This window comes from Gordonia shandongensis DSM 45094 (genome assembly GCF_000423025.1).
Taxonomy (GTDB): Bacteria; Actinomycetota; Actinomycetes; order Mycobacteriales; family Mycobacteriaceae; genus Gordonia; species Gordonia shandongensis.
On record NZ_AUHE01000002.1, the window covers coordinates 460,363 to 509,764 of the forward strand.

General features: G+C 68.9%; 47 protein-coding genes, 1 tRNA gene, 1 rRNA gene and 2 riboswitches (1 of these 51 cut by a window edge). Of the genes, 10 read left to right on the plus strand and 39 right to left on the minus strand.

Annotation, left to right across the window (positions count from 1 at the left end; translation table 11 throughout):
* The 8 genes from gcvP to secA2 form a co-directional block, all read right to left on the minus strand.
* Positions 1-2,761: the 5' portion of an aminomethyl-transferring glycine dehydrogenase gene (gene gcvP, locus G528_RS0104950; RefSeq protein WP_026918012.1), read on the minus strand. 158 nt of this gene lie to the left of the window's left edge; only the first 2,761 of its 2,919 coding nucleotides appear in the window; the start codon lies at positions 2,759-2,761; the stop codon falls past the left edge of the window.
* A 44-nt stretch (positions 2,762-2,805) separates the two neighbouring features.
* A riboswitch (glycine riboswitch) is annotated at positions 2,806-2,927 on the minus strand.
* A riboswitch (glycine riboswitch) is annotated at positions 2,928-3,027 on the minus strand. It lies immediately after the preceding riboswitch.
* Positions 3,028-3,052: 25 nt separating this feature from the next.
* Positions 3,053-3,682 (minus strand): MerR family transcriptional regulator, encoded by a 630-nt coding sequence (locus G528_RS0104955; protein ID WP_026918013.1) that lies wholly within the window; start codon positions 3,680-3,682, stop codon positions 3,053-3,055.
* A 246-nt stretch (positions 3,683-3,928) separates the two neighbouring features.
* Entirely contained in the window at positions 3,929-4,435 is a 507-nt protein-coding gene (locus G528_RS0104960) for a bifunctional nuclease family protein (RefSeq protein WP_026918014.1), read from the minus strand.
* Positions 4,436-4,512: 77 nt separating this feature from the next.
* A complete protein-coding gene (gene ftsR, locus G528_RS0104965; RefSeq protein ID WP_035719023.1) occupies positions 4,513-5,196 on the minus strand; it encodes a transcriptional regulator FtsR in 684 nt (227 codons plus the stop codon).
* 41 nt (positions 5,197-5,237) lie between these two features.
* On the minus strand, positions 5,238-5,699 hold the full coding sequence (gene garA / locus G528_RS0104970; protein ID WP_342663106.1) for a glycogen accumulation regulator GarA: 462 nt from the start codon (positions 5,697-5,699) through the stop codon (positions 5,238-5,240).
* Positions 5,700-5,988: 289 nt separating this feature from the next.
* Positions 5,989-6,393, minus strand: coding sequence for a glycine cleavage system protein GcvH (gene gcvH, locus G528_RS0104975; protein ID WP_026918017.1), 405 nt, complete (start codon positions 6,391-6,393; stop codon positions 5,989-5,991).
* A 157-nt stretch (positions 6,394-6,550) separates the two neighbouring features.
* Positions 6,551-7,174, minus strand: coding sequence for a CDP-alcohol phosphatidyltransferase family protein (locus G528_RS0104980; protein ID WP_026918018.1), 624 nt, complete (start codon positions 7,172-7,174; stop codon positions 6,551-6,553).
* 16 nt (positions 7,175-7,190) lie between these two features.
* A complete protein-coding gene (secA2, locus tag G528_RS0104985; RefSeq protein ID WP_026918019.1) occupies positions 7,191-9,485 on the minus strand; it encodes an accessory Sec system translocase SecA2 in 2,295 nt (764 codons plus the stop codon).
* Positions 9,486-9,629: 144 nt separating this feature from the next.
* Between secA2 and G528_RS0104990 the strand changes: the two genes are divergently transcribed.
* Genes G528_RS0104990 through G528_RS0105000 form a run of 3 tightly spaced genes read left to right on the plus strand, consistent with a single transcriptional unit; the run spans position 9,630 to position 12,596 of the window.
* On the plus strand, positions 9,630-10,436 hold the full coding sequence (locus tag G528_RS0104990) for an META domain-containing protein (protein ID WP_026918020.1): 807 nt from the start codon (positions 9,630-9,632) through the stop codon (positions 10,434-10,436).
* A 51-nt stretch (positions 10,437-10,487) separates the two neighbouring features.
* The gene (gene ppk2 / locus G528_RS0104995; protein WP_026918021.1) at positions 10,488-11,321 is read left to right on the plus strand and encodes a polyphosphate kinase 2; all 834 of its coding nucleotides are present in this window, start codon (positions 10,488-10,490) and stop codon (positions 11,319-11,321) included.
* 21 nt (positions 11,322-11,342) lie between these two features.
* Positions 11,343-12,596 (plus strand): polysaccharide pyruvyl transferase family protein, encoded by a 1,254-nt coding sequence (locus G528_RS0105000; RefSeq protein ID WP_026918022.1) that lies wholly within the window; start codon positions 11,343-11,345, stop codon positions 12,594-12,596.
* A gap of 90 nt (positions 12,597-12,686) precedes the next feature.
* Here G528_RS0105000 and G528_RS0105005 read toward each other — a convergent pair whose 3' ends face one another.
* The gene (locus G528_RS0105005; protein ID WP_035719027.1) at positions 12,687-15,050 is read right to left on the minus strand and encodes a Tex family protein; all 2,364 of its coding nucleotides are present in this window, start codon (positions 15,048-15,050) and stop codon (positions 12,687-12,689) included.
* A gap of 93 nt (positions 15,051-15,143) precedes the next feature.
* On the opposite strand from G528_RS0105005, the gene G528_RS0105010 reads away from it, so the two are divergent.
* Positions 15,144-16,163 carry a zinc-dependent alcohol dehydrogenase family protein gene (locus G528_RS0105010; RefSeq protein WP_026918024.1) on the plus strand — a complete coding sequence of 340 codons (1,020 nt, stop codon included), beginning with the start codon at positions 15,144-15,146 and terminating at the stop codon, positions 16,161-16,163.
* Here the strand turns inward: G528_RS0105010 and G528_RS16420 are convergent.
* From G528_RS16420 to G528_RS0105025, 3 genes are all read right to left on the minus strand, one after another.
* Positions 16,153-17,004: an ABC transporter ATP-binding protein gene (locus tag G528_RS16420; protein WP_051198290.1), complete on the minus strand. Its 852-nt coding sequence runs from the start codon at positions 17,002-17,004 to the stop codon at positions 16,153-16,155. The genes G528_RS0105010 and G528_RS16420 overlap by 11 nt on opposite strands.
* Complete coding sequence (locus G528_RS0105020) at positions 17,001-17,726, minus strand: FadR/GntR family transcriptional regulator (RefSeq protein ID WP_026918025.1); 726 nt, start codon at positions 17,724-17,726, stop codon at positions 17,001-17,003. Before G528_RS0105020 ends, G528_RS16420 begins: the two co-directional genes overlap by 4 nt.
* A gap of 72 nt (positions 17,727-17,798) precedes the next feature.
* Positions 17,799-18,239 (minus strand): MarR family winged helix-turn-helix transcriptional regulator, encoded by a 441-nt coding sequence (locus G528_RS0105025; RefSeq protein WP_035719035.1) that lies wholly within the window; start codon positions 18,237-18,239, stop codon positions 17,799-17,801.
* A gap of 156 nt (positions 18,240-18,395) precedes the next feature.
* On the opposite strand from G528_RS0105025, the gene G528_RS0105030 reads away from it, so the two are divergent.
* Complete coding sequence (locus tag G528_RS0105030; RefSeq protein WP_026918027.1) at positions 18,396-19,859, plus strand: MFS transporter; 1,464 nt, start codon at positions 18,396-18,398, stop codon at positions 19,857-19,859.
* A 7-nt stretch (positions 19,860-19,866) separates the two neighbouring features.
* On the opposite strand, the gene G528_RS0105035 is transcribed toward G528_RS0105030, so the two are convergent.
* The 3 genes from G528_RS0105035 to G528_RS0105045 form a co-directional block, all read right to left on the minus strand.
* Positions 19,867-20,868, minus strand: a complete 1,002-nt coding sequence (locus G528_RS0105035) for a glutathione S-transferase family protein (RefSeq protein ID WP_026918028.1) — start codon at positions 20,866-20,868, stop codon at positions 19,867-19,869.
* A 50-nt stretch (positions 20,869-20,918) separates the two neighbouring features.
* Positions 20,919-21,428 (minus strand): hypothetical protein, encoded by a 510-nt coding sequence (locus tag G528_RS16425; RefSeq protein ID WP_051198329.1) that lies wholly within the window; start codon positions 21,426-21,428, stop codon positions 20,919-20,921.
* Positions 21,429-21,890: 462 nt separating this feature from the next.
* Positions 21,891-23,024, minus strand: coding sequence for an alkaline phosphatase family protein (locus tag G528_RS0105045; protein WP_026918029.1), 1,134 nt, complete (start codon positions 23,022-23,024; stop codon positions 21,891-21,893).
* 94 nt (positions 23,025-23,118) lie between these two features.
* Between G528_RS0105045 and G528_RS0105050 the strand changes: the two genes are divergently transcribed.
* Positions 23,119-23,901, plus strand: coding sequence for a uracil-DNA glycosylase (locus G528_RS0105050; protein WP_051198292.1), 783 nt, complete (start codon positions 23,119-23,121; stop codon positions 23,899-23,901).
* Positions 23,902-23,914: 13 nt separating this feature from the next.
* On the opposite strand, the gene G528_RS0105055 is transcribed toward G528_RS0105050, so the two are convergent.
* Positions 23,915-24,229, minus strand: coding sequence for a DMT family transporter (locus G528_RS0105055; protein WP_026918031.1), 315 nt, complete (start codon positions 24,227-24,229; stop codon positions 23,915-23,917).
* Positions 24,226-24,618, minus strand: a complete 393-nt coding sequence (locus G528_RS0105060; protein ID WP_051198294.1) for a DMT family transporter — start codon at positions 24,616-24,618, stop codon at positions 24,226-24,228. The genes G528_RS0105055 and G528_RS0105060 overlap by 4 nt, the downstream gene beginning before the upstream one ends.
* 102 nt (positions 24,619-24,720) lie before the next feature.
* Between G528_RS0105060 and G528_RS0105065 the strand changes: the two genes are divergently transcribed.
* Positions 24,721-25,113, plus strand: a complete 393-nt coding sequence (locus G528_RS0105065; RefSeq protein ID WP_026918033.1) for an NUDIX hydrolase — start codon at positions 24,721-24,723, stop codon at positions 25,111-25,113.
* 15 nt (positions 25,114-25,128) lie between these two features.
* Here G528_RS0105065 and G528_RS0105070 read toward each other — a convergent pair whose 3' ends face one another.
* Positions 25,129-25,593, minus strand: a complete 465-nt coding sequence (locus tag G528_RS0105070; protein ID WP_035718887.1) for a hypothetical protein — start codon at positions 25,591-25,593, stop codon at positions 25,129-25,131.
* A gap of 198 nt (positions 25,594-25,791) precedes the next feature.
* Here G528_RS0105070 and G528_RS16430 point away from each other — a divergent pair, with 198 nt between their 5' ends.
* The gene (locus tag G528_RS16430; RefSeq protein WP_035718889.1) at positions 25,792-26,826 is read left to right on the plus strand and encodes an NAD-dependent epimerase/dehydratase family protein; all 1,035 of its coding nucleotides are present in this window, start codon (positions 25,792-25,794) and stop codon (positions 26,824-26,826) included.
* A 61-nt stretch (positions 26,827-26,887) separates the two neighbouring features.
* On the opposite strand, the gene G528_RS0105080 is transcribed toward G528_RS16430, so the two are convergent.
* Complete coding sequence (locus G528_RS0105080) at positions 26,888-27,091, minus strand: cold-shock protein (RefSeq protein WP_026918035.1); 204 nt, start codon at positions 27,089-27,091, stop codon at positions 26,888-26,890.
* Positions 27,092-27,287: 196 nt separating this feature from the next.
* On the opposite strand from G528_RS0105080, the gene G528_RS0105085 reads away from it, so the two are divergent.
* Positions 27,288-28,871 carry an alkaline phosphatase D family protein gene (locus G528_RS0105085; protein WP_026918036.1) on the plus strand — a complete coding sequence of 528 codons (1,584 nt, stop codon included), beginning with the start codon at positions 27,288-27,290 and terminating at the stop codon, positions 28,869-28,871.
* A gap of 82 nt (positions 28,872-28,953) precedes the next feature.
* Here the strand turns inward: G528_RS0105085 and G528_RS0105090 are convergent.
* The 9 genes from G528_RS0105090 to G528_RS0105130 all read right to left on the minus strand — a co-directional run bounded on the left by G528_RS0105090 (position 28,954) and on the right by G528_RS0105130 (position 36,340).
* A tRNA-Pro gene (locus G528_RS0105090) sits at positions 28,954-29,027 on the minus strand.
* Positions 29,028-29,132: 105 nt separating this feature from the next.
* The gene (locus G528_RS0105095) at positions 29,133-30,164 is read right to left on the minus strand and encodes a fused (3R)-hydroxyacyl-ACP dehydratase subunits HadA/HadB (protein ID WP_026918037.1); all 1,032 of its coding nucleotides are present in this window, start codon (positions 30,162-30,164) and stop codon (positions 29,133-29,135) included.
* 82 nt (positions 30,165-30,246) lie between these two features.
* Positions 30,247-30,702 (minus strand): hypothetical protein, encoded by a 456-nt coding sequence (locus G528_RS0105100; protein ID WP_026918038.1) that lies wholly within the window; start codon positions 30,700-30,702, stop codon positions 30,247-30,249.
* 117 nt (positions 30,703-30,819) lie between these two features.
* Complete coding sequence (gene der / locus G528_RS0105105; RefSeq protein WP_026918039.1) at positions 30,820-32,250, minus strand: ribosome biogenesis GTPase Der; 1,431 nt, start codon at positions 32,248-32,250, stop codon at positions 30,820-30,822.
* Positions 32,251-32,264: 14 nt separating this feature from the next.
* Entirely contained in the window at positions 32,265-32,960 is a 696-nt protein-coding gene (gene cmk / locus G528_RS0105110) for a (d)CMP kinase (protein ID WP_026918040.1), read from the minus strand.
* Entirely contained in the window at positions 32,957-33,937 is a 981-nt protein-coding gene (locus G528_RS0105115) for a pseudouridine synthase (protein WP_026918041.1), read from the minus strand. The genes cmk and G528_RS0105115 overlap by 4 nt, the downstream gene beginning before the upstream one ends.
* A gap of 8 nt (positions 33,938-33,945) precedes the next feature.
* A complete protein-coding gene (gene scpB / locus G528_RS0105120; protein ID WP_026918042.1) occupies positions 33,946-34,632 on the minus strand; it encodes an SMC-Scp complex subunit ScpB in 687 nt (228 codons plus the stop codon).
* Positions 34,629-35,465 (minus strand): segregation and condensation protein A, encoded by an 837-nt coding sequence (locus G528_RS0105125; protein ID WP_026918043.1) that lies wholly within the window; start codon positions 35,463-35,465, stop codon positions 34,629-34,631. The genes scpB and G528_RS0105125 overlap by 4 nt, the downstream gene beginning before the upstream one ends.
* Before the next feature lie 8 nt (positions 35,466-35,473).
* Positions 35,474-36,340 (minus strand): ParA family protein, encoded by an 867-nt coding sequence (locus tag G528_RS0105130; protein ID WP_245569676.1) that lies wholly within the window; start codon positions 36,338-36,340, stop codon positions 35,474-35,476.
* A 288-nt stretch (positions 36,341-36,628) separates the two neighbouring features.
* Here G528_RS0105130 and G528_RS0105135 point away from each other — a divergent pair, with 288 nt between their 5' ends.
* Positions 36,629-37,528: an LLM class flavin-dependent oxidoreductase gene (locus tag G528_RS0105135; protein WP_026918045.1), complete on the plus strand. Its 900-nt coding sequence runs from the start codon at positions 36,629-36,631 to the stop codon at positions 37,526-37,528.
* Positions 37,529-37,550: 22 nt separating this feature from the next.
* Here G528_RS0105135 and G528_RS0105140 read toward each other — a convergent pair whose 3' ends face one another.
* The 11 genes from G528_RS0105140 to rrf form a co-directional block, all read right to left on the minus strand.
* Positions 37,551-38,480, minus strand: a complete 930-nt coding sequence (locus G528_RS0105140) for a site-specific tyrosine recombinase XerD (RefSeq protein ID WP_026918046.1) — start codon at positions 38,478-38,480, stop codon at positions 37,551-37,553.
* Between the two features lie 4 nt (positions 38,481-38,484).
* Complete coding sequence (locus G528_RS0105145) at positions 38,485-39,117, minus strand: NUDIX domain-containing protein (RefSeq protein ID WP_026918047.1); 633 nt, start codon at positions 39,115-39,117, stop codon at positions 38,485-38,487.
* Between the two features lie 34 nt (positions 39,118-39,151).
* The gene (locus G528_RS0105150) at positions 39,152-40,882 is read right to left on the minus strand and encodes a CTP synthase (RefSeq protein ID WP_026918048.1); all 1,731 of its coding nucleotides are present in this window, start codon (positions 40,880-40,882) and stop codon (positions 39,152-39,154) included.
* A 168-nt stretch (positions 40,883-41,050) separates the two neighbouring features.
* Complete coding sequence (locus G528_RS0105155; RefSeq protein WP_026918049.1) at positions 41,051-41,980, minus strand: copper transporter; 930 nt, start codon at positions 41,978-41,980, stop codon at positions 41,051-41,053.
* The gene (steA, locus tag G528_RS0105160) at positions 41,977-43,164 is read right to left on the minus strand and encodes a putative cytokinetic ring protein SteA (RefSeq protein WP_026918050.1); all 1,188 of its coding nucleotides are present in this window, start codon (positions 43,162-43,164) and stop codon (positions 41,977-41,979) included. Before steA ends, G528_RS0105155 begins: the two co-directional genes overlap by 4 nt.
* A gap of 94 nt (positions 43,165-43,258) precedes the next feature.
* Positions 43,259-45,001 carry a DNA repair protein RecN gene (gene recN, locus G528_RS0105165; protein ID WP_026918051.1) on the minus strand — a complete coding sequence of 581 codons (1,743 nt, stop codon included), beginning with the start codon at positions 44,999-45,001 and terminating at the stop codon, positions 43,259-43,261.
* 6 nt (positions 45,002-45,007) lie between these two features.
* Positions 45,008-45,973, minus strand: a complete 966-nt coding sequence (locus G528_RS0105170) for an NAD kinase (RefSeq protein ID WP_026918052.1) — start codon at positions 45,971-45,973, stop codon at positions 45,008-45,010.
* 46 nt (positions 45,974-46,019) lie between these two features.
* Positions 46,020-46,913: a TlyA family RNA methyltransferase gene (locus G528_RS0105175; protein ID WP_026918053.1), complete on the minus strand. Its 894-nt coding sequence runs from the start codon at positions 46,911-46,913 to the stop codon at positions 46,020-46,022.
* A 39-nt stretch (positions 46,914-46,952) separates the two neighbouring features.
* The gene (locus G528_RS16435) at positions 46,953-47,159 is read right to left on the minus strand and encodes a hypothetical protein (RefSeq protein ID WP_035718898.1); all 207 of its coding nucleotides are present in this window, start codon (positions 47,157-47,159) and stop codon (positions 46,953-46,955) included.
* Positions 47,160-47,171: 12 nt separating this feature from the next.
* Positions 47,172-48,977 (minus strand): HAD-IIA family hydrolase, encoded by a 1,806-nt coding sequence (locus tag G528_RS0105185; RefSeq protein WP_026918054.1) that lies wholly within the window; start codon positions 48,975-48,977, stop codon positions 47,172-47,174.
* A gap of 139 nt (positions 48,978-49,116) precedes the next feature.
* Positions 49,117-49,233: ribosomal RNA gene (rrf, locus tag G528_RS0105190) — 5S ribosomal RNA — on the minus strand.
* Between the last annotated feature and the right edge of the window lie 169 nt (positions 49,234-49,402).

Sequence of the window (49,402 nt, forward strand, 5' to 3'; positions counted from 1 at the left end):
TCCACTCTCCTACGAGGCACTCAGCCGTGTGCGGTGCGCCCGCGAGCGGATTGTCGTCCACGGTCCAGGTGCCGTCGGCCACGGCGTCGATCTCGGCACGGATCGAGATCATGGCGTCGATGAAGGCGTCCAGCTCCGCGAGGTTCTCGCTCTCGGTGGGCTCGACCATGAGCGTTCCCGCCACCGGAAAGCTCATCGTCGGCGCGTGGAAGCCGTAATCCGCCAGCCGTTTGGCCACGTCGTCCACGCTCACGCCACTGCGCTTGGTGAGTTCGCGGAGGTCGAGGATGCACTCGTGCGCCACCCAGCCGTCGGCACCGGTGTACAGCACGGGGAAGTACGCGTCGAGCCGTCGTGCGATGTAGTTCGCCGAGGCGATCGCGGTGAGTGTCGCGCGACGCAGTCCGTAAGCGCCCATCATGGCGATGTACGCGTAGGTGATCGGCAGAATCGACGCGGATCCGTACGGGGCCGCCGAGATCGTGATCCCCGTCTGCGGCAGTTCCGTCGCCAGGGGTCCGCTCGGCAGGAACTCGGCCAGGTGTTCGCGCACCGCGACCGGACCGACGCCGGGTCCGCCGCCGCCGTGCGGAATGCAGAACGTCTTGTGCAGGTTCAGATGCGACACATCGCCGCCGAACCGTCCGGGCCGTGCGAGCCCGACGAGTGCGTTGAGGTTCGCGCCGTCGACGTACACCTGGCCGCCTGCCTCGTGGACCGCGTCGCAGATGTCGGTGATCTCGTGTTCGAAGACGCCGTGGGTCGACGGATAGGTGATCATGATCGCGGCGAGTTCCCCGCGGTGCTTCTCGATCTTCGACCGCAGATCGTCGAGGTCGACGTCGCCGGTGTCGCGACTGGCGACGACCACCACCCGCAGACCGGCCATGACGGCCGACGCGGCATTGGTGCCGTGCGCACTCGACGGGATCAGGCAGACGTCGCGGGCCTCGTCACCGCGCGCCAGGTGGTAGCGGCGGATCGCGAGCAGTCCCGCGTACTCACCCTGAGATCCGGCATTCGGCTGCAGGCTCACCCGGTCGTATCCGGTCACGGCGACCAGCCACTGCTCCAACTGGCCGATGAGCTCCCGGATTCCGACGCTGTCGGACAGGGGGGCGAACGGGTGCAGGCCGCCGATCTCCGGCCACGTGATCGGCTCCATCTCGGTGGTCGCGTTGAGCTTCATCGTGCACGAGCCGAGCGGGATCATGCTTCGGTCGAGGGCGATGTCCTTGTCCGACAGCATCCGCAGGTAGCGCAGCATCGCCGTCTCGGTCCGGTAGAGATGGAAGGCCGGGTGCGTCAGGTAGTCGCTGGTGCGGTCCGCGATGGGAGCGGAGAACTGCGTCGCGCCCTCCCTCGGCCCGGCAGCGGCTACGTCGAAGGCGTCGAGCACACCTGCGATGTCGGCGTCGACGGTGGTCTCGTCGCATGCGATTCCGACATGATCTGCGTCGACGAGCCGGAGGTTGATGTTGTGACGGGACTTCGCCGCATCGACGATCTGTTCCGCACGCCCTTCGACGCGAACCAGGACGGTGTCGAAGAAGCGCGCATGGACGACGGTGTGACCGGCGCCGGTGAGTGCGTCCGCCAGGCCCGCCGCGTGGTCGTGGACGCGTTCGGCGATGGCCTTGAGGCCAGCGGGACCGTGGTACGACGCGTACATCGCCGCGATCACCGCCAACAGCACCTGGGCGGTGCAGATGTTGCTCGTGGCCTTCTCCCGCCGAATGTGCTGTTCGCGGGTCTGCAATGCGAGACGGTAGGCCGTCGCGCCGTCGGCGTCCTTCGACACCCCGACGAGCCGCCCCGGAAGCTGACGCGTGCGCTTGGTGTGGACGGCCAGGTATCCGGCGTGCGGTCCGCCGAAGCCCATCGGCACACCGAAGCGCTGGGTCGTACCGAAGCACGCGTCTGCGCCCTGATCGCCCGGAGGCGTGATCAGCGTCGCGGCCAGCAGGTCCACGCCGGCGGCGATCAGCGCACCCCGTCCGTGCGCGGCCTCGATCACCGGCGCCAGGTCGGTGATCCGCCCCGACGCGCCGGGCACCTGGACGATGACGCCGAAGAACTCGCCGTCCGGGAGTCCGGCATCCGGTCGGGCGGGGTCGAGCTCGGCCTCGACCACCTCGATGCCCAGTGGGAAGGCGCGGGTGTCGATGACGGCTCTGGTCTGCGGGAACAGATCGACGTCGACGACCAGGACGTTGGACTTCGATTTGCCGGCGCGCCGCATCAGGGTCATCGCCTCGGCGGCGGCGGTGGCCTCATCGAGCATCGACGCGTTGGCGACCTCCATGCCCGTGAGGTCCGCGACCATGGTCTGGAAGTTCAGCAGGGCCTCGAGTCGCCCCTGGCTGATCTCCGGCTGGTACGGCGTGTAGGCCGTGTACCACGCCGGGTTCTCGAGGATGTTGCGCTTGATGACGCCGGGCACGTGCGTGTCGTAGTAGCCCAGGCCGATCATCGATCGCGCCACGACATTCTGGTCGGCGAGTGCACGCATGGCCGCGAGGGCCTCGTTCTCCGTGAGCGGAGCGGGCAGTTCGTCGAGGCCCGGCGCCAGACCGTCCGCGTTCCGACTGTCGGCGATGCTCGCAGGAACGACGGCGGCGGCGAGGTCATCGAGGGACGCGACGCCGAGCGCGTCGAGGATGCGTGTCAGCTCGGCATCGTCCGGGCCGATGTGGCGGCCCGAGAACTCGGAGGACACGGCCGATTCCGAGGAGGCGGGGAGCGAGGATGGGGTCGTCACGAAGGCACCTTGTTCTTCTCGGTCCGGTCCATCACCGGACTGGGCCCTCCCCCTCTGTCATGTCACGCGCTGTCGCGGACGCCTGAGAGATTCGACGGCGGCGTGGCCACCGTCTTTCACCGTGGGCGGACGGGGTGTCGATCCCCGTCTCTTTCCAGAGACGTCGTCAGCAGCCACGGTCCTGGGTGCCTGAGAGTTTGACGGAGAGGTGTTGCTCCTTCGGCGGTCCGCCGATTCCTCGGTGGACGCTCTCCCGCAGCGTAGCGACGCACCGACAGGCTACCAACTCGGTCAGCCGGTGCGGCGCGTGCGGTTCTTGCGGCGAGCCGCCAGCTCGTCTTCGGGAGCCGCCTCGCTGATGCCGCCGTCGGCGCGCTCGCCCGGGAAGTCGGCGATGGTGCCGGTCAGTTCGCGCATCGCCCCCGAGACCGCGATCCCGAAGACGCCCTGTCCACCCTGCAGGAGATCGACGACCTCCTCGGCCGATGTGCACTCGTACACCGTCGTTCCGTCCGAGAACAGGGTGATGCGTGCCAGGTCCTCGACACCCCGCTGCCGCAGGTGATCGACCGCCACACGAATGTTCTGCAGTGAGATCCCGGTGTCCAGGAGTCGTTTGACGATCTTGAGGACCAGGATGTCCTTGAACGAGTAGAGACGCTGGCTGCCCGATCCCGCTGCGCCGCGAATCGATGGGACCACCAGCGAGGTCCGCGCCCAGTAGTCGAGCTGCCGGTAGGTGATCCCCGCGATCTGGCATGCGCTCGGCACCCGGTAGCCGACGAGGTCGTCCGGAACGGTGTCGTTCGGGAACAGCCCCGGCGCGATGTCGTCGAGCCCGCCTTGCACAGGTCCAGCAGTGACCGGCTGCGCTTCGGACGGGGTGACGCCCGGCTGCAGGTCTGACGGTTGATCGCCCACGGTAGCTCCCTTACACGATTTCTGGGCCGGTGGATCCTCTTCGAGGGTACTCCCGACCGCTGACACTGTGTTGGCCATCGCTGAGAGCGACGACCACTGGGAAAGAAACTATGGACTCCGGTGCCGGCAATCAACGCGACGCGCGGTAAACCTCAACCTAAAGTTCAGGTGTAGACGAACGGTGACGCAGTGGAGATGCATTCGTTATGCACGCCCCCGGCCCGTCCCGTTGACGGAACGCCTCGCCTACCCCTCGGGGCCCAGGAAGTCCTCGGGCGACACCTGATCGAGGAACTCGCGGAAGGCCTCGACCTCCTCGTCCCCGCCGACTTCACCGCCGACACCGGTGTCCGGCTCCTCTTCGGGCATCAACAGCCCGGCGTCATCGAGAACGTCGTCCACCGCGATGATCGAGGCCGCACAGCGCATCGCGACCGCGATCGCGTCGGACGGGCGCGCCTCGACGACCACGTCGTCGTCGAAGACCATCTCGGCGTAGAACGTCCCCTCCGTCATGTCGACGATCCGCACCTCGCGCAGGGTACGCCCGAACGCCTCGACGGTGTTCACGAGCAGATCGTGTGTCAACGGTCGAGGCGGTTCGATTCCGCGCTGCTGCAATGCGATCGACGCCGCCTCGCTCTGACCGATCCAGATCGGGAGATAACGCAGGCCGTCGACTTCGCGGAGCAGCAGGACGGGCTGATTCTGCGGCGGTTCCACGCGGATCCCCACCACGCGCATCTCACCCATCGACTCGCCTCCTCGGTCTCACCCCGCCCGGTCGCGCCGACACGTCGGGTCGTCTAGTTCAGGTTACGCTCGGACACTCAGTCCAGGACACCGCGGACAGCGGCCTTGACCAGCTGGGTGTGGAGGGTCACCGACAGCGCGGCCATCTCCCGAACCAGTTCCTCCGCGCGATCACGCGCACCGGTCCCCTTGCCCTTCGCGATCGGGCCCGCGATCTGCGCCACGAGGCCGGCCTCACGATCCGCGCTCACCTTGAACGCACGCAGATGGCGTGTCTCCACCCCGAAGTTCGCCAGTGCGGCCGCCGCCTCGACCAGACGCACCGCGTCCTCGTCGAAGAAGCCGCCCGGGCCCGCCGTCAGCAGACCGTTGCGGACGAGTTCGGTGATGAACGCCGAATCGACCTCGGTGCGTTCGATCAGAGCCTCCCGGGACACCCGTCCCCCACGCTCGCTGAAGTCGGTGGCCGGCGCCACGGCAGTGCGCGCCGACGACAGCAGGCGGGCGCCGGGTCCGCCGGCATCGCTCTCCGCGTCCATCGCATCGAGCTGTTCTCGGATCACCTTGAGCGGCAGATACCGGTCACGTTGAGCGGTGAGCACGAAGCGCAGACGCTCGCAGTCGGCGTCGCTGAATCGCCGATAGCCCGACGGCGCCCGGTCCGGGGTCACCAGTCCCTCGGCCTCGAGAAACCTGATCTTGGAGATGGTGACGTCGGGGAAGTCCTCCCGAAGGACCGCCAGGACAGCACCGATCGACATCGTGCGGTCGCTGCCGGCGGATGCACGCGCAGCTGACGAGGTCACGACGACGCGGCACCCGTTTCCCCGGCCTTCGGGCCGGACAGGAAGACGAGACGGAACTTGCCGATCTGAACCTCGTCGCCGCTGGTCAGCGTCGCGGTATCGATGGGCTCACGGTTCACGTAGGTGCCGTTGAGGCTCCCGACGTCGACGACCTGGAAGTCCTCGCCGTTGCGCCGGAACTCGGCGTGACGCCGACTCACCGTCACGTCGTCGAGGAAGATGTCGCTGTCGGGATGGCGGCCCGCCGAGGTGGTCGGCTGATCCAACAGGAATCGCGACCCGGCGTTGGGGCCTCGCTTCACGACCAGCAGCGCGGTTCCGGGCGAGAGTCGCTCGACGCCGGTGTCGGCCGGCTCACTCGACGTCGCCGGGGCGTCCACTTCCTTGATGAAGTCCTCGCGGAAGACAGAAGTCGTCTCCACAGGCGCCTCAAAGCCGTTGTCGTTACCGCTCACCACATCTCCTTCATCGTCAACGCACCCCGCCGTGACCGAAGCCCATTCGAGGTACCTGGGCGAAGCCGACCGTCCGATCTCTGCCGCACGCCTGACTTCACTCGCTGGTCCACACACACCGCTCGCCTCACCCGGGAAGCGACCTTCTGCGAGGCAGGAACCCCTTCACAAGAACCTACCGTTTTTGTCCTCGCGCCGCCCGGGGTCGGGGACGTTTGGCATACAAGAATCATATCGACCCGGCTCACCGACGAACGCGGGTCCGCCCGGAGCTCACGCCCCGGACCCGGGCTCAACTGCTGATCGCTGCGCGGTAGCCGGCCGCGTCGAGCATCCCGGCGAGCAGTCCGTCGAGATCGGCGTCGTCGGCGACGGTGATCTCCACCAGCCAACCGTCCCCGTACGGGGCGGAGTTCACCAGTTCGGGCGCCCCGTCCAATTCGGCGTTGGCCGCCGTCACGGTCCCGTCGAGCGGCCCGAAGATGTCCGAGACACTCTTCGTCGACTCCACTTCGGCGAACGACTCGCCGGTCTCGACCGCGTCGTCCTCGTCCGGGAGCTGCACGAACACGACGTCACCGAGCGCGTCCTGCGCGAAGTCGGTGATACCCACGCGGACGGTCTTGTCACCGACCTTGCGGATCCACTCGTGGTCGGCGGTGTACCGCAGTTCGTCGGGGATCTGGCTGTCGCTCACGTTTCGGCCTCTCTTCATGGACTTCGCCCCTCCGCGGAGGGACCGGTGGACGCGTCCCGGGCTCGCGCTGCGGTGGCCCGGGGACTCTGACGAGACAGACTCTAACGTGCCCCGAGCCCGGAATCCGCATCCGCCCGGATTCGACCGGGGGACGTGATCATGCCGTGACCCGCGGCATGGCGCGGATCACGGAGATCGTCTGGATCCAGTACAGGACCAGCGACCACAGATAGAGTCCGACACCCCACAGCAGGAACGCCCATCCCACCGGGAAGAACACCGTCCCGATCACACCGTCGATCTGGCCGGCGAGGACCCACGGGAAGGCGCTCATCAGCGCGAACGTGGCGGCCTTGCCGACGTACAGGGTGGGCAGTGCGCGGATCCCCCGTGAGGCCAGCAGCGGTGCCGTCGCGAACAGCAGCACCTCGCGGCCGAGGATCAGGCCGATGAGCCACCACGGGACGAAGTCGCGAAGCCCGAAGCAGATCGGGATCACGATCACGTACAGCCGATCCGCCGCGGGATCGAGGAGCGCACCCAACCGGGACGACTGGTTCAGCCATCGCGCGAGCTTGCCGTCGAGCCAGTCGGTGAGGCCCGAGACGAACAGCACGACGAACGCCCAGCCCGCGGACTCCTCCGCCATCAGCAGCCAGATGAAGACCGGGATCAGCGCCAGCCGCAGCACGCTCAACGCATTCGGGACCGTCCACACGGCGTCCCCGGGTCTCGCGGCGTCCCCGGGTCTCGCGGCGTCGCCGGCCTCCTGCTCGGTCATCGGAGAAGCCCGTCGCTCATCGGAAGATGCCGACGATGCCCTGAATCGCCTGCGCTCCCGCGGAGGCGAAGTGGTTCTCGTGGACGAGGTAGGTCCACGTCATCGTGGAGCGGTGCAGACCCTCCAGTCCGAGATCGACGCCGTCGGCGGTGATCGTGGCGGCCGTGAACGTCTCGCGGGCGGCATCCATCGCCTCGTCGACCAGTTGGGTGAACTCCGCGAAGATCAGCTTGTGGAACTCCTCGAGCGGGCTCTGCGCACCGAGCGCCCGCAGATGGATGCTCGCCTGCACGTCGGCGACGTAGGCGAGGTGGTCGGCCCACGCGCGGTCGAGGTGATACAGGACGATCTGGCGAGCCGCCTCCACGAGCACCTCGCGGTCGACGTCGCCCGACAGCTCCTCGTACCGCTCCGGCGCCGACTCGGCGAGATCGTCGAGCGCCTGCTCGGTGGTCAGCACCGTCATGCGCCGCCGCACGATCGCGTTGCGCTGCTCGTTGATCTGCTTGTTGTACGCCCACGTATCGCTGTGAAGCTGCAGCATCGCGCCCTCGGCGATCCGCTGCGCCGATGCGACGCTCTCCGCGCCCTTCGGACCCATCGACCCGTCCGACGAGACCGGCTGCTGCTCACGCTGGTGCGTGAGATTCTTCACGACCAGCGGGTCCTCGAGGCTCGAGAAGAACACCGAACGCCCCGGGTCCCCCTGCCTGCCGGCACGCCCGCGGAGCTGATTGTCGAGCCGCTCGGTGTCGTATCGTCCCGTGCCGACGACGCACAGTCCGCCCAGTTCGACCACCTCGTCGCGGGCCTCGGCATCTCCGTCGGAGCCGCCGAGACGGATGTCGGTGCCGCGCCCCGCCATCTGTGTCGACACCGTGACCGCACCCTTGCGTCCGGCCTCGGCGATGATCCGCGCCTCCTCGGCGTCGTTCTTCGCGTTGAGGACCACCGCGGGAACATCGGCCCGCTCGAGGAAGTACGCCAACTCCTCGGACTGCGCGACATCGTGAGTGCCGATGAGGATCGGCTGGCCGGTCTCGTGGATCTCGGCGACGAAGTCGACGACCGCCTCCACCTTGTGAGCCTTGTTGTCGTACACGCGGTCGGGCTCGTCTTCGCGGATGTTCGGTGCGTTCGACGGGATCTGGGAGACGCCGAGATCGTAGAACTGTCGGAACTGCTCGCCGGCGGTGATCGCGGTGCCGGTCATGCCCGCGACTCGCGGATACCTGCCGATGAGCGCCTGCACGGTGATCGTGTCGATCACCTCGCCGGCCTGTGTCGGCGTCAGCCCCTCCTTGTACTCGACCGCCGCCTGGACTCCGTCGGGCCACCGCTGGAGCCGGGCCACGCGCCCGCGGGCGGCGTTGATCAGGTGGACCGCGTCGTCGCGCACGATGTAGTCGACGTCCCGCTCCAGCAGGTAGTAGGCGTACAGCGCCACGTTCACGTGGACGAGCGTCGTCGAGACGTGATCCTCGCTGTAGAGGTCGATGCCGCCGAGGGTGGTCTCGACGAATCGAGCCCCCTCCTCGGTCAGCGCGACGTTCTTCCCGTCCTGATCGATCTCGTAGTGCTTGGTCTTGAGGTGGGCGACCACCTCGTGAATGGCGCTGTTGGGCGTCTCGGCGTCGGTCGATCCGGCCAGGATCAGCGGGACGAGCGCCTCGTCGACCAGCACCGAGTCGGCCTCGTCCACGATGACGACGTCGGGTTCGGGCGCCACGAGCTCGTCCTCGCGAAGAGCGAGGTGATCGCGGAGGACGTCGAAACCGACCTCGTTCACCGAGGCATAGGTGACGTCGGCGTCGTATGCCTCCTGCCGTTCGCCACGCGTACTGTGCTCGTCGATCGACGCGACGCTGACGCCGAACAGCTCGTAGAGCGGCTTCATCCAGGCCGCGTCTCGAGCCGCGAGGTAGTCGTTGACCGACACCACGTGGATCTGGTGTCCGTCGAGGGCGTATCCGATCGCCGCGATCGCCCCGGCGAGAGTCTTGCCCTCACCCGTGGCCATCTCCACCACGTCACCCTCGAGCATCCGCAGCGCGCCCTGGAGCTGCACGTCGAACGGCGTCATGTCGAGCGTGCGCGTTCCGCCTTCGCGGACCATCGCCAGGAACTTGGCGCGATCGACCGAGCGACTCATGTCGAGTTCCGATGCCGTGTCGGCGAACGCGGAGCTCTCCAACTCCTTGGCCCACTCGTCGTGTGCGGCGGAGTCCGCGATCATCGACAGCGACTGCGATTGGTTCCGAGAGGTCTGCGCACCCAGCATGCGCCACATCGCGTTGGTGAGTCTTCCCACGTGCTTCCTGTTCCTCGTCCTGGCGTCCGGGTCGTCGTATTCCGCCGTTGTGAGATTCCGGCGGCGGTCGCGCGGTGACGCGACACACTCCGATCGTGCTCTACCGTACGCGGACGACGCCGCACATCGTTTACCGTGGCGTGTATGACACCGGTTCGACGCATCTGGACGGGCTCACTCGGGGTTGCCGCGACACTGCTGGTGGCGGCGACGGCGCTGACCTCCTGTTCGTCCGACGACGGACCGACCGCGTCCGACCCCGCGGCGCTGATCGGTCACACCTACATCTCCACCGACGTCGACGGCACCGCCATCCCCGGCGGCGGTCCCCTCACCGTGGCCTTCCCCGAAGCCGGCCGGATCAGCGCGAACGCCGGCTGCAACGGGCACGGCGGGTCGGTGGCCTTCACCGGTACCACGATGACCACCGGGAACCTCCTGGGAACGCTGATGGCCTGCCCGCCGCCCCGCGACACGGCCGATCAGTGGGTGTCCGATCTCTTCGCCGAGCCGCTGACGTGGGAGTTGGCCGACACCACGCTGACCCTGTCGCGCGGCGACCAGACGGTGACCCTCGCCGAACGCGAGGACCAGCCGCTCATCGGCACACGGTGGCGCGTCCACTCCACGGTGAGCGCCTCGGGGGTCACCAGCTCCCGGGCCATCACGCGGGCCGAGCCGTTCATCCAGATCGACACCGACGGCAGGGTCACGGGGAACGCCGGCTGCAACGCCGTCACCGGCACAGCGACCGTCGACGGTGATCGGATCGACTTCTCCCCGCTCGCGACCACGCGAAAGATGTGCGAACCCGAGATCACCGAGGTCGAACGGGCCGTCCTCGCGGCTGTGAACGGGTCGGTCACCTACCGGCTCGACGGGGAGAAGCTGTCCCTGACCAATGTGGCGGACCCTGCACTGGGACTGCGGCTCGAGGTGGCCGACGACTGATCCCGGCAACCGGCACCGTTCGCCCCGCTCCGCTGGCATAGACTTGCCGAGATGGGGAAGAAAAGGACGGATGGGACACCGAGACTGCCGAAGAAGGTCTACGAGTCCGAACTCTTCCGGCTGCAGACCGAACTCGTCGAACTCCAGGAATGGGTCCGCACGACCGGCGCTCGCGTGGTCGTCGTCTTCGAGGGCCGCGACGCCGCCGGCAAGGGTGGTGCGATCAAGCGGATCAGCGAATACCTGAGTCCCCGCGTCTGCCGCGTCGCGGCGCTTCCGGCCCCGACGGACCGCGAACGGGGCCAGTGGTACTACCAGCGCTATGTCGCCCACCTGCCCGCACCCGGCGAGATCGTCCTCTTCGACCGTTCCTGGTACAACCGGGCCGGCGTCGAGAAGGTGATGGGCTTCTGCACCCCCGAGGAGCACACGCGGTTCCTGCGCCAGACCCCGATCTTCGAGCAGATGCTCATCGACGACGGCATCATCCTGCGAAAGTACTGGTTCTCGGTGTCGAACGACGAGCAGCTCCGTCGGTTCCGTGCGCGTCGTGACGACCCGGTGCGGCAGTGGAAGCTCTCGCCGATGGATCTGGAGTCGGTGTACCGCTGGGAGGAGTATTCGCGAGCCAAGGACGAGATGATGGTGCACACCGACACCTCCGCCAGCCCCTGGTTCATCGTCGAATCGGATCACAAACGGCACGCGCGCCTGAACATGATCGCGCATCTGCTCTCGACCATCGACTACGAACCGACGAAACGTCCCGAGGTGAAGCTTCCGAAGAAGCCCGTCGTCTCGGGGAACTATCACCGCCCGCCGCGATCACTGTCGAAGTTCGTCCCCGATCACGTGGCGGCACTGCTCGGCGACACCGAGCACTGAGTCAAGACAGGCACCGACACCATGTTCTCCCGACCGGGACACCGGCCACTCGTTCCTGCGCTGATCCAGCGCGCTCACCGCGTATCGCGGAACCGCGACATCGTCTACCTCGTCACCACGGCGGGCCACCCGAACTTCGGCGACGAGCTGATCGTCGAAGCCTGGCTGAGCCACCTCGCCGCACATCGACCGTTCGCGCGCGTCATCGTCGACTCGCCGCGACCGGGCCAGGCCGCCCTGCTGCTGCGCCACGCGAACAGGCGCGCCGTGTTCGTCGACACGCTCTGGCGGTTGACCCTCCACGCTGCCGGTGACGAGGCCGGCGCGCACATCGACCGAGACGCCCCGTGGGCGTGGGTCGCCGAGGCGGCGAGCACTCCGGGGACCGCGCCGCGCGAGAGCGAAGGGGTGGAACTGCTTCTCGCCGCCGACACCATCCACCTCGTCGGCGGCGGATTCATCAACAACGTCTGGCCCCACCATGTGTCACTGGTGTCCGCGATCGCCGCGGCGGCCGACGTCTCGGGGGCCCGCGCGGTCGCGACCGGAGCCGGATTCACTCCGGCCGTCGAGGGCCCGGCTCGTGAACGCCTCCTGGCGGACCTCGGTCGTTTCGACTCGGTCGACGTCCGCGATCGACCCACCGCGGAGCTGGTGTCCGGACTGCTCGGGGTCACGACCTCGGGGGACGACGCCTGGCTCTCCCGACGGGTGACGCGCCGACCGCGCGCCGCGGATCCCACGGGCCGCGTGACGCTCTGCATCCAGAGCGACCTCACCGACGACTTCCACTGGGACGGCCACGCGGGCGTCGCCGGTCTGGCCGCCTTCGTCGCCGCGACACTCGACTCGTGGCGGGTCGACGGCCGCGACGTGACCGTCGTCGAAGCCATCCCCGGACACGATGTCCGGGTGGCCGAGATGCTCGGTGAGCGACTCGCGGACGCGCGCCGCGTGCCGTTCATGAACGTCTGGCGCAACGGGCTGCCGGTCGGGATCGGAACCACGTGGATCTCCACACGCTTCCATCCACATCTGTTGGCGGCCGCGGCCGGCGACTCCGGGGTGGCCGTCGTCGGCCGCCCGGACTACTACTCGACGAAACATCAGTCGCTGGTCGACGCGGGATCCGCGTGGACCGTGATCGGCAACGGGCGCGACATCCCGCCGCGACCGACGGCCGGCGGCTTCACCCCGGACGCCGCGGCAGCGCACCGTGCCTCGAAACGGCGCCTGGCCGCACAGCTCTACCCCGCCGGGGTCCGTCTCCGCTGATTCAGCGCATCCCCGAGAAGTCCTGACACCCGAGAAGCCCTGTCACCGGAGAAGTCGCGTACCCCCGGGGCGCGGGTGCGCCCCGGGGCCTCAGCGTCCGAACCCGGCGTCCCGCAGCGCCTGCGCCATGGATCCGGTCTCCTGCCGCTCCTGCCGGCGGCCCGCCCCCTCGCCACGCGCCCGTCCGTCGCCGGTACCGCGCTTCGGGCTCCCCCCCGCCCCGGTCCCCCCGCCCCGGTCCCTCCGGCCCTGGCTGCCGCGGTTCCGGCCGCCGCCGCGCGGCTTGCCGGCCGCGTCGTCGTCGAGACGCAGGCTCAGTCCGATCCGCTGTCGATCGAGGTCGACCTCGAGCACCTTGACCTTGACCACCTGACCCGAGCGGACCACCTCGTGCGGATCGGAGACATAGCGGTCGGCCATGGCCGAGACGTGCACCAGCCCGTCCTGGTGGACACCGACGTCGACGAAGGCTCCGAACGCGGCCACGTTGGTGACGACACCCTCCAACACCATGCCGGGCCGCAGATCGGCGATCTTCTCCACGCCGCGCGCGAAGGTCGCCGTCTCGAACGCCGGTCGCGGATCGCGCCCGGGCTTGTCCAACTCGGCGATGATGTCGGTGACCGTCGGGACACCGAACCGTTCGTCGGCGAAGTCCGCCGGGTTCAGCCCTCGGAGCACCTCGGTGTCACCGATGATCTCGCTGACACCGCGACCGCTGCGATCGAGGATTCGGCGGACCACCGGGTACGCCTCGGGATGAACACCGGACGCGTCGAGGGGATCGGCCCCCTCGCGGATCCGGAGGAAGCCCGCACACTGCTCGAAAGCCTTCGGTCCCAGCCGCGGCACGTCGAGCAGCCCCCGACGGCTGGTGAACGCCCCCACCCGGTCGCGGTGGGCCACGATCGAGGCCGCCAGGGTGGAGGTGACTCCCGAGACCCGCGATAGCAGCGGCACCGACGCGGTGTTGAGGTCGACGCCGACGGCGTTCACCGCGTCCTCGACCACCGCGTCCAGACTCCGGGCGAGATGGGCGGCGGAGACATCGTGCTGGTACTGGCCGACGCCGATCGCCTTCGGATCGATCTTGACCAGCTCGGCCAGCGGATCCTGGAGCCGCCGGGCGATCGACACCGCCCCGCGCAGCGAGACGTCGAGGTCCGGCAGCTCCTGCGAGGCGTACTCGGACGCCGAGTACACCGACGCCCCCGCCTCGCTCACCACCGCCTTCGACGGGACCGCCGCTCCGCTCCGCGCGACGTCGGCGAGGAGTTCGTCGGCCAACGCGTCGGTCTCTCGGGACGCCGTCCCGTTGCCGATCGCGACGAGTTCGACCCCGTGCCGGGCGATCAGCGCGGCGAGCGCGGCCTTGGCCTGATCCCACTGCTGCTGCGGCTTGTGCGGAAACACCGTCGCGGTGTCGACGACCTTCCCGGTGCCGTCGACGACGGCCACCTTGACGCCGGTCCGGTATCCGGGGTCGAGACCGAGCGTGGCTCGCGTACCTGCGGGAGCCGCCAACAGGAGGTCCTTGAGGTTGGTGGCGAAGACCGTGACGGCCTGCTCCTGCGCCCGAGCCTTCAGCGCCATCCGCGCATCGATGGTGGCCGAGATCATCAACTTCGTCCGCCACGCCCACCGCACGGTGTCGGCCAGCCACGCGGTCGCCGCGCCCGGACGGGCACGGTCGATCCCGAGGCACTGCGCGGCCATCGCCTGGTACGGCTCGTCGTCGCCGCCGTCGAAGGTCAGGGTCAGCACCTCCTCCTTCTCTCCGCGGAGGACGGCGAGGACGCGGTGCGACGGCATCGTCTCCAGGGCTTCGGCGAACTCGAAGTAGTCGCGGAACTTCTGCGCCGCGGGCGTCGACTCGGCCCCGGCGCGGACCCGCGTACGCAGGGTGCCGGTCGCCCAGAAGCGTTCGCGGACGGCGCCGACCACCTCGGCGTCCTCGGCCACCCGCTCGATCAGGATGTGCCGCGCCCCCTCCAGCGCCGACGCCGCGTCGGCCACCTCCTCGCTCACATGGGGGGACGCCGCATCGAGCGGGGTGAGGGTCGGATCGGCGACCAGTGCGTCGGCGAGCGGTTCGAGTCCCGCCTCCCGCGCGATCTGCGCCTTCGTCCGCCGTTTCGGCTTGTAGGGCAGATAGATGTCCTCCACTCGCGCCTTCGTCTCGGCGGCCGCCAGCGCGGCCCGCAGCTCATCGGTGAGCTTCCCCTGCTCGTCGATGGACGCGATGACGGCGTCGCGGCGCTCATCGAGTTCGCGCAGGTACCGAAGCCGCTCGTCGAGGTGACGGAGCGCCGTGTCGTCGAGGCTGCCGGTCGCCTCCTTGCGGTAGCGGGCGATGAACGGCACCGTCGAGCCCTCGTCGAGGAGGGCGACGGCCGCCGCGACCTGGTCTTCGCCGACCGACAGCTCCTCGGCGATCCGAGCGTTGACTGACATGCGGGGTGCGGTGATGGTCACCGCAAGGAGGCTACCGAAGCACTCCGGCCCGCGAACGAGACGGTGACCCGGGACTCGCCCTAGGCTGGAGGCATGCGCGCAGTCATCATGCATTCGCCCGGAAACGTCAGTGTCGTCGATCGTCCCGACCCGGTGATCGAGGAGCCGACCGATGCGATCATCCGCATCGCCGCCACCTGCGTCTGCGGTTCGGATCTGTGGCCCTACCGCGGAGCCAACGACGTCGAGGACGCCTTCATGGGTCACGAGTACGTCGGCTACGTCGAGGAGGTCGGACCCGAGGTCCGCACGCTCCGGGTCGGCGACTTCGTCGTCGGCTCGTTCATGGCCTCCGACAACACGTGCGAGATCTGCGCGGCCGGCTATCAGTCGCGGTGTGTGAACGTCGTCGGGATGGGCGGAGTCGGCACCCAGGCTCAATACGCCCGCATCCCGTGGGCGGACGGCACCCTCGTCGCCACACCGGCGCCGCCGGAGTCCGATCTGCTGCCGTCGTATCTGGCCGCTTCGGACGTCCTGGGCACCGGCTGGTTCGCCGCCGATGCGGCCCGGGTCCAGCCGGGCTCGACCGTGGCGGTCGTCGGGGACGGCGCGGTGGGTCTGCTCGGTGTCCTCGCGGCCCGCGAGATGGGCGCCGACCGCATCATCGCGATGAGCCGACACGCCGACAGGCAGAGTCTGGCCCGCTCGTTCGGCGCCACCGACATCGTCACCGAACGCGGATCCGACGGCGCCGCGGCCATCCGGGATCTCACCGACGGGATGGGCGCCCACTCGGTGATCGAGGCGGTCGGCACCCAGGAGTCGATGATGCAGGCCGTACGCGCCACGCGTCCCGGCGGTCACATCGGTTTCGTCGGCGTCTCCCATGACGTGGCGTTGCCCGGCGATCGACTGTTCTATTCGCTGGTTCATCTCCACGGCGGCCCGGCTCCGGTGCGGCGGTATCTGCCCGATCTGCTGCGCAGGATCGCCGCCCGGGAGATCGATCCGGGTCGTGTGTTCGATCGGACACTCCCCCTCGAGGAGGCAGCGGAGGCCTATCGGGCGATGGACGCCCGAGAGGCCGTCAAGGTGCTGCTCACCGTCTGACCTGGTCGATGGATCCTTCCGGCCCTGTTCGAGGGTCCTGCCGTGTTCGCCCACCCCGTACGGCTCGAGCTCCCCAGCGGCCTCCGCTGTACTCGACGTCGATCGGATGATCGAATGCACGGCTGATCACCGCCGAGGTCACGGTCGTCCGCGCGGTACCGCGCGCCACGATCGCGCCCTCGGCCACGACGACGGCGTGGGTCGTGCTCTCGGGCAGTTCCTCGAGGTGGTGGGTCACCAGGACCGATGCGACCTGCGGCTCGGTCACCGCCAATGCGTCGACGGTCTCGAGCAGCTGCTCGCGGGCCGCGACGTCCAGTCCGGTCGTCGGCTCGTCGAGCAGCAGGAGATCCGCGTCCCCGATCAGCGCCCGGGCGATGAGGGCGCGGCCGCGTTCGCCCTGCGACAGCGTGTGCCACGACGAGTCGGCGCGGGAGGACATTCCGCTGTCCGCGATCAGACGGCGGGCTCGAGCGACGTCCTCGTCGGTCGGCGTCCATCGCATCGGCAGGTCGATGGTGCCGGTGATCCCGGTCAGCACCACCTCGGTGACGGTGAGATCCGACTGCAGCCGGTGGCGCGGATTGACGTGCCCGATGTGCTTGCGGAGTTCGGCGGTGTCGACGCGGCCGAGTCGTCGACCGAGGACGTCGACGGTGCCCGTCGTCGGGTGGGTCTGCGCGGCGCAGAACCCGAGGATCGTCGTCTTCCCCGCCCCGTTGGGGCCGAGGAGGGCCCAGTGCTCCCCGGCTCGGACGGTGAGATCGACACCGTGCAGGATTTCGCGCCCGTTGCGCCGAAACGTCACGGAGTCCAGGCGGAGCACCTCGCGTGCGCTCATGACAGCGCCCCGGCGAGGCCGTCGAGGTGGATGCGGCTCGCGTGGGCGGCCGCGGCCGCGTCGCGGTCGGCCACGGCGTCGATGATCGCGAGATGCGCTCGGTGATCGTCGTCGTGTGTCGGCTCGGCGGTCCCGTCCCCGGACGGCACTCCCGCACCGCGGCCCGAGATGCCTCCGCGCAGCCGGAGCATGTCGACCATCGCGGCCTGGATCCGCGGGGTCAGAGCGTCGAACAGTTCCAGGAGGACCGGATTGCGTGCCGCGACGACCACTGTGCGGTGGAACCCGACGTCGGCGGCGACGTACGCCTCGATGTCGCCGCTGCCCGAAACGGTGCGGCGGTGATCGAGTGTCGAATGCATCGCGCCGAGATCCGCCGCCGACCGGCGCGCGGCGGCCAGCGCGGCGGCCTCGGACTCGATGGCCGCGCGTGCTTCGAGGACTGCGCTGATGTCGGCGCGACGGAGGACGTCGTCCCACGCGTCGGGGACGTCGGCGGCGGCCACGAAGACGCCCGCGCCCTGCCGCGAGACGAGTACCCCGCGACCGGCGAGGTCACGGATCGCCTCGCGGAGCGTGGACCGTCCCACCCCGAGTTGCCCGGCGAGCGTCGTCTCGCCGGGCAGTCGGTCCCCGACCCGCCACTCTCCGGCCCGTACACGCGCGAGCAGCAGTTCGGCGGCCTGTTCGGCCAGTGACTCCCGCTTCACCTGGGTGATCATCCGGGCAGCACTCCTCTACTTGTCTGAGTAGTCGATGAGTGATGGTACCGCGCTCGGATTCCGGTCGTGCCGTCAGCCCTCGCGGCCCACCTGCCGCTCATAGGCGTCGTTGAACGCCCGCAGCTGCGCCAGCAACTCCTCTGGCTCACCGGGAGCCAGATCGTCGAAGACCCCCTGCAGTCGCTCCACGCGCGCCATGCCGTCGTGCGCGAACGCCTCGCGGCCGCTCGCGGTGGCCCGGTGCATGCGACTCGCCTGGCCCGCGACGTCGTAACGTTCGACGTACCCGTGCTTCAACGCCGCGTTGACCTGACGGTTCACCGTGGACTGTTCGAGTTCCAACTCCTCGCTGAGTTGACGCAGCGTCCGCGGACCCCCCTCGCACAGCACCCAGAGGATGTGGAAGGCGGAGACGTCCAGGATCGCCCCCGGGTGCAGGTCGTTGCGTCGCCGTCGCAGACGCAGCAACTCCTCGACGACGTCGCGATGCACGGTGCTGGACCACACCGTCATCGACTCCACTGCCTCGTGACCGTCGACAGCACTCACCCCTTCCGTCCGTTCGGACGCACACGTTAGCGACGATTTTGAATATGCACGATACATATGTAGGTTACATACCCTGACATCGGGCCCGCCCCGCCCACATCACCGACTCGAAAGGCACCGATGACCCGGTCACCCGATCCCACCGCGGTCTCCACCGAGGAGACCGCCGCCTCCGCCGCCCCCGAGGACGGTCACGCTCGCGCTCTGATCATCGTCTCCGTCCTGTGCTTCGGCGGACTCGTCGCGTCCCTCATGCAGACGCTGATCATCCCCGTGCAGCCCGAACTCCCCCGGCTGCTCGGGACCACGATCCCGAACGCGTCCTGGATCATCACCGCGACCCTGCTCGGCGGTGCCGTCGCGATGCCGATCGCCGGGCGACTCGGCGACATGTACGGCAAGCAGCGGGTCATCCTCGCCAGCTCGCTTCTCCTCGTGCTCGGCTCCCTCATCTGCGCGCTCGGCTCCACCCTGATCCCGATGATCATCGGCCGCGCGGTCCAGGGACTCGCCATGGGCTTCATCCCGGTCGGCATCAGCCTGATGCGGGAGGTCACACCCCCTCGGCTCACCTCGATGGCGATCTCCGCGATGAGCGCGACGCTCGGCGTCGGCGGCGCGATCGGGCTGCCGCTGTCGGCCTGGATCGCCCAGACCTTCGACTGGCACGCCCTGTTCTGGGCCTCCGCCGGACTGGGCCTGCTCGTCACCGCCCTGGTCGTCGCCTTCGTTCCCAACATCGCCGACAAATCCGGCGGTCGCCTCGACGTCATCGGCGCCATCGGTCTCACGATCGGCTTGTGCGGTGCGCTGATCGCCATCTCGAAGGGCGGCGACTGGGGCTGGACCTCGGCCACCACCATCGGCTTCCTCGGCGGCGGCCTCGTCGTCCTGGCCGTGTGGGGACTCTTCGAACTGCGCACCGATGACCCCCTGGTGGACCTGCGCAGCAGCGCCAAACCCGCCGTCCTGCTGACCAACCTCGCCGCCATCGCGATCGGCTTCGGCATGATGGCGCAGGCCATCGTGGTCCCGATGCTCCTCGAACTCCCCGAATTCGCCGGCGGCTTCGGTCAGTCGATCCTTCAGGCCGGCCTCTGGATGGCCCCCGGCGGCATCATGATGATGCTGTTCGCTCCCATCTCCGGAATGATGATCAACGCGCTCGGACCCCGCATCACACTGGCGATCGGGGCCACGGTTCTCGGCCTCGGTTACCTGTTCGCGTACCTCTTCATGAACTCGCCGTGGCAGCTGGCACTGGCATCCGTGATCGGTTCGGCCGGCGTGGGCATCGGCTACGCCGCGATGCCGACGCTCATCATGGGCGCCGTCCCCATGAACGAGGCCGGTGCCGCGGTCGGACTCAACGGACTCATGCGCGCCGTCGGCACGACGCTCTCGTCCGCCATCATGGCGGTCCTTCTCACCGTCTCCACACAACGTGTCGGTACCGACGACCTGCCGACGCATTCGGCGTTCGGATGGTGCTTCCTCGTGGGATCGGTGGCGGCCTTCGTCGGCGTCGCGATCACCCTCGCCATCCCTCGCCGACGATCGGTCGCCGAACAGCCCGTCTCCTGACCGACGGTCAGTCCACCGGTCTCGTCGGCGCCGTACCGGCCCCGAACGGGGCACCGCCGAGCGCCTCGCGGCCGTGCGCGGAGTGCCAGTTCGACAGATCCGGCCCCTTCGGCACGATGCCGGACGGATTGATGTCGCGGTGCACCTCGTAATAGTGGCTCTTGATGTGGTCGAAGCGCGTACTGTCCCCGAAACCGGGGGTCTGGAACAGATCGCGCGCGTACGCCCACAGCACGGGCATCTCCGAGAGCTTCTCCCGGTTGCACTTGAAGTGCCCGTGATAGACCGCGTCGAACCGCGCGAGCGTGGTGAACAGCCGGATGTCCGCCTCGGTGATCGTGTCCCCGACCAGGTACCGCTGCCCGCTGAGCCGGTCGCTGAGCCAGTCGAGACGCGAGAAGAGTTGATCGTAGGCCGAGTCGTAGGCCTCCTGCGAGCCGGCGAACCCGCAGCGGTACACGCCGTTGTTGACGTCCCGATAAACCAGCGCGTTGACCTCGTCGATCTCATCGCGCACGCCCGCCGGATACAGGTCCGGCGCGCCGTCGCGGTGATACTCGGTCCACTCCGACTCCAGGTCGAGGGTGATCTGTGGGAAGTCGTTGGTCACCACCGCCCCGGTGGGCACGTCGACCACGGCCGGCACGGTGATCCCCTTCTCGTATCCGGGGATTCGGGCGAAGTAGGCGTCCTGAAGCCGGGGGATTCCCAGGACCGGGTCGACGCCGCCCGGATCCAGGTCGAAAGTCCACGACCGCTGGTCGTGCGTGGGTCCGCACACCCCCATCGACAACACGTCCTCCAGCCCGAGGAGCCGACGGACGATGATCGCGCGGTTCGCCCACGGACACGCGTACGACACGACGAGCCGATATCTCCCGGGTTCGACCGGGTATCCGTCGGCCCCGTCACGGGTGATGCGGGTCTCGATGTATCGGGTGTCGCGCTCGTACGGCTGGTTCGCCGTCACATAGCTGCCCTGCGGTTCGGAGTCGGCTGCCTCGCTCATGCCTCCAGGATGGCACTTCCCGTCGACTCCCGCACCGACCGCGGCGGTGCCTACATCCCCTCGAACGCGCGCGCCAGCTCCACGTCGACGTCGATGAACCGCGCCGTGCGGACTTCCGGCTTGTCGATCTCGGCTTCGACGAACTTCGCGATCACCCGGCGGATCTCGGCGTCGACCTGCGCGAGGTTCCGGATGATCTCACCACGGACGTTCCGCGACGCGACGTCGACGAAGACGTCGCGCGGCCGCGGCGGATCCACCTCGATGCGCAATTGCAACGGCTCCGCGCAGCGGACCGTCATGGGCAGGGTCACCAGGCCGTCGACGTCGTAGCGGATCCGGTCGACTTTCAGATCGACGGTCAACCCGATGTAGAGCGGAAGCTTCACCACGAAGGTGATGAGTTGCCCCACGTCGCGGGTGATCTGGGGTTCGGCGATCCGCACCTGCGCCTGTACCTTCACCATTCCGCCCGGCCCCGACGGGATCGGACCGACCTCGAACTCCTCCCCGGCGATGGCGGTGAATGCGGCGCCGATGCGCTCCTCGGTGACGGCGATCTCGAAGAATCGCCGCCCGAACTCCTCGTACGAGAGATAGGCCGGCGACGATTCGCCTGCCGACTCCGGGTCGTCCGCGGCACCGGTCGCGTCGGGCGGCGCCGCGCCGCCGGACTCGCCGTGCGGAGGCGGGGGCGACTCGAGGACCTCCCCCATCGCGACCTCCACGGTCTCCAGAGCTTCGGTGAACTCCGCCACATCCGAGTCGGCTACCGTCGAATCGCCTGCTGTACCAATGCTTTCGGGGCCAACGACTTCGGGCTGACCGCTGTCGGGATCGCCCCCGTCGGGATCAACGCTCTCGGGGACGACGCTCTCGGGGACGCCGGGTTCGGGATTCTCGTTCTCGGCCACGCGTCCATCCTTACCTATCGGTCCGCGGTTCGCTCCATCCCCCGTGGCTCGCCTCCTGCAACGTACTACACGGTGTCCGGTCGCGATCCGGCTCGACGGGTGCGGTGATCAGCGGTCGGTGATCAGCGGCACCAACTGCTCGGCGTCGGTCCAGGCCCCATGGTGACCGATCATGGTCGATTCGAGCGGCTCGGTGCCCGGACACACCAGCACCGCGTTCCCGCGGGCCGCCGCGACCGCGTCGCCGATCCTCGCGCTGACCAGATCCGTCGGCGCATCCGGACCGAACCAGCGCTCGTCGATCGCCTGCTCGCGGGACACGACGAGGGCGGCGGGCCCGAGGAGGTCCGCCCACCGCGCCACGACCTCGGCGGCCGCCTCCGGTCTCTCGGCGTAGACGTGTCGCACGCGGGCCTCACCCGCGATGAGGGCCACGTCGCGACGGAAGTCCGGCTCGGCGTCCAGATCGATCGTCTCGGCGGCGTTGACCATGCCGTGGTCGCCCGTGACGATCAGTCTGGCCGTCGTCGGCAACGCCGTCATGAGGTCGGCCACCATCGTGTCGATCGCGACCAGCACATCGCACCACTCGTCGCTTCCGGCGCCGTGCAGATGTCCGGCCGCATCGAGGTCGGGAGTGTAGGCGTAGACGAACCTCGGTCCACCGTCGGAGTGGCGCACGGCGGCCGACACACCGTCGCGGACATCCGCGAGCGCGTCCGCGGCGTGCAGCGTGCCGTCGACCCGAAAAGCGGCGCGGGTCAGCCCCGACCGGACCTGATAGTCGGGCACCACGTACTGGATGCAGACTCCGCGCCGGGCCATGCGGGCGACCGTGCTCTCGACCGGCTGCAGGTCCTCGGGTCGATGCGACTCCCGTGCGTCGGGCCCCTGTGCCGACCCGGTCCGCCACCGCAGTGAGTTGAACGTCTCGAGGGGACCTGCTGCGGTCGGGGTCGCGAAACTGTACCCGACGATGCCGTGCACCGCGCACGGCGCCCCGACGGCCAGACTCGTGATGCTCACCGCTGTCGTCGCCGGAAAGCCCGCATGCAGCGTGCGTCGGCGATGCTGCGCGAGTGTCGGCGCCAGTGTGGCATGGCGGTCGACCAGTTCGGCGCCGAGCCCGTCGACGAGCAGGACGACGACGTCGCGGGCGGGCTCGATGCCCAGCGGATTGGCCTCGCCGACTCCGACGGCCGCGGCCACCGAGGGTAGGACATCTGCGAGCGTGGGGGGCATGCGTCCATTCTTCCCGAACACCACACGGCGGACAGGCGGACCGGGAAGGGGAATCCCGACGGTGGCGGTTTCGGCGGTGGAGGATCATGGACGCATGCCCACCTTCGCCGACACCCCCGGAGACGCCACCTCGGGAGACGCCACCTCGGGAGACGACGCCCCACTCCGCGCCGACGCCGCGCCGAGCATCGCCGACCTCGACACCCTGATCGCCGGGTGCCGGGCGTGTCCGCGACTGGTGGCGTGGCGGGAGGAGGTCGCGCGGACCAAACGCGCATCGTTTCGCCGCGACGTGTATTGGGGTCGCGCCGTTCCCGGGTTCGGCCCCGCCGACGCCCGCATCCTCGTGGTGGGTCTGGCTCCGGCCGCGCACGGCGCCAATCGCACGGGTCGGATGTTCACCGGTGACCGCAGCGGCGATTTTCTGTTCGAGGCGCTGCACGCCGTGGGACTGGCCTCCCAACCGCACGCGGTCGCCGTCGACGACGGACTCGCGCTGACGGGAGTGCGGATCACATCACCGGTGCACTGCGCACCGCCCGCCAACAAGCCGACACCCGTCGAACGCCGCACGTGCGCACCGTTCCTCTCCCGCGAGATGGAGTTGTTGGCTCCGACCCTGCGCGTCGCCGTGGTGCTGGGCGGCTTCGGATGGCAGGCGCTCATGGCGTCGCTGCACGACACCGGTTGGGAGGTGCCGCGGCCGCGGCCGCGCTTCGGGCACGGGGTCCGTGTCGATCTGACGCACCCCGACGGTCGGACGCTGAGCGTCCTGGGCTGTTTTCACGTGAGCCAGCAGAACACCTTCACCGGTCGGCTCACGCAGGACATGCTGCGCGGCGTCATGCGCGACGCGATCACGATCGCCGACCTGTGAGCCCAGCGGTCCGTCACCCCAGTTCGACGAGCGCCACGCCGAGGGTGATGATCGCGAAGCCCAGCGACATCCGGGCGGTGAGGGGATCTCTCCAGATGATTCGTGCCAGGACGGCGACGAGGACGATCCCGACGGCCGACCACACCGCGTACGCCACGCCGACCGGCATCCCGGCCGCGAGCGCCAACGCGAGGAATGCGAACGCCGCCGTGTATCCGACGATCATCGGTGGCAGCCAGATGCGGCGTCGGAATCCGTCGCTCGCCCGCAGGCTCAGGGTCGCCATGAGTTCTGCCGCGATCGCGGCGATCAACCACACATAGGTCATGGTCGCGGCTCCGCGGGACGCTCGTCGTGGACGCCGGCGCCGCCCGAGTTGACGACGATCACTCCGACGGCGATGACCGCGATGCCGACGATCGCGACCGGGGACAGGATCTCGTCGAAGATCAGTGCGCCGAGCAGCGCGGTGAGGGCCACCCCGGTGGCGCCCCACACACCGTAGGCGACCCCGACCGACATCCCTTCGCGGAGGGCCAGCCCCAGCCCCGCGAAGGCCAGCATGTACGCCACGACGACGCCGACGGCCGCCGCCGGAACGTCGACGGTCGCCCGCAGCATCATGGTGCCCGCCACCTCCGCCACGATGGCACCGATCAGCAGTGACCACCGTCGCGCGGTGCGCGCGTCCGCCTTCTCCACCCGCTTCTCCTTCATCGCAGTTCCCGTTCACCGAGGCGTCGCGTCGGACGACCCCAGAGCCTCGGTCCCCACAGTCTCGGTCCCCAGAGTCCCGGTCGGCAGACTACCGTGAGCACGGTGAAACCAGTTCTGGCCGCCGGCGCGGTCATCAGCGACGCGTCCGGCCGCCTCCTCTTGGTGAAACGCGGCCACGACCCCGAGCGGGGATGTTGGAGTGTTCCCGGTGGGCACGTGGAGCCCGGCGAGGCGCCGAAGGAGGCCGCGGCTCGGGAGGTCTTCGAGGAGACGGGCCTGCGCGTGTCGGTCGGTCGCGAGCTGTGGTCGACGCTGATCGAGTATCCGGACGGTCAGTCGTTCGAGATCCACGACTTCGTCGCGCACGTCGACGGCGGGCATCTCGTCGCGGGTGACGACGCCGACGACGCCCGATGGATGACTCCGGCGGAGGTGGCGCGCGCGTCACTCGCCGCGGGCCTCGGCGAACGCCTGCGGCAGGCCGGATACCTGTGACCGCCCGTCGTCACCTCACGAGTCGATGACGGGTTCACGCAGCCGACCCGCGAGCCGAACGATGAGCGGAATCTGCAGCACGACGCAGAGCACGTGCGTCAGGTAGTGCACCACCGGCTGACCGTCGACGGCGTCGAGGGTCATGACGGGCACCACCGTGATGATCGCCGTCACAAGCATCACCCAGGCCCAGATCAGCAGAGACCACTGAGCGAAACGCCTGGTCGAAGTCGCGAACAAGCCTACGGTGAGCGTCGGATACACGACCAGCGGTATCCCATCGAGCCACGACGGGGCCGCCTCACCGGTATAGAAGTGGACCAGCACGCCCGACGCCCCGAGCAGCGCCAGCGCCGTCGTCACCCCGACGCGCAGGTGCCGTCCGCCTGCCGACGATACGGCGGCGCCGGTGCGCGTCAGACTCATCGCATCCACCGCCTCTCCGCCCCCGACATTCGCGGCCACCAGTCCTGCAGCCATGCGTCCGAAGTCATATAAGAGGATTTCGCGGCCACCGACTAGGGACTTCCGGCCCCATTCCCTCAGCACCGGTCGATGAACAACGCCCCGCCGGCGCTTGCCCGTGTGCTAGCCTCCTGCTAACTAGAACGTGTTCTAGTTCACTTCACCCCAACAGCCGGTGCTCGCCGGCGCCTGCCGAGACAAGAGGAGATGCGTATGAGGGTCGCGGTCACCGGAGCAGCCGGGTTCGTGGGTACAAACCTGGTCAATCAACTCGTCGCGGACGGCCACGATGTGGTCGCCGTCGACCGGGTGTCCCCCGCTCATGCACTCGAGCATCCGCGCGTGACCTGGACGTCTGCCGACATCTTCGATCACGACGCCCTGGTGACCGCGTTCTCCGGGGTCGACACCGTCTACCACCTCGTCGCGATGATCACCCTCAAACAGCGCGACGAGGTCGCCTGGCGCGTCAACACCGCAGGTGTCAAGGCAACCGCCCAGGCCGCCCTGGCCGCCGGCGTCCGCCGCTTCGTGCACTGCAGTTCGATCCACTCGTTCGACCAGTACACCGACAGCGGAACCGTCGACGAGAGCTCACCCCGCTCGGAATCCACCGACCTCCCGGTGTACGACCGCTCGAAATGGTCGGGCGAACAGGAGCTGCGTTCGGTGATCGCCGACGGTCTCGATGCCGTGATCTGCAATCCGACGGGCGTCTACGGTCCCGTCGACCACGGCCTGTCCCGCATCAACGGGATGCTCCGCGACGCCGCGCAAGGCAAGGTGCCGCTGTTCGTCGAGGGCACCTTCGACCTCGTCGACGTTCGCGATGTGGCTCGCGGCCTGATCCTGGCCGCCGAACACGGTCACACCGGTGACAACTATCTCCTCGGCGGCCAGCCCGTCCGTCTGCTCGACGCGATGCGCACCATGGCCGGCCTCTGCGGCCGCTTCCGGCCGCTCTTCGCACTTCCGCTGGGCCTGCTGAAGCTCGTGATGCCCGTCGCCGAACCGCTCGGCGCTCTCTTCGGATCCGACCTGGTGTCGCGTGCATCGTTGGCGGCGCTCGTGGCCCAGCCGACGGTCGACATCACTCGGGCCCGCACCGTTCTCGGCTACACGCCGCGATCCTCCGAGGAGACGCTGGCGGATCTGGCGTCGTTCCTGTGCGACTCGGGCCAGATGGGGTCGGCCCGTCCGCGTTCCGGCAAGCCGTTCGAACCCGTCCTTCCCGTCTCCGACGACTGACCGGGTGCGAACATACGAATGCCCCGGCCGATTCGGCCGGGGCATTCGTATGAGGTCTGAGTTAGAGAGAGACCACGTTCGTCGCCTGGGGGCCCTTGGCGCCCTGCTCGACGTCGAACTCGACTCGCTGTGCCTCTTCGAGGTTACGGAAGCCGCTCCCCGAGATCGCGGAGTAGTGGACGAACACGTCCTCGCTACCCCCGTCGGGGGCGATGAAGCCGAAGCCCTTCTCGCCGTTGAACCACTTGACGGTTCCCTGTGCCATGCTGTCTTACTGCTTTCTTTCAGTGAGCGGGAGCAAAATCTGCTGTCCGCCCGTCCACTCTTTCACATATTCGGCCGCGGCGACAGACGAAGTCCACACTTTCCCCTCGGCGCGTCGCGCGGAGGTGACGCGCTCGCCATCTCCCGACCACATCGCGTTGGCCCCGCGTCCATGTGACCACTCCACTGTGGTGTGCATGCGCATCTCATCTCGATCCCCCGTATCGCGTCGGTCGCTGCTGCACGGTGCGGCCGCCGGCGCGGTTCTCGTTCCCACGGCCGGCTGGCTGGCGGCGTGCGGAGACTCCGGACAGAATGCGACGGGAACCACGCTGGCCCGTCGCCGCCCGACGATCAGTCACGGCGTCGCCGTCGGCGATGTCACGTCCTCGAGCGGACTGGTCTGGGCCCGCTCCGACGCCCCGGCGACGATGATCGTCGAGACCTCCGCCACGGAATCGTTCACCCGGACCAGGAAGGTCCGCGGACCGCGAGTGACCCCCGAGACCGACGGGACCGGCCGCGTTCGCGTCGCGGGCCTCGAACCCGGACAGACCGTGCACTATCGAGTGACGATGGAGGGCGAGGACGGCGCCCTCGGCGAACCGGTCACCGGCCGTTTCTCGACCGCGCCCGCCTCGGCCACCGACATCGGGTTCCTGTGGTCGGGCGACGTCGTCGGCCAGGGGTGGGGCATCAATCCGGACATCGGCGGACTGCCGATCTTCGGAGTGATGGCCGATCGCACCCCCGACTTCTTCATCCATTCCGGTGATGCGATCTACGCCGACGGCCCCGTCGAGGCCACACAGAAGCAGAACGACGGCCGGGTGTATCGCAGCGTGACCAGCCCGGCGAAAGCCGCGGTCGCCCAGACGCTCGACGACTTCCGCGGCAACTACGCCTACAACCTCACCGACGAGAACTATCGACGTTTCACCTCGGGTGTCGCCCAGTTCGTCCAATGGGACGATCACGAGGTCGTGAACAACTGGTTCCCCGGGGAGAACCTCGCCGGTCAGGATCGGGACGGCTACACCGAGCTCGACGTCGACACCCTCGCGCGACGCGCCCGGCAGGCGTGGAACGAATGGCAACCGGTTCAGCTCGGCGACGGCGGACGGCTCTACCGCAAGATCCCGTACGGTCCGCAGCTCGACGTCTTCGTGCTCGACATGCGCAGCTACAAGGATCCGAACCCGGATGCGCACTCGACGACCGACGACGGCGGCGTTCTCGGCGCGAAGCAGACGCGGTGGCTCATCGACTCGCTGAAGAGATCGACCGCCACGTGGAAGGTCATCGCGAACGACCTGCCGTTGAGCATCGTCGTTCCGGACACGGCGACCGGTCCGGAGTCGATGGAGGCCCTCGGCCAGGGCGACCACGGCGATCCGCTCGGTCGCGAGATCGCGCTCTCGCAGATTCTCGCGGAGAGTCGGGACGTCCCGAACAAGGTGTTCCTCACCGCCGACGTCCACTACACGGCCGCCATCTCGTACGAGCCCGACCGGGCATCGTTCACACGCTTCCGGCCGTTCTGGGAGTTCGTCACCGGGCCCCTGCACGCCGGCGCCTTCCCGCAGTCGCCGCTCGACCGGACGTTCGGCGCGGAGTACGAGTTCGTGCACGCACCGCAGGAGGCCAATGTCTCACCGGCGGAAGGCTTCCAGCATTTCGGGGAGGTCACGATCGCGCGCGACACCGGGGTCCTGACGGTCAACCTGTGCGATGCGACCGGTGCCACGCTCTACAGCAAGGACCTCGCGCCCGAGCGGTGACCGCCGCGACTCGGAGACGAGAAGGCCACCTGGTGAACCAGGTGGCCTTCTCGGGTGATCGTCCCAGGTAATCGCTTCTGTGTCGGGCTGACAGGATTTGAACCTGCGACCCCATCACCCCCAGTGATGTGCGCTACCAAACTGCGCCACAGCCCGTTGCCCCGCCGGACGGAACGGATCTCCCGCCGCGCGAAGCGAACTCACTGTATCCCAAGCGCATCCGCTCGCACTAATCGCCTGCACACGAGGGGTTATCGACGATCAGGAGAATCGAACGTGCAACGTCGCCATGCCGAAGATCTTCTTGCCCTCCGACTTCGCGACGAGGATCACCACACCGCTCCGAGTGTCGGGATCGAGCGATTTGATGCGTCCGCTGTACTCGATCTCGCCGCCGCCGGCCGCCGACACGACGGCGGGCGACGACAGGCGGACCGAGTACTTCAAGACGGCGCCCGGGTCCCCGGACCAGTCGGAGACGGTACCGACGCCCAATCCCATCGTGAGCATGCCGTGGGCGATCACGTCGGGAAGTCCCGCCAGCTGTGCGATGCCCTCATCCCAGTGAATGGGGTTCGCGTCACCGGAGACGCCCGCGTAGTTGACCAGGTCGCCGCGGGTGAGCTTCCGTGTCACGACCGGCAGCTGATCGCCGACCGACAGATCGTCGAAGTTCAGCGAGTCGACGCGACGAGTCTCGCCCGTCGCGCTGCGCGGCGGCGCCTGCGCTTCGCGCACCGTCTTGGTGTAGCTCGACGACGGATCGTCGAGCGCCAGCATCGCGACGTCGTGCATCATCACCTTGTCGACGGCCTCGGTGATCGCCGGATCCACCTCGTCCCCGGTCACACCGACGACCGTCGTATGCATGGTGTGCACCGTCTCCCCCGCCTGGTCGACGAAGGTGTTGGTGATCGTGATCATGTCCTTGCCCGCGACGCGGCGGACCGCAGACAGCTCGACGTCGGTGCGGAGCACGTCGCCCTCCACGATCGGACGGTGCTGCTCGAAGACCTGCTCGGTCTGGACATACGTGTCGTATCCGACGACGACGGTCTCCAGCAGCGCCCGGTTCGCGGCCATCGCCGGGATGGACGTGAACGTCAGCGGCGCGACCAGACCCGAGTAACCCAGGCGCAGCGCCGTCGACTCCTCCCAGTGTGCGGGATGATAGTCCTGCACGGCGCGGGCGTATTCGCGCACCTTCTCGCGCCCGACCTCGTAGGGGGTCGCTGCTTCGTAGTAGTGTCCGACCCGCTCGAGAATCGCGGGGTCGTCCGGCGTCGTCGTCATTCCATCTCCACCTGTAGACCTCGTGGCAACGGTAGTGCCTCGGGAATCGTCACGATGCACCGGGCGGCGCGGCAGACCTCCGTCACACGGTCGCGACCCCTCGACAGACCGGGGCGGGCAGGTTCGGAATCAACCCGTGGTTGACGGCTCGGACGGTGATGCGAACCCGGCCGTGTCCCCGAAGTCCCGAGATCGAGTAGCCCGACGCGTCGCCGAGGCCGTGACCCCATCTCCTGTGCGCCGTCGTCGTCTTGCCGGTGGCCAGCTCCTTGACGGTCACCGTGGTGTCGGTGGTGTACGGGAACAGGCTCTTGCTGTCACCGATGATCGTGAACTGTCCGGGCCACGGCGAGTCCGTCCACACGGTGACGCCGCCGTAGTACGGGATGTCCACGATGTTCGGGTTCAATCCGTAGCAGTTCATCCCCACGTACTCCGACCGTGTCTCGGCGTTGACCGCGCCCGCGCCGACGACGCTCGCGGCGAGGCCCGCCGCCACCGCCGCCCCGATGATTCCTGCCGATGCTGCACGTCGCATGATGTCCTCCTCGGACTTCGGTTGTCGGCCCCGCCCATCGGGTCTGTCGGGGCCGGCACCGCCATCCGTTACTTCGGAAAAACCGCGCGTACCAGCGATTTCATGGCGAAACGGGCACTATTTGCGACGGTCGCGCTTATCGCGGACGCGGACGTTGATCCGCACCGGCGATCCGTCGAAACCGAACTCCTCGCGCAGTCTGCGCTCCAGGAACCGCCGATAGCCGGCCTCCAGGAAGCCGGTCGTGAACAGGACGAAGGTGGGGGGACGCGTGGCCGCCTGGGTGGCGAACATGACCTTCGGCTGACGTCCACCGCGCACCGGCGGCGGTGTGGCCGCGAGGATCTCGGTGAGCCACGTGTTCAGTCGACCCGTCGGAATGCGCTTGTCCCAGGACTCCAGGGCCCCCTCGAGGGCGGGGACCAGCTTCTGCACGCTGCGGCCGGTGAGCGCGGAGATGTTGACGCGCCGCGCCCAGGGCACCCGAGCCAGCTCACGGTCGATCTCGTTGTCGAGATCGTGACGACGGTCCTCGTCGACCAGATCCCATTTGTTGAACACGACCACCAACGCCCGGCCCGTCTCGACCACCAGCGACAGCACCCGCAGGTCCTGTTCGGTGATCGGTGTTCCCGCGTCGATGAGCAGCAGCGCCACCTCGGCGGACTCCACGGCCGCCCGGGTCCGCAACGAGGCGTAGTACTCGTGGCCGGACGCCGTGCGCACCTTGCGCCGCAGTCCGGCGGTGTCGACGAACTGCCACGGACGTCCGTCGAGTTCGATCACCTCGTCGACGGGGTCGACGGTGGTTCCCGCGACGTTGTCGACCACGGCCCGATCCTCGCCGGCGAGCTTGTTCAGCAGTGAGCTCTTCCCCACGTTGGGCTTGCCGACCAGTGCGACGCGTCGGGGGCCGTCGGCGGTGAACCGCTGTCGGGTGGTTTCGGGGAGCGCGTCGAGGACGGAGTCGAGCAGATCGCCCGTCCCGCGGCCGTGCGCAGCCGAGATCGCGTGGGGTTCCCCCAGTCCGAGTGACCAGAGGGACGCCGCATCGGCCTCCATGCGAGCCGAGTCGACCTTGTTGGCGACCAGGATCACCGGGGTCGACGACCGGCGCAGCACGCGGGCCACCGCCTCATCGGTCGCTGTGGCCCCCACGGTGGCGTCGACGACGACGGCGATGGCGTCGGCGGTCCGCATCGCGTACTCGGCCTGCGCGGCGATCGACTGCGCCATTCCCTTGGCGTCGGGCTCCCAGCCGCCGGTGTCGGTGACCATGAACGGGCGGCCGGTCCACTCGGCGCGATACGAGACGCGGTCGCGGGTGACTCCGGGCACGTCCTCGACGACCGCCTCGCGCCGACCGATGATCCGGTTGACCAGGGTCGACTTCCCCACGTTCGGCCGACCGACCACGGCCAGGACCGGGAGTCCCGCCGCGCCGCCGTCGAGGTCGTCGCCGAGCATATCGTCGACTTCCCAGTCGGATTCGTCACTCCAGAAGCCGTCGCCGGCGAGGTTCGGATCGAAGGTCGAGTCGTCTGTCACTGGATCGTCGGCTGTCACTGGATCGCTCCGATGCGTTCGGTGACCAGCTCGGTGAGCCGATCGAGCACTTGGTCGAGGGACAGGTCGCTGGTGTCGACGACCACGGCGTCGTCGGCGGCGCGCAGCGGCGACACGGCGCGCGTGGAGTCCAGGTGGTCGCGGCGGGTCACGCTGTCGAGCACCTCGGCGAGAACGCTCTCGCGACCACTTGCGAGATTCTGCCGATGCCGCCTCTCCGCGCGGGCCTCCGGCGACGCCGTGAGGAACACCTTGAGCACCGCGTCGGGGAAGACGACGGTTCCGATGTCGCGTCCCTCGACGACGAGCAGCTCGGATCCCGCATGAGTCCGCTGCAGGTCGACGAGCTTCTCGCGAACGGCGGGGTCGGCGGACACGGCGGACACCGCGGCGGTGACGCCGTCGCCGCGGATCTCCACGGAGACGTCACGGCCGTCGAGGAGCACGACCGAGTGGCCGGTGTCGTCGGCGGTCACACGGATGTCGGCGGCCTCGACGACGTCGGCGGCCCGCGGGCCGGCCGGGTCGACGTCGGCCTCCAACACCGCGAGCGTCGCCGCCCGATACATCGCGCCCGTGTCGAGGGTCCGCCCGCCGATCCGCTCGGCGAGCCGGCCCGCCACCGTCGACTTCCCGGTTCCAGCCGGACCGTCGATCGCGACGACCAGTGCGGGAGCGGTCACCGCGGTCACAGGTCCACCGCCTTGTAGAGGGCGCCGATCTCGCGGTTGTCCAGGACTCGGAGGCTTCCGGGCCGCTGTTTTCCGAGCGTGACCGCGCCGATGTCGGTGCGCACGAGGCGAATCACCGGGTGCCCGACCTCGGCGAGCATGCGTCGCACGATCCGCTTGCGCCCCTCGTGCAGGGTCAGCCGCAGCAGCGACTCCCCCTGGTGCACGTCGAGCATCGCGAGATGGTCGACCCGGGCCGGTCCGTCGTCGAGCTCGATCCCGCCGCGCAAGGTGCGTCCGAGTCCCCGCGCCGCTTCGCCGCGGACGGTCGCCAGATAGGTTTTCGGCACCTCGAACGACGGGTGCATCAACCGGTGAGCGAGCTCGCCGTCGTTGGTGAGCAGGATCAGCCCCTCGGTCTCCGCGTCGAGACGACCGACGTGGAACAGGCGCTGACCGGCCATCACCCGCTCGGCGACGAGGTCGCCGATGCACGGTCTGCCCTGGTCGTCGCTCATGGTGGAGTGCCAGCCGCGGGGTTTGTTCAGGGCCAGGTACTGCTTGGTCTCGTCGACGATCACCCGCGCACCGTCGACTTTGATGATCGCGGTGTTCGGGTCCACGCGCAGCCCCTGCGAACGGATGACCTCACCGTCGACCTGAACGCGGCCGGCGGCGATGAGCTCCTCGGCGCCGCGCCGCGAGGCGACACCGGCCGCGGCGAGGACCTTCTGGAGCCGCACTCCGTCGGAGACGTAGGTGGCGCCGTCGCCGTCGACGTTCACCGTCTGGTGTCGGGCCGGTTTGGCGTTGTTGAGACGGACGCGCCCGGACTCGACGTCGGGGCTCGATCCCTTGCGGTGGGGTTTCCGTGACCGCCCCTGCTGGGCGCCGCTTCCCTGTTGGGAGCCGCGGGGCGCCCCCGATGTTCCTCGGCCGCCCGACCCCGCGGTCTTGCGTCCTCGTCCCGGTCTGCCGTCTCGGCTAGCGGATGCCATGAAGTGTCCTACTCCTCGTCGGCGTCGGCGATCGCCTCTGCGGAGGCGTCGATCGTCGATTGTGCCGGGTCGGCGCCGAGTTTGGCGAATCGCGGATCGTCGAGGATCTCGTCCCCGAGGTCCTCGATCACGTCGACCTCCGGCAGCAGCGGGGCGATGTCGGGAAGATCGGCGAGCGAGGCCAGACCGAGTCGTTCCAGGAACAGCTCGGTGGTCGCGTACAGGGTTCCGTTGGTCTGTTCGTCGGCGCCGACCTCGCTGATCAGTCCGCGTCCCACGAGCGTCCGGATGACGCCGTCGACGTTGACGCCGCGGATCGCGCCCACCCGCGCCCGCGTCACCGGCTGCCGGTAGGCGATGACCGCGAGGGTCTCGAGCGCCGCGCGGGTGAGCTTGCTCCGCGACCCGTCGAGCAGCAGACGCTCCACGTACGGCGCGTACTCCGACCGCGTGTAGAACCGCCAGCCGTCGCCCGCGAACCGCAGGTCGATCCCGCTGCCCGCCTCGGTGAGGTCTGCGCTCATCTGGCGAAGCGTGCTGCGGACCCTCGTCCGTTCGTCGCCGACGGCACCGGCCAACTCCTCGTCGCTCGCGGGGGTGTCGACGACGAGCAGGACGGCTTCGAGCGCCGCGCGCAGTTCGGCGTCGTCGAGGCGATCGAGCGCCTCGGGCTCGTCCGCATTCGGCTGGCTCATCCGTAGTCCTCCGACTTCTCGATGTCGATCTCGTCCACGTCCCGGTCGCCCGTCCAGCAGACCCTCAGCTCACCGAGCGCCTCGGGCTGGTCGAACGCGACCGCACGTTCCCGATACAGCTCGAGCAGACCCAGGAACCGCGCGACCACCTCCAGCGGGCTGCCGCACTCGGATACGAGGGCCCCGAACGACAGCCACTCGCCGCGGACCGCGGTGAGCAGTTCGGTCAGCCGCCGGGCCTGCTCGGGCACGGAGACCGACGACCCGTGCAGGTGATCGAGCCCGACCGTCGGGATCGGTTTGGGGACGAATGCGGCTGCCGCTACGGCCGCGAAACCCGGGGGATCCACACCGAGGTCGACCTCGGGCAGCAGTTCGGCGAACCTGTCCTCCAGCGACACCGCGCGCGGATAACGTTGCAGCGCTGCGGCTTCGAGCTCGCCGAACAGCACGGCGACCTGCTTGTAGGCGCGATATTGGAGGAGCCGGGCGAACAGGAGGTCGCGGGCCTCGAGCAACGCGAGATCCTCGGGGTCCTCCACTTCGCCGGACGGCAGCAGTCGGGCCGCCTTCAAGTCGAGCAGCGTCGCGGCGACGACGAGGAATTCGGTGGTCTGCTCCAGGTCGCCGTCGGGTCCGAGCGCCTTCGCGTAGGCGATGAACTCGTCGGTCACCTCGTGCAACGCCACCTCGGTGACATCGAGGCGGTGCTGGCTGATCAGCGTCAGGAGCAGATCGAACGGTCCGGTGAAGTTCGTCAGCGTGACCTGGAAGCCACTGGTCGTACCGGCTTCGGCAACACCAGGAGCGTCGGCTCCCCCGTCGACCGTCATCGTCGCCGTCAGCCGCGCGACTCGGTGCGCGCGATCACCTCGCGCGCCAGATCGCGATACGCCTGGGCGCCCGACGATTTCGGCGCCCACGACGTGATCGGCTCCCCGGCGACCGAGGTCTCCGGGAATCGGACGGTCCGGTTGATCACCGTGTCGAACACCGCGTCGCCGAACACCTCGACGACGCGGGCCATGACATCCCGCGAATGCAGGGTCCGCTGGTCGAACATCGTCACCAGGATCCCGCCGAGTTCGAGCCGCGGGTTGAGACGGTCGCGAACCTTCTCGACGGTGTCGGTGAGCAGGGCCAGGCCGCGCAGACTGAAGTACTCGCACTCCATCGGGATGAGAACGTTGTCGGCGCACGCCAGGGCGTTCACGGTGAGCAGTCCCAGTGACGGCTGACAGTCGACCAGGATGTAGTCGTAGCGGTCGGCGACCGGATGCAGCGCGCGACCGAGGGCCTGTTCGCGACCGACCTCACTGACCAGTTGGATCTCCGCCGCCGACAGATCGATATTGGACGGCAGGAGATCCAGGCCGTCGACCCGGGTCCGCATGAGGACGTCATCGGTCGCGGCATACGGCGGAACCAGCAGGTTGTGGACCGTCTCGTCGAGCTCATGGTGTGGAACGCCGAGGCCCGCGGACAACGCGCCCTGCGGATCGAGATCCACCAGGAGCACGCGCCGACCGTTGTCGGCCAGCGCGGCGCCCAGGTTGATCGTGGAGGTCGTCTTCCCGACGCCGCCCTTCTGATTGCAGACGGCCACGATGCTCGCCGGCCCGTGACGGTCCTTCGGCGCGGGGTCGGGGATCCGACGGTACGGTCGGCCCGTCGGACCGAGCTCCTCGCCTGCGGAGATGTCGAGCATTCCCGGCTCCGCGTCACCGCGGGGTGTGGACTCGCTCACGTGTTCAATGCTCCTCCCCGGTCGCGCCTGTGGTGGGCGGTGACGACCGGTGGCGATGGATGGCCGTCGACGATCGCGATGGGCTATCGCGGTGTCATGATCACCCTAGATCCTAATGCGTGCGAGCCGGCGCGTGGGCACCGCAGAGATCTCCGCACGACCGCCGGTGTCGTTCGGCGGCACGTACACTCGGCCCGAGGGGGCTCTTGCGGACCCCCGTCGAGTGACGGACGCACCGAAGGAGACGCGATGACGGACTACGGAAACGACCTGGAGTTCGGAGTCTTTCCGACCCCCCTCGCCGCATCCCCCCAGCAGACGGTCGACCTGGCCGTGACCGCCGAGGACGCCGGTCTCGACCTCATCTCGATTCAGGATCACCCGTACGTGCCCGCGTTCCTCGACACCTGGACCCACCTGAGCTTCATCGCGGCCCGCACATCGCGGATCCGGGTGTCCGGCAACGTCCTCAACCTGCCGCTGCGTCCGCCCGCCGTGCTCGCGCGGGCCGCCGCAAGCCTCGATCTGCTCTCCGACGGCCGGTTCGAGATGGCCCTGGGGACCGGTGCCGCACCGGACGTCATCGCGGCGATGGGTGGCCCCAAACGGACGCCCGGCGAGGGGCGCCGCGCCCTGGAGGAGGCCATCGAGATCATGCGGGAGATGTGGGACACCTCCTCGCGCGGAGGAGTTCACGTGCGGGGCGACTTCTACACCGTCGACGGCGCCAAGCGCGGACCGACGCCCGCGCATCCGATCGGCATCTCCGTCGGCGCCTACAAGCCGCGGATGCTCGACCTGGTGGGGCGACTCTGTGACGGGTGGCTGCCGTCGTTGAGCTATCTGCCGGGCGGCACACCCGACCTGACCGCGATGAACGCCGCGATCGACGAGGCCGCGACATCCGTCGGACGCGAGCCCGCGGCGATCCGGCGCTACCTCAACGTCGGCGGTACGTTCTCCGACGAACCCGGCGGACTGCTGTCGGGTCCGCCCGAGTCGTGGGCGGAGGACCTGGCCGGACTGACCCGGGATTACGGGATCACCGGATTCATCTTCGCCACCGACGATCCCGCCGAGGTCGAGACGATCGGCACGCGCGTGGCGCCGGCGGCACGCGAACTCGTCGCCGCCCGGCGCGCGTCCTGACCTCCGGGCGCCGAACCGGACGTCACGTCGCCCGCGGATGCGCCGTCGCGTAGACCTCCCGCATCGTGGTGACCGTGACCAGCGTGTACACCTGCGTGGTGGTCACCGACGAGTGTCCGAGCAGTTCCTGGACCACTCGCACGTCTGCACCCCCGTCGAGCAGGTGGGTCGCGAAGCTGTGCCGGAGCGTGTGCGGGGAGACCTCCTTGTCGATCCCGGCCCGTGCCGCCGCGTCGACGAGCACCTGCCATGCACTCTGGCGCGACAGTCGCCCACCGCGCACGTTGAGGAACACCGCGGGTGTCGACTTCTTGACCAGTGCCGGCCGCCCCCGCACCAGGTACGCGTCGACCGCGTCGACCGCCGGTCCGCCCACCGGAACCAGACGTTCCTTTCCCCCCTTGCCGCGAAGCACGACGGACGCATGTTCCAGGTCCAGATCGTCGATGTCCAGCGAAGTGATCTCCGAGATCCGCGCACCGCAGCTGTAGAGCAGTTCCACGAGTGCCCGATTCCGCAGACTCCGCGGATCGTCGCCGGCCGCCGCCGCATCGAGGATGGCGAGCACGTCACTCACGGGCAGGGCTTTGGGCAGGCGTCGCGGCGGCGTGGGCGGGCGCACCGTGTGCGCGACGTCGAGGTCGACGAGTCCCTCCGCTGCGGCGAAACGGTGCAGGCCGCGCACCGCGACGAGGGTTCGGGCGACCGACGAGTCCGCGAGCGGGGGGACGGCGTCCTCGGGGACGCCCCGACGCAGGTGGACCAGGAAGTCGCGCACATCGCTCTCGGCGACGGCCGCGATGCCGCCGACACCCCGATGATCCAGGAACATCCGGTAGCGCTCGAGGTCGCGGCGGTACGAACTGACCGTGTTGACCGCCGACCCCCGCTCCACCACGAGATGGTCGAGATACCGCGAGATCGTGTCCGCGACGGTGGGGCCGGGATTCATCGGGTCACTCCCGCAGACGCGTCGAGCGCGCCGTCGGCCGGTCCCGCCACGGAGCGTCGACGGCCCGCGGCGCCTCGCCGGACCGGTCCGCGGCCAGGGTCGCGAGGAGCCCGGCGACCGCGGTCGCGTTGACGATCTCGCCGCGCATCACCATCGCCACCGCCTCGTCGAGTGCCAGCCATTCGACGGTCATGTCGGCCTCCTCGTCGATGCGACCGGCGGGTGCGATCACCGACAATTCCTCGGCGAGGAAGACGCGGACCGATTCATCGGTGAAACCCGGCGACGACACGAGGTCGACCAGGACCCGCCAGCGTTCCGCCGCCAGGTCGGTCTCCTCGGCCAACTCGCGGCGCGCCGCGTCCAGCGGGCTCTCGCCGGGTCCTCCGTCGAGCAGTCCGGCGGGCAGTTCCAGCAGTCGACGACCGACGGGGTGACGGTATTGGCGAACCATCGCGATCCGACCGTCGTCGTCGCGCGCGACGACCGCGACCGCTCCGTCGTGTTCCACCACCTCGCGGCGCGCCACGTCGCCGCCCGGCATCTCCACCTCGTCGATGCGCAGCGCCAGGATCGCGCCCTCGTACGCCGTCCGCGACGCGTGCGTCACGAACCGGTGCGATCCCGGGTCCACCATCAGCGGGGTCCGTTCACCGTTCTCCGGTGCGCGCTCATGCGTCGCTCGCCGGGTCGTCGTCGATGCCGGTCGCGTCGTATCCGTCGAGTTCCACCGGGAGTCGCACGGCGGTCTTGTATTTCAGGGCCGCCTCGATGAACGCCTTGAACAGCGGGTGGGGTCGCGTCGGGCGGCTCTTGAGCTCCGGATGCGCCTGCGTCGCGACGAGGAAGGGGTGGACGTCGCGTGGGTATTCGACGAACTCCACGAGGTTCCCGTCCGGGGAGGTTCCCGAGAACTGCAGCCCCGATGCGGCGACGGCGTCGCGGTAGGCGTTGTTGACCTCGAACCGGTGGCGGTGCCGTTCGCTGATCTCCGTCGCCCCGTATGCCTTGGCCACGAGCGACCCGGCGGTCAACTGCGCCGGGTAGGCGCCCAGGCGCATGGTGCCGCCCAGATCGGCGTCCCCGGCGACCGCGGCCTCCTGATCGGCCATCGTGGCGATCACCGGGGACGGCGTCTCGGGGTCGAACTCGGTGGAGCTGGCGTCTGCCAGTCCGGCGGATCGCGCCGCCTCGATCACCACGCACTGGAGTCCGAGGCACAGTCCCAGCAGCGGGATGCCGTTCTCCCGCGCGTAACGGATCGCGCCGAGTTTGCCCTCGATTCCGCGGATGCCGAATCCACCGGGGACCAGGACGGCGTCGACGTCGCGGAGTGCGGCGTGCGCGCCCTCGTGGGTCTCGCAGTCGTCGGACGGGATCCAGGAGATCTCGGTGCGCGCGTGGTGGGCGAAACCGCCGGCCCGGATCGCCTCGGTCACCGACAGATAGGCGTCGGGCAGATCGATGTACTTGCCGACCAGGGCGACCTTGACCGTCTCCCGCGGCGAGTGCACTCGACCGAGGAGGTCGCCCCACACCGTCCAGTCGACGTCGCGGAACGGCAGTCCCAGCTGCCGCACCACGTAGGCGTCGAGCTGCTCGGCGTGCAGAACCTTCGGAATGTCGTAGATCGACGGCGCATCCGGGGTCGAGATCACTCCGTCGATGTCGACGTCGCACATGAGCGCGATCTTCTTCTTGAGCGGCTCGGGCACCGGGCGGTCGGAGCGCAGAATGAGCGCATCGGGCTGGATGCCGACATTGCGCAGTGCAGCGACCGAGTGCTGGGTCGGCTTGGTCTTGAGTTCGCCCGACGGCGCCAGGTACGGAACGAGCGAGACGTGCAGGAAGAACACGTTTCCACGGCCGAGGTCGTGACGGATCTGACGCGCCGCCTCGATGAAGGGTTGAGACTCGATGTCGCCGACGGTCCCGCCGATCTCGGTGATCACCACATCGGGGACCTCCCCGTGATCGTCGGCGTCGTGCATCGCGAGCATGCGTGCCTTGAGCTCGTCGGTGATGTGCGGGATCACCTGCACGGTGTCGCCCAGGTATTCACCGCGTCGCTCCTTGGCGATCACGGTCGAATACACCTGCCCGGTGGTGACATTCGCGGTTCCCGACAGCTCCCGATCGAGGAAACGCTCGTAGTGGCCGATGTCCAGGTCCGTCTCAGCACCGTCTTCGGTGACGAAGACCTCTCCGTGCTGGAACGGGTTCATCGTGCCCGGGTCGACGTTGAGGTACGGATCGACCTTCTGCATCGTCACCCGCATTCCGCGAGCGGTGAGAAGTTGGCCGAGACTCGAGGCCGTCAGCCCCTTACCGAGTGACGAGGCGACACCGCCGGTCACGAATATGTGCTTGGCTTCGGCGCGCTGGTCACGCAGTGATCGCAATTTTTCTCCCGTCGGGCGTCTTCAGGCTTCCCATGCCCGAATACCTACGGGACTTCAGCCTAACAGCAACTGCCCCACGCTCCGCGGCGAGCGGTGAATCCCCGCGTCCTCCGGAGTGTCGTGGCCGACGGGGCGGGCCGATCGCGCCGAGACCCGTCGACCGCGCGATCACTTGACCGGTTCGGCCCCGACGGTGATGACCGTCGCGCCCTGCGCCGTCCCGTACGCTCCGGTCCGACCGTGCTGCTCCTCCTGCAGCGCGAGGATCGTGGTGATGCGGCCGGTCTCCTGGCCCAGGTTGTCGACCGTGCTCACCGCGTTGCCCAGCGACGGATCCGAGCGGACGACGCCGATCGGCGAGCCGCCCTCCGCCGAGCCGGTCCGCCCGACGAGCACACCTCCGGCTCCGCGGGCCGTCATCGCCGCCGCGAACCGACCGATCAACTGTCCCTGCGCCCCCGAGTCCTCGGGAAGACCGTCGCCGGTGACGACGACGACCAGGTCGGCGGGTGTGATCGAGCCGTGCGGGAACTCGAGGAAGCCGCCCTCGCGCAGAGCGCTGAGCACCGTGCCTCGATCCGATTCGGAGGCCGGTCGCTGCCCGTCGCGCTTCAGCAGCGTCACGCCGAGGAGATCGCCCAGCCGCGAACCCGAGTCGGTGTATTGGACGCGCAGCTGAGCGCCGGACGGTATCGACTGGTCCACGATCGTGCGGAGTTTCGACGCGCTCTCGTCACGGACCAGGGCGTCGCTGAGCGCCAGCTGACCGGAGACCGTCCCGCCGGCCTCGTTGACGAGGGTCGTCAACGATTCGACGTCGGCGTCCGCGGCGTTCGGCGCCGTCACCAGAAGGACCGAGCGCTTGTCCAGCGCCCCCTTCACCAGACGTCCGGTGATGGCCTTCTGGAACGCGGCGTCGTTCCCCGTCCGCGTGCTGAGGGTGTCGTTCTCGTCCTGCAGCGTGCCGATGCGATCGCGGTCCGTGCCGGTGAGCGCATTCATCCGATCGCCGATGAATCCGGACCCCAGAAAGAGTCCGAGAGCCAGGGCCAGGAACACCGCGATGATCGAGACCGCGTGCTGGCGCATCGTGATCACTGGGAGTTCCACACCCCACTGACCCAGTCGGTCAGCGAGTTCCACTGGTCGACGATCCAATCGCTGGCGGCCGCGCCGCCGCCTTGGACGACGACGACGGCCACGATGATCGCGAGCAGGGCCGCGATCATCAGCATGGCCATCACGGTGCCGCTCACACGGCTGCGGTACAGCGTCGCCACGGCCTTGGCGTCGACCAGCTTGGAGCCGACCTTGAGGCGGGTCAGGAACCGCGATGGGATCTGATCGCGCAGGGACCGGTCGAAGAAGTCGTTCAGCGATCCCGAGTAGCCGGCGGTGACGATGAGGTCGGCACCGTGGTAGTCGGCGAGGAGCAGCGCGAGGTCGGTCGCCGAACCGGCGGCCGGGAAGGTCGTCGCACCGATGCCGAGGTCTTGGATGCGCTCCAGTCCGGGGGCGTGACCGTCGGGGTCGGCGGGCAGGACCACCTCGGCACCGCATTTGAGCGTGTCGGTCGCCATGTCGTCGGGGTCTCCCACGATCACCGATGGTCGGTAACCGGCCTTCATGAGCGTGTCGGCGCCCGAGCCCACGCCGATGAGGATCGGCTGGTACTCCTTGATGAACGGCTTGAGCGATTTGAGGTCGAGGCTCCGGTCCGAGCCGTCGGCGACGATGACGACGTGCCGGCCGTCGAGCTTCACGTCGATCCGCGGAACGCCGACGCCGTCGATGAGCAGAGGCGACTCGGAGCGGATGAACTCGATCGAGTTGCCCGAGAACGCCTCCAGGTGATCGACGAGCCCGGTCTTGGCGTCGAGCATCAGGTCGGCGACCTCTCGTTCGCCGAGCTCCTGCCCGCGCGCGACCACGCGTTCGCCGATGTAGAGCTTGCCGCCGTGCAGGCGGACCTTGGTGCCGTCCTTGACCCGCGCGAACACCTCCGGGCCGACCTCGTCGAGCAGCGGGATCCCGGAGGCCGCCAGCACCTCGGGACCGAGGTTCGGGTAGCGACCGGTGATCGACGCAGACGCGTTGACGACGGCGGCGACCTCCGCCTCCACCAGCGCGTCGGCCGTCACTCGGTCGAGGTCGACCTGGTCGAGAATCACGATCGCCCCGTGATCGACGCGGTTCACCAGGCGTTTGGCGTCCTTGTCGATCCGGGCGATCCCGACGACTCCGGGGAGGGTCTCAGTGGTACGCGAGAGCAGAGCTGGCATCCTCATGGGTCCCATAGTGACCACACGAACCATCAGTCACACGGAGGCGCGCCGTAACAATGTCAACTTTCGTCACAGACGTATCAGCGGCGGGTCACTCCTGCGCGCGTTCCCGCTCCGCCGTCGTCAACAACTCCTCCGCATGTGCCCGGCCGGTCTCCGAATCGCCGAGACCCGCGAGCATGCGCGCGAGCTCCGCGATCCGGGCGTCACGGTCGAGCGCCGTCAGCGTCGACGTCTGTCTCCCCTCGACGCCCCCGCCGGACTTCCCGATGACCAGGTGATTATCGGCGAACGCAGCCACCTGCGGCAGATGCGTGACGACGATGACCTGGTGACGTCGCGCCAACCGCGCCAGCCGCGCACCGATCTGGACGGCAGCGGAACCACCGACACCGGCGTCGACCTCGTCGAAGACCATCACCCCGCCCTCGTCGGGCGTCGCGAGCACCACTTCGAGTGCGAGCATCACCCGCGAGAGCTCGCCCCCCGACGCGGACTTCGCGATCGGCAGCGGTCGCGCACCGCGGTGTGCGACCAACCCGAATTCGACGCGGTCGGCGCCATCGGCCGCCGCCGTCGTCCCCCGCCCGTCGACCTCGATCCGCAGACGGTCGTCATCCGGATCGAGCAGCGTCACCGAGACGTCGAGACTGCTGCCGCCCATCGCGAGCCCCGTCAGCTCCGTCGAGACCTGCTTCGCCAACGAGGCCGCGGCACGGGACCTCAGGTCGTGCACGGTCGCGGCCAGGCCCGCGACCTCCTCGCGAGCCAGTTCCGCCTGCTTCTCCAGTTCGTCGATCGCCCCCTCGGGATCGTCGATCACCGCCAGACGCCGACGAGCCTCATCACGCCATGCGATGACGCCGTCGATGTCGGGCGCATACTTGCGCGTCAGCGTCTTCAGCTCGGCCTGACGGGTGAGCAGGGCGTCGAGATCCGCGGCATCATCGGGCAGGGTGCCGAGGTACGCCGTGAGCTCGGCACCGATGTCGGTGACGACGGTCAGCGCCTCCTCCACACGCGCGGCGAAGTCCCGCAACGCCTGGTCCGACGCCGACTCCACCAGGGAGCGGACCGTCCCGAGCGCATCGACCACCGAGGTGCCGTCCGCACCGCTGACGAGGCTCTGCGCCTGCGCCGCCGAGGTCCGTATGTCCTCCAGGTCGGTCATCCGGCGAATCGTCGCCGCCAGGTCCGCGTCTTCACCGGGAAGCGGTGCCACCGCGTCGATCTCGTCGACACCGAATCGGAGCCGGTCGGCCTCCTGCGCGAGTTCACGCGAATCGGCACGACGCGCGTCCACCTCATCGAGGAGGGCCACCCATCGGGACCGCGCTGACCGATAGCGCTGCAGCGCCGTCGTGGCCGCTGGGCCGGCGAACCGGTCCAACGCCGCCCGCTGCTGCTCCGGACGGATCAACCGAAGCTGATCGTTCTGCCCGTGGACGGCGAGAAGCTCCCCGGTCAGCCGGCCCAACACGCCCGCAGGCACCGACCGACCACCGAGGTAGGCGCGGGACCGTCCGTCGGCCGAGACCGTCCGGACGGCGATCACGGTGTCGTCGTCGTCGAGTTGTGCGCCGGAGTCCTCGAGAATCGACACGATCTCCGGACGTTCTCCGGGAATGCGGAACCGCCCCTCGACGACGGCCTTCTCATCGCCCATCCGGACGCGACCCGCATCGGCTCGACCTCCCGAAAGAAGACGGAGACTCGTGACGATCATCGTCTTTCCCGCACCGGTCTCACCGGTGAGAACGGTGAATCCCGGAGGGAAGCCGGCCGCGGCGGACTCCAGGACGCCCAGTCCGGTGATCGACAGCTCTTCGAGCACGACTACTCAGCTCCTTCCCCGCCACCCGGTGACCGGAAGCGAGAACTTGGTGACGAGACGGTCGGCGAACGGTTCGGAGTTGATTCGGATCCATTTGAGGGAACGCTGTGCGCGGACCACCTCGACGCGTGCCCCCGCCGGCACGTCGACGATCCGGCGGCCGTCCGAGAGGGCGACCGCGTCCCGCCCGTCCCCGTGGACCTCGACGGCCACCCGCGACCGGGGACTGGTGACCATCGGCCGGGCGAACAGCGCGTGCGCGTTGCTCGGAACCACGAGGATCGCTTCGAGATCGGGCCACATCACCGGGCCGCCCGCAGAGAACGCGTAGGCGGTCGACCCCGTGGGACTGGCGACCAGCAGCCCGTCGGCGCCGAATGCGGCGACCGGTCGACCGTCGACCTCGGTGACCAGTTCCAGAACACCGTTGTGCGACGTGTTCTGGATGACGACCTCGTTGAGGGCCCACGTGTGTCCGCGGGACTCGGTGCCCCCCGGATCGGTGACCGTGACATCGAGAACCATCCGGTCGACGACCCGGTACTCGCCGCCCACGAGGCGATCCATCACCTCGTCGATCCCGTGGGCTTCGGCTTCGGCGAGGAAGCCGATGTGCCCGAGGTTGATCCCCATGATCGGCACTCCCGCCGGGTACGCCAGTTCGGCCGCGCGGAGGAATGTCCCGTCGCCGCCGAGGACCAGGACGAGTTCACAGCCCTGGGCCGAGGTCGCATCCGCGTGAGTGACTTCGACGGTGGCCCCGGCGCCGCGCAGCTGTTCGGGATCCACGGGCCGCTTCTGCACGAACGGCGGTGCCGGTCGGCGCGTGTCGTGATCCACGACCCGCACGACGATCCCCGCGGCGGCACACCGCCGTGCGATCGTCATCAGCGTCTCGGTGACCTCCTCGCGACCCGTGTGCGCGATGACGAGAAACGTCCGGTCCGATGTCGGTCTCGACGTACCTGTCATCGCCTGTCCCTTCCTTGGATGTCGCTGCTGAGCGTTTCCCCGGCACTCATCGCGGGCCCTCCGCGACGGCCCGATCGATCATCGCGCGCACCTCGTGACCGTGATCGGCGTCGACCCACTCGGCGGGCGGAACGGCATAGGTCACCTCGGGCCCGTCGCCGGGATCCGCTACGCCCGGAGCGACGCTCCCCTCGCGTTTGCGAAGCCATAGGAAGAATTCGACGTTTCCCGAGGGCCCCGGCAGCGGGCTCGCCGTCACGCCGCGCGTGTCGAGTCCCAGCCGATCGGCCACCGCCGCCACCTCCTCGACGGCGTCGGCCCGCAGCACCGGGTCGCGGACGACGCCGCCGGCGCCGACCCGGTCCCTGCCGACCTCGAACTGCGGCTTCACCATCGGGAGTGCATCGCCACCCGGCTTCAGACAGGCCGCCACTGCGGGGAGCACGAGGTGCAGCGAGATGAACGAGAGGTCGCCGACGACCAGGTCCACCGGACCGCCGATCATCGCGGGACTCAGGTGGCGGACGTTGGTGCGATCGTGGATGTGGACGCGATCGTCGGACTGCAGGCGCCAGACGAGTTGTCCGTATCCGACGTCGACGGCGACCACCTCGCCGGCACCGCGCCGGAGAAGCACGTCGGTGAAGCCGCCGGTCGACGCACCGGCATCGAGACAGCGGCGGCCCTCCACGGTCACACCGCGCGGCTCGAACACCTCCAGCGCGCCGAGCAGCTTGTGCGCACCGCGCGACGCCCAGTCGTCGCGATGACCGTCGACCACCACGACCGGGGTGTCTTTGCCGACATTCGTGGCGGCCTTGACCGCCGGCGTGCCGTTGACCTTCACTCGACCGGTGTCGATGAGTTCCCGCGCCTGGTCGCGCGACCGGGCCAGACCGCGCCGCACGAGTTCGGCGTCGAGTCGTACACGCGCCGCCATCAGCGACTCCGACGGCGTGGGCGCCGTGCCCCGACCCGCTCAGCCACGGCCGGCGTTCTCCAGTGCGGATGCCAGCCGATCGTGCGCCGCGGTCAGCAGCTCCGCCTGCCGGCTCAACGCTCCCAGGTCGATCGCATCGGCGGCGGCACGCACCATCTCGGCCTCCTCGAGGAGGTTCGCCGCCTCGTCGAGCACCGGCCGATCGGACCCTGCGTCCCGTTCGTCTGCTGCGTACTGATCTGTCATGACCTGCCCAGGCTATCGCAAGGCGGTGACGCCCAGCCGGTCCAGGACCGCCGCCGAGCGCTCGTCGTCAGCCGCGATCCGCAGATCGAACGCACCGACGTCGGCCGTCCACACCGCATGGGCCAGGGCCGCGGCGAGCGTCTGCACATCGTCCCCGTCTGGCGCGTCGTCCCCGCGGTACCCCACCGAGACGTGCTCACCGTTCACCTCGATCCGCCATTGGGGACGCGGGCCGATCTCGACGTCTTCGGGGGCGCGATTCAGCCCGTCGAGATCGGTGGCGATGTAGGTCGGTCGTTGTTGCGGCGGGGCCGCCAGCAGTTCGGGGCCCCGCGTGACCCCCGTCAGCACCAGGAGCGTGTCGACGCCGACCGTGTGGCCGGCCTCGATATCGGTGTCGAGGCGATCGCCCACCATCAGCGGCCGCCGTCCGCCGGTGCGGGAGAGGGCGTCGCGCATGATCGGCGCGCCGGGTTTACCGGCGACCGCGGGCCGAATGCCGGTCGCATGGGCCACGGCCGCCACCATCGAGCCGTTGCCCACGAGGAGTCCGCGTTCGGTGGGAAGCGTCGAGTCGAGGTTCGTCGCGATCCAGGTCGCGCCGGCACGAATCGCCAGCGCTCCCTCGGACAGCTCCGCCCATCCGGTATCGGGGGAATGCCCCTGAACCACGGCATCCGGCTCGTCGTCCGCGCTCCCGACGACGGTCAACCCGAGTTTCGTGATCTCGGAACGCAGCGCGTCCGCACCGACCACCAGAACTCGGGCTCCCGCTCCGACGGTGTCGGCCACCAGACGCGCACCGGCCTGCGCGCTGGTCACGACGCGGTCGGCGTCCGCGGGGAAGCCCCTCTCGGTCAGGTGTGCCGCCACCTGTTCGGGCGACCTGCTCGCGTTGTTCGTCACGAAGAGGACGTCGGCCGCCGCCTCTCGCACGGCCTCGACCGCGTGCGGCAGGACGGTCGCCCCGGTGTACAACGTTCCGTCGAGGTCGAACATCAGCGCGTCGTACAGCGTGTTCAGCGTTCCCGCGTCCCGTTCGGCTCCCGTCGGCGAGGCCGGCGCGACGCCGCCGTCCCCGACGAGTTCCATCAGGCGGAACTCGGCATCGGTCTGATCGTCGACGTCCGCGGCCGCAGCGTTCTGGAACCAGGTGATGGCCTCGCCACGGCGCCCCGCCGCTTCGAGGGCCGAGCCGTAAGCGAAGAACAGCCGGGCCGCGGTCGTTCCCGTCCTGCCGGGACGCAGATCCTCGGTCGCCAGGCCCCCCACCGCGTCTTCGGGCCGCCCCAAGTCGATGAGCGCGCCGGCCCGGACCACGGCGAGTTCGACGGCGGCGTCGTCCGACAGTTCCGTGACATCGGCTCCGTCGGCGATCTCGAGCGCCCGTTCCGGCTGACCGAGGCCGCGCTCGCTGTCGGCGATGAGCGCCACCAATGACTCGTCACCACTCATCCGGCGCGCCGCGCGGAGTTCGCTGATGGCCTCCTGCCATTCGCCGACGGTGTAGGCGACGATTCCCGCGGTCTCCCGCACGACGGCGATCCGCGCGGCCCGGGCCCGTGCCGCGCGGGCATGGTCGAGCGCTGCCTCCGGATCGCCGTCGATCAGCGCCGATGCCGCGACCAGGTGCCGCGCCACACGGTCGGCCGTGGGCTTGTCCAAGGCCTGCAGATCTCGTCGCACGTCCGGCGCGAGATCAGCCGCCGTGATGTCGTCGGGGATCCGCGGCCCCGATGCGTCGCCGCGACGGCCGGTCCGCGGGGATCGATCCTGTCGATTACCACCTCGCCGTCGTGCAGCACCGCTGTTGCTCATAAGTTCCCAATCTATTCGCTGGTCTGCGGATGTCGCCAATCCGACCGGTGCCACCGCCGAGTCCGTTTCGATACGGGTGTGGAATGCAGGAGAGCCCCGGGCCGGTGTTACCCGGTCCGGGGCTCTGCTGAACAATGGTGTTCGGCGGTGTCCTACTCTCCCACACCCATTACAGTGCAGTACCATCGGCGCAGGTGGGCTTAGCTTCCGGGTTCGGAATGGGACCGGGCGTTTCCCCACCGCTATAGCCGCCGTAACTCTATGAAACTGTCCCGCACACCCCCCGCGGCTTGCCGGCAGGGGTGCTGGTGTTGTTTCAGAAGTACATAGTGGATGCCATCACACACGCGTGTCACGCACACATGGCGCGTCACAGGCGTGTGGTGTGTGTTTCGTTCACCAGTCGACCACAGTCGACCGGTCTG

Bases quoted from the DNA above. Each gene is read 5' to 3' on its own strand.
- G528_RS0105030 (WP_026918027.1), top strand. From the start codon at position 18,396: ATGACCCGGTCACCCGATCCCACCGCGGTCTCCACCGAGGAGACCGCC.
- G528_RS16435 (WP_035718898.1), bottom strand. From the start codon at position 47,159: ATGACAGATCAGTACGCAGCAGACGAACGGGACGCAGGGTCCGATCGG.
- G528_RS0105050 (WP_051198292.1), top strand. From the start codon at position 23,119: ATGCCCACCTTCGCCGACACCCCCGGAGACGCCACCTCGGGAGACGCC.
- G528_RS0105035 (WP_026918028.1), bottom strand. From the start codon at position 20,868: ATGAGCGAGGCAGCCGACTCCGAACCGCAGGGCAGCTATGTGACGGCG.
- G528_RS0105145 (WP_026918047.1), bottom strand. From the start codon at position 39,117: ATGGTGGACCCGGGATCGCACCGGTTCGTGACGCACGCGTCGCGGACG.
- G528_RS16420 (WP_051198290.1), bottom strand. From the start codon at position 17,004: ATGAGCGCACGCGAGGTGCTCCGCCTGGACTCCGTGACGTTTCGGCGC.
- G528_RS0105170 (WP_026918052.1), bottom strand. From the start codon at position 45,973: ATGACAGGTACGTCGAGACCGACATCGGACCGGACGTTTCTCGTCATC.
- G528_RS0105000 (WP_026918022.1), top strand. From the start codon at position 11,343: ATGTTCTCCCGACCGGGACACCGGCCACTCGTTCCTGCGCTGATCCAG.
- G528_RS0105085 (WP_026918036.1), top strand. From the start codon at position 27,288: ATGCGCATCTCATCTCGATCCCCCGTATCGCGTCGGTCGCTGCTGCAC.
- G528_RS0105080 (WP_026918035.1), bottom strand. From the start codon at position 27,091: ATGGCACAGGGAACCGTCAAGTGGTTCAACGGCGAGAAGGGCTTCGGC.
- scpB (WP_026918042.1), bottom strand. From the start codon at position 34,632: ATGAGCCAGCCGAATGCGGACGAGCCCGAGGCGCTCGATCGCCTCGAC.
- G528_RS0105175 (WP_026918053.1), bottom strand. From the start codon at position 46,913: ATGGCGGCGCGTGTACGACTCGACGCCGAACTCGTGCGGCGCGGTCTG.
- ftsR (WP_035719023.1), bottom strand. From the start codon at position 5,196: ATGTCGATCGGTGCTGTCCTGGCGGTCCTTCGGGAGGACTTCCCCGAC.
- G528_RS0105005 (WP_035719027.1), bottom strand. From the start codon at position 15,050: ATGTCAGTCAACGCTCGGATCGCCGAGGAGCTGTCGGTCGGCGAAGAC.
- steA (WP_026918050.1), bottom strand. From the start codon at position 43,164: ATGCCAGCTCTGCTCTCGCGTACCACTGAGACCCTCCCCGGAGTCGTC.
- G528_RS0105125 (WP_026918043.1), bottom strand. From the start codon at position 35,465: ATGACGGTCGACGGGGGAGCCGACGCTCCTGGTGTTGCCGAAGCCGGT.
- G528_RS0105055 (WP_026918031.1), bottom strand. From the start codon at position 24,229: ATGACCTATGTGTGGTTGATCGCCGCGATCGCGGCAGAACTCATGGCG.
- G528_RS0105130 (WP_245569676.1), bottom strand. From the start codon at position 36,340: ATGCTCGACATCTCCGCAGGCGAGGAGCTCGGTCCGACGGGCCGACCG.
- G528_RS0105095 (WP_026918037.1), bottom strand. From the start codon at position 30,164: ATGACGACGACGCCGGACGACCCCGCGATTCTCGAGCGGGTCGGACAC.
- G528_RS0105025 (WP_035719035.1), bottom strand. From the start codon at position 18,239: ATGACGGTGTGGTCCAGCACCGTGCATCGCGACGTCGTCGAGGAGTTG.
- G528_RS16430 (WP_035718889.1), top strand. From the start codon at position 25,792: ATGAGGGTCGCGGTCACCGGAGCAGCCGGGTTCGTGGGTACAAACCTG.
- G528_RS0105010 (WP_026918024.1), top strand. From the start codon at position 15,144: ATGCGCGCAGTCATCATGCATTCGCCCGGAAACGTCAGTGTCGTCGAT.
- G528_RS0105185 (WP_026918054.1), bottom strand. From the start codon at position 48,977: ATGAGCAACAGCGGTGCTGCACGACGGCGAGGTGGTAATCGACAGGAT.
- G528_RS0105045 (WP_026918029.1), bottom strand. From the start codon at position 23,024: ATGCCCCCCACGCTCGCAGATGTCCTACCCTCGGTGGCCGCGGCCGTC.
- G528_RS0105020 (WP_026918025.1), bottom strand. From the start codon at position 17,726: ATGATCACCCAGGTGAAGCGGGAGTCACTGGCCGAACAGGCCGCCGAA.
- G528_RS0105135 (WP_026918045.1), top strand. From the start codon at position 36,629: ATGACGGACTACGGAAACGACCTGGAGTTCGGAGTCTTTCCGACCCCC.
- G528_RS0105140 (WP_026918046.1), bottom strand. From the start codon at position 38,480: ATGAATCCCGGCCCCACCGTCGCGGACACGATCTCGCGGTATCTCGAC.
- ppk2 (WP_026918021.1), top strand. From the start codon at position 10,488: ATGGGGAAGAAAAGGACGGATGGGACACCGAGACTGCCGAAGAAGGTC.
- G528_RS0104980 (WP_026918018.1), bottom strand. From the start codon at position 7,174: ATGACCGAGCAGGAGGCCGGCGACGCCGCGAGACCCGGGGACGCCGCG.
- G528_RS0105060 (WP_051198294.1), bottom strand. From the start codon at position 24,618: ATGAAGGAGAAGCGGGTGGAGAAGGCGGACGCGCGCACCGCGCGACGG.
- G528_RS0104960 (WP_026918014.1), bottom strand. From the start codon at position 4,435: ATGGGTGAGATGCGCGTGGTGGGGATCCGCGTGGAACCGCCGCAGAAT.
- G528_RS0104990 (WP_026918020.1), top strand. From the start codon at position 9,630: ATGACACCGGTTCGACGCATCTGGACGGGCTCACTCGGGGTTGCCGCG.
- G528_RS0105115 (WP_026918041.1), bottom strand. From the start codon at position 33,937: ATGGCATCCGCTAGCCGAGACGGCAGACCGGGACGAGGACGCAAGACC.
- G528_RS0105100 (WP_026918038.1), bottom strand. From the start codon at position 30,702: ATGCGACGTGCAGCATCGGCAGGAATCATCGGGGCGGCGGTGGCGGCG.
- G528_RS0105070 (WP_035718887.1), bottom strand. From the start codon at position 25,593: ATGGCTGCAGGACTGGTGGCCGCGAATGTCGGGGGCGGAGAGGCGGTG.